The following is a 56,187-nucleotide window of genomic DNA, read 5'->3' on the forward strand; positions in this document are numbered from 1 at the left end:
TCGAGCACCGTGCCGGACGCGAAGATCTGCTCGGGCGGCAGGCCCGTCGCCTCCTGCGCGAGGACCGTCAGCACGTCGCACGGGTTCGTCACGACGACGTAGATCGCGTTGGGGGCGACCGAGAGCAGCTGGGGCATCATCGATCGCAGGATGCCCGCGTTGACGCCCGCGAGCTCGATGCGGGTCTGACCGGGCTTCTGCTTGGCGCCCGCCGTGATGACGACGACATGCGAGCCCTCGATGACCGAGATGTCGCTGCCGCCGACGATGTCGCTCGACCCCGTGAACTGCGTGCCGTGCGCGAGGTCGAGCACCTCCGCTTCGGCCTTCTCCGTGGCGATGTCGTACAGGGCGACGTGCCGTGCGGAGCCTCGGATGAGGGCCGCATAGGCGACGCTCGAGCCGACGCTGCCGGCGCCGACGACGGTGACTTTCGAGTTCTCGATCACGCTCATGCGCTCAGTCTGGCAGGGGCGGATGCCGCGGGCCAGAGTCATCCGCGGGGATGACGCAGGACGCGGCATCCGCTCACCGAAACGGCCCCCAGCGTTGTGGCACCGTCGTAGCCTGGGACGCGGATGCGGCGCGCGTCGATCGGAACGGAGACCGGCATGGAGCTCGGACTGCACATCGCGGACTTCACCTGGAGCACAGGGCCCGACCGGCTCGGACCCGCTCTCGCACGGCACGTGCGCAATGCGGAGGCGGCGGGCATCGAGCGCATCACGGTCATGGACCACTTCTGGCAGCTGCCGGGCATCGGGCCGGAGGACCACGAGATGCTCGAGGCGTACGCGACGCTCGGGTTCATCGCGGCGCACACCGAGAAGGCGCTGCTGCACACGCTCGTGACGGGCGTCATCTATCGGCATCCGTCGCTGCTCGCGAAGGCGGTCACGACACTGAACGTCCTCTCGGGCGGACGCGTCGGCCTCGGCATCGGCGCTGCGTGGAACGAGCAGGAGTCACGCGGACTCGGTCTGCCGTTCCCGCCGGTCGCCGAGCGGTTCCGGCAGCTCGAGGACACGATCCGGATCTGCCTGCAGATGTGGTCGGGATCGGAGGAGCCGTTCGACGGGGCCGTCTTCCACCTGGAGCGCACGCTCAACTCGCCGCAGAGCGTCTCGCGTCCGCATCCGTACCTCATGATCGGCGGCGGAGGCGAGCGCAAGACCCTGCGGCTCGTCGCGCAGTACGCCGACGCGTGCAACCTCTCGGGTGCTCAGGATGTCGCGCACAAGCTCGACGTCTTGCGCGGCCACTGCGACGACGTCGGACGCGACTATGACGACATCGAGAAGACGGCGATGATCGGCGTGCGGCCGAGCTCGACCGTCGACGAGGTGGCGGCCGAGCTCACGCGCCTCGGCGAGGCGGGATTCACCGCGACGTATGTCTTCTCGGTCGGCATCACAGAGCCCGAGCGGGTCGTCGAGCTCCTGACCGACGCGCGCCGGAAGCTCGCATAGCGGGACGGAAGAGACCGGCAGCACGAGCACGAGCCCGACCTGGGCGAGGCTGCAGCGAGATTCACGACCTGCCGCCCGCTGAGCGGAAGGACGATCTGCTGCACGAAGGTCCGGATCAGCGCGCCGAAGGTCCCTCGGATCAGCCGCGGCGGTGCTCTGCGCCGTAGACCGCCGCCTGCGTGCGGCGCGTCATCCCGAGCTTCGCGAGCAGCCCGCTCACGTAGTTCTTGACCGTCTTCTCGGCAAGGCCCAGGCGCTCGCCGATCCCGCGGTTGGTCAGGCCCTCCGAGATGAGGTCGAGCACCTGGCCCTCGCGATACGTGAGATGCAGGCTGGTGGCCTGCGCGGGAGCGAGGGATGCCGCGGCCCGCTGCAGGAGCTCCGGCGACTGAACGGTGCCGCCGGCGGCGGCGCGACGGATCGCGTCGACGATCGACGGCCCGCGCACGTCCTTGAGCACGTACCCGCTGGCCCCCGCGAGGACGGCCGCGCGCAGCGCGTCGTCGTCGTCGAACGCTGTCAGCATGAGGCACGCGATGGACGGATGCCGCGAGCGGATCGAGCGGCACAGGTCGATTCCGCTCCCATCCGGCAGGCGCACGTCGAGCACGGCGACATCGGGGGTGGTCGCGTCGATGCGGCGCAGCGCCTCGCGCGTCGTCGACGCCTCGCCGACGACCTCGAGGTCGGGCGCGGCGCCGATCAGCTGCGCGACACCACGTCGCACGATCTCGTGCTCGTCGACCAGGAACACCCGCGTCACGGGAGCGCCCGTCCGATCGAGAGCGGAACGGTCCAGGTGAGGACGGATGCCGCATCCTCGCCCACAACCGTCGACGTGCCGCCATGGGATGCCGCGCTCGACGCGGCCGAGGAGGCGAGGTCGCCGACCTCTTCGCCCTGCACGCGCACGACGATCGCGTCGTCGACCGAGACGACGAGGTCGAGGGGTCCGGCCGTCGCGAGCGCCTTCGCCGTGAGCACGGCGATGTCGTCGGCGACGTCGGGCGGCACGAGGATGTCGACGGCTCCCGAGAACCGCAGCGACGGGGCCGCATCGCGGTCGTCGGATGCCTCGGCGACGAGCGAGATGAGCCGCTCGCGCAGGCTTCCCGACGTGGGCTCCTCGAGGCCGAGGGCGAGGATGACCGTCCGGAGCTCGCGGATCGCGGCATCCAGCGCCTCGACCTGCTCGTCGACGACGTTCGGAGTCGCGGGGGAGGCCTGCAGCGCGAGCCCCGCCCCGTAGAGGCGCTGGATGACGTGGTCGTGCAGGTCTCGCGCGATGCGGACGCGCCTTCGTGCGCCGTCGAGGCGCCGGCGGTCGTCGCGGCCGCGCACGACCTCGATCGCCACCCCCGCCTGCCCCGCGAACACGAACGCCATGTCGAAGTCGGCGTCGTCGAACTCCGGCGCGTCGGCCGGCCGTGAGACGGTCAGGACCCCGAGCGGTTCCTCGCCGGAGAACAGGGGGAGGGCGACCGTGGGTCCCTGAGCCGGCGAGACGTCGGAGAGGGACGCCTCGGGCAGTCGCGCGACGTGCGCCGCACGCCGCGACGTCAGGGCGTGGCCCGCGAGGGAGCCGCGCGTCGGATACACGCGGCCCCGGACGGCGTCGGCGCCTGCGCCGCGCGCCGACGTGACCCGCAGGTGCGTGCCGTCCCGCAGGGGAACGGCGAGCGTCACGAGCTGCGCGCCCACGAGCGGGCCGATGCGGTCGACGACGATCTCGAGCGCGTCCTCGCCGGTCGTGTCGAGGAGGGCGCCGAGCACGTCGGCGAGCGCCGCCGTCCACGCCTCCCGTGCGCGGGTCTGGGCGTAGAGGCGCGCGTTCTCGATCGCGATCCCGGCCGTCGCGGCAAGGGCGACGACGAGCTCTTCGTCCTGTTCGGTGAAGGCGCCGGCGGCGGCATCCGTCAGGTAGAGGTTGCCGTAGACGGCGTCTCGCACGCGGATCGGCACCCCGAGGAACGAGTCCATCGGGGGGTGATGGGCGGGGAAGCCCGCCGAGCGCGGATCGTCGCGCACATGCTCGAGCCGCACGGGATGCCGCTCCTCGATGACGGCGCCGAGCAGGCCGAGGCCGTGCGGGAGGTGGCCGATCGCGTGCACCGCGGCGACGTCGAGGCCCCGATGGATGAAGCGCTCGAGCCCGCCGTCGCGGCCGAGGACGCCGAGCGCGCCGTACCGAGCACCCGCGAGCGAGCGCGCCGCGTCCACGACGGCCGTCAGCACGACCTCGAGGTCGAGGTGCTCGACGACGGACGTCGTCGCACGCAGGAGGTCGCGGAGCCGATCCTGCGCGACCGCGTTCGCGCCATCCATGCCCGCCTCCCGTCGATTGCGAGTGTAGCGAGGGCCGCCCGCTTCGCTGCGAACGGCCCTCGCCCGGCTTCCCCAGCGCCGGTCTGGGCGGTCAGTCCGCCCCGGGGTTCGGCACGACGCACACGGGGCACGGGACCTGGAAGAGGATGTCCTGCGCGACCGAGCCGAGGGCAGCGCCTGCCCAGAGCCCCCGATGGTGCGTGCCGAGGACGAGCAGCGAGGTGCGCTCCGCCCGAGCGAGAAGGGCCGATGCCGGGTTGTCGCCGACGAGGACCGCCTCGACACCGAGCTCGGGATAGGCCTCCAGCACACGCTGGCCGGCCTCCTCGAGAAGCTTCCGATGCGCGTTCTTGATCTCGAGCGGCGACGCGAGCAGCGCGACGGCGCCGTCGACGGTCGGAACCGGCATCTGCCACGCGTGGACGAGCCGCAGCGGAACGCCCAGGTCGGTCGCCTCATGCGCCGCATAGAGGATCGCGGCATCCGACGACGGGTCGTCGTCGACACCCACCATGACGGCGTGCTCGTGGGGAGTCCAGCCCTCGGGGACCAGCACGGTCGGAACCTTCGCGCGGGCCGCCGTCCGCGCCGGGATCCAGCCCTTCAGCGCCGTGCGGACGGGATGGGACTGGGTCACCCCGATGACGAGGAGGTCGGCGCTCTCTGCTTGATCGATGAGCGTGTTGGGCATAGACCCGTCGCGCCAGTGCGTCTCGACGTCGATGCCGCCCGCGACGTCCTTCAGCCGGCGCGAGCCCTCTTCGAGCGTCGCCGCCGTCTGTGCGTAGTCGCTGCGCAGCATGTTGGTGACGGTCACGAGCTCGACCGTCACGCGCCCCCGCGCCGCCCGGTCGGCGACCCACGCCAGACCGGCCTCCGCGGCGGGACTTCCGTCGTAGCCCAGAACGATGTGGACCATGGTGTCCTCCTCGACTTCTGCCGGCGCTGCGGCGCCGTCCTGCTTCGACGGTAGGTCGAGGGGTGGCGACCGGGGCAGGGCCGAAGGTCCCGCCGCCTCGGATCGGGATGCCGGGCCCGCACGAGTCGCCCGGGGCCCGCCGATTCGCGGCGCGCGCCGTCGTGTCGTAAGCTTGTCGGCGGTGACGTGTCCGAGCGGCCGAAGGTGCAACTCTCGAAAAGTTGTGTAGGGTAACCCCCTACCGTGGGTTCAAATCCCACCGTCACCGCCAGAAAAACCCCTGATTATCAGGGGTTTTTCCATTGGTCGCAGGGTGGCTGCCCACGTGGTGCCCACATCTGGCGTCGATTTGGCTCCCCCGAGAGGCAAATCCATCGCCCGGCGCAGGGAGATGTTCGAAGCGATCTTCGCCGTTGCTCCCCGGAATCATGCGGACTGAGCGCCGCGCGCGATCGGTCGAAGCGAGACATGACGATGATGGCGGTCCTGCGGGGGGTGTCTGGACCACCGCAGGTCTCGCAGTGAGGAGTCTGGTCTCAGGCCCCCGGACCCCCGAGGCTTGCACTGTCGATGACGCCTACATCCACCTCGGCGACACGCGACGTGAGCAACCACTGACGCTTGTGCCGGGTTACCGGGTCTTCGCAGTGCGCGCCGCCGCGCCGCAGGTGACCGCGATGGCCTGGTGCCATCTGATCGCCTCACTCGATGACGGCGCAGCTCGGTCTTGACCGCACGCGAAGCCGCCATACCGCTGTCCCAGCTTCTGCGACGTCCGGGGTTGCCGTTAGCGTTCTGACCGTGTCTGTCGATCTTGATCCGCGTTGTGCAGTTCCACGACTCTGTCGCGCAGCTCGTGGCGCACTTGCTATATCTCGAGAACGCGTTCGGTCAGATCAACCCCGCGCTTGGAGTCGTGCTGGAGACGCGACGATATCCGGGGAGGATCGCTCTTCGCGGGTGCACTCCTGCATCCGCAATCCGCGTCTTCACCTACGACAGCGTTGGAATGGCGAACGAGCTGAGCGTCCTATCGCCAGACAGACGCGACTACTCGTGGTGGTCATGGGAAGTTGCGTTTGACCCCCGCATCACAGTGGTTGAGTTGGCGCTCGGGGCAACGGATCCCCCTGTGAGGAGACTTGAGCTCAGCGAAGGATCGGTTGTGGCGATGACGCCAATCATCGCTGGGTATTATCCCGGTGCAGCCTAGGTCTGAGTCGTTGGCCGAGGTCTCTCCGGATCGTGTATCCACTTGCCAGTCCCGTCGGCTACCCCCCAACCGCGACTGCCCACCGATGATTCGACGAGGCGCGCGTTCGTTACCGGTGGGGCCGTTCTCTCATGCTCTTGATGTAGGGTGCAGGGTCCTCATCAGGCGCGACGAAGATCCATGCGTCGTCGTCTCGGAGCTCCATACCGTTTGGTAGCCGTGCTCCTCACCTGCTCCGGACGCGGAACCTCGGCTGGGGGCTTCAGGCCCATCCTCACAGCACACGGCTTGGTCGCTGGTCTGCTCGCCACCGCCCCGTGCGCAACCGCGTCGCGCGGCTTGTCCTCGCAGGGAGTTCGGACAAGGGCGAGGCACTGCCAAGGCCGGATGAAGATGCTCACAGCGGTCCCCGGTGATGACATTGCGGTATGATACGTGTATCGCAGGAGGTGGTTCGGATGCCGTTGTCGGTGAGGCTGACGCCGGAGGAGGATGCCCGTCTGGATGCGCTTGCGGCGCGGACGGGTCGGTCGAAGACGTTCTACGTGCGGCAGGCGATCCAGACCCACCTCGACGAACTCGAGGAGCGGTACTGGGCCGACGAGATCGTGCGCGACTGGGAGGCGTCGGAGAAGACGTCTCGTCCCGCTGGTGAGCTGTGGGATGAGCTCGGAGTGTGACGCGCTGGCAGCTGGAGACCTCGGCCCAGTTCGATAGGGCAGCCCGCAAGCTCGACAGGCCGGTGCTGCGTCGCATCCGCGCATACCTCGACGAGGTCTGTGAGCTGGAGGATCCGCGGTCGCGGGGAACGGGCCTGTCGGCCGATCTCGCCGGGTACTGGCGGTATCGGATCGGGGACTATCGCGTGATCGTGGAGATCCGAGACAATGTTCTGGTGATCGTCGCGGTCGGTCTCGGTCACCGCTCCGAGATCTACTGATCGGGCGCCTCGACAGCAACAAGTCGTGCCCACACGGTGACCACAACTGAATCAGATCAGGATCGGCGAATGCCGGAGTTTCCGAGAGTCGGCCAGACGAGAATCCGCGAATAACCGGGGTTTCCGGTCGAGACGGAGTCGGAGCGATCGAGGCTCTTCGGGTTCAAATCCCACCGTCACCGCCAGATCGAAGGCCCCGAGATCCCTTGAAAACACTGGAGAGATGGGGCCTTCGTCATGTCCAGGAGAAGGTGCTGCGGTAACGCAGCAGTAACAGGATTCTGACGACCGTCGGAGTGCCCTGCGGTTTCGAGGACCGCCCACCGGATCGTGAAGACGTGTTCCCGATGCTCGGTGCCTCCCAGTGCATCCGCGAGCATCCCGATGTACTCATCGGCTTTGCCGCGTAGTCGGTCCCTCTCCTCGCGATAGTCACCGTAGAGATCGTCAGCTCGGCGCGAGAGCTTCTGGGCTTCCTTGCGCAGCCTGAGTCGCTCTGTGAGATCGTCGGTTCGGCGTTCGCGAGCGTTGATCTCTTCTCGTGCTCGTTCGAGCTTGCGCGCTTCGGCGTCGTACTTCGCCTTGTGATCCTTGAGTCGCGACTCAACGAGATCGCCCTGCTCGATGCTGAACTGGGCCGTGCGAGTCTGTACTTCGCCGGTGAATGCTGCCGCCTGAGCATCGAGGGCCGGCCGAAGTGCCGTTGTGTCGACTGTCGAAGTCGCATTGTTGCCTGCGCAGGCGAGATCAAGCAGGTGCTCGACTTGCTCCGCATCGAGCACCGCACCATCATCCGTCAGCCCCGTTGCGAGCAAGTAGGACTCGATGATGGTGACATTGCCCGCGCTGATCTCGAATCTCAACAGATCAACGGTGAGGACGCCGCGACTGCCCCGAAGTGTGCGGGCATCGGCAGCCGCTCGCTCAGAGCCATCGATCGAGAAGACGAGCTCACGTATGGGCGTGTGCTCGCCGAGTGCTGCTGCGACGACGTACTGGCCGAGATCGCTGTTGTAGCGATATTGGTGCGCGCCGGGAACCGGTGTCGACTTGAAGAAGTAGCGATCTGTCGGTATGTCTTCTCCCGGGGCACGAAGCAACGTGAATGTGCGCCCGTCTTCGTCGAACTCCGCGAACGCGTCGAGCTCGTGTCTCGTGACCTGGATCAGCAGCCGCTCGAAGGCGTTGAGAACGACATCCTTCTGCGTGTCGTAGTCCTTGAGCTTGTCTTGAACGTTCGGGTCGAGGTTGTCGAAGACGCGCGCTCGAGCCTTTTGCATTTCGTCGTTGATCTCAGTGGCGTACTGACTCTCGAGCTCATCGAAGGCGGCGTTGATTTCCGCGGCGGTCTTGCACCGCTCCAGGATTCCGGCGATCGACCTCTCGAAGTCGAGTCCGTCCTCGATGGTTCCGAGAACTTCGTCGGAGGCGCCGAACACTGAGGCGAAGAAGTTGAACTTCTCGGTCAGCAACTCGAGGATGCGTTCCTCGGCGAGATTGCCTTGGTTCGAGAAGTTCACGACAGTGACGTTGTGCGCTTGTCCATAGCGGTGCACACGGCCGATGCATTGCTCTACGCGCTGTGGGTTCCACGGTAAGTCGTAGTTCACCAGCATGGAGCGGAACTGGTCCTGATAGATCCGCGTCGACTCGGGCGAATTGTTGCTGCCGTTGAAGAGCACGAGGCCGTCGCCACGCCCGGCCCCACGCAGAGACGCTGCAAGGTACTCCTGCGTCTTCGTCGAGTCGGTGAAGATGATGGCTTTCTGCGGGGCACCGATCTCTGCGAGCTTGGCGAATCCTTGATCGAGAGCCTCGAGGAGTTTGACCGCCTTCTGGTTGACTGTGATCGATCGCGCGAACTCTGCGTAGTCACGCAACTCCTGGACTTCAGCCGCAGCCTCCTGCCGCCGGTTCTCTAGTGCGAGCGAATCTGAGACGCTGATCGGCAAGGCATCGGAGGCCTCGATCTCCTCATCGATGAGACCGCCGCGATTGTCACGACGGTGACCCGAACGCAGTTCAGCCTCGAGTCGATTCGCGATGCCCTCGAGAGTGGACGCAACCGCGTACGTCGATGAGCCCAGACGCTTGCGGAGAATCAACGCCGAGAGGTGACGTTGTGAACTCGCGAACGCATACACCTCCGGTCGCTGCAGATAGGCGTTCATCTTGCTCTGCAGCCGACGGCATGAACTCGAAGGTCATCGCCATGCTTTCGGTGAAGCGGATGTACTTCTGCGCGTCGCGCCGGAGGGTGCGTTTGGCGATGTGAGATATCCGCATCGCCAGGTCGTCGTTGCTGTAGTCGTCCGGGCGGGACGATCATCCCGCGCGCGGCGGCGAGGCGGACGTACGACGACCTGTACGACCTGTACCTCGAGCTGTACGCGGCAACGGCTCCGCTCGTGCACCGGCTCGGCGTGGTGTCCGCAGGGCCGGTCGCCTGACCTCACGTCCGCTTCTGGTCCGGGTCGGAACCCGCGGAGATCGCGACGGCCGCCGCGAGGAACCCGGCGGTCAGCCAGAAGACGGAGGCGACGGCGCCGCCGCCCGAGGTCGCGCCGATGACGAGCGGGATCGTGACCTGAGCCAGGCGGTTCGAGCCCATCCGCAGTCCCATCGCGGCGCCAACCTGCCGTGGTCGCACGAGCGCGACGATCCACGACATGGTCAGCGGCTGAGGAAGTCCGAGAGTGAGCCCGAGCGCGGCCATGGCGAAGAACGCGCCGACGGTGTCGGCGAAGGGAAGGAGGATCATCGCGACGGCCCCCGCCGAGAGCGCCAGCACGAGCAGCAGCTTGCGTCCCAGGCGGACCACGCTCCAGCCGAGGCCGACGCGGCTCGCGACCGAGACCGCGGCGCGCACCGCGAACAGCCACCCGACGATGCCGATTCCGATGCCGTTGGCTTGGGCCCAAGCGGGCACGAAGGCATAGGTGATGTCCATCGTGACGAGGACCGCGGCGCTCACGACCAGTGCGCGCCACACCCCCGGCTTGCGCGCGAGCGAGAATCCCTGCATCAGCGACTCCGCTCTCTCGCTCGACGGTCGGGATGACTCGCCGCGGGGAAGGCGCAGGTGCCACGACGGGATGATCGCCCCGATCACCCACACCAGCGTCGCGAGCAGACCGACCGCGTTCTGATCCGCGACGGAGACACCGAGGGTCGCTGCCAGGACCGCGACCCCGGCGATCAGAGGAGGTCCGACGAGCTGCCCGGCAGACGCGGCCGTCGCGAGGATGCCGAAGTCGTTGTCGGAGCGCCCCGGGGGTGTGCGCTGTGCGACGAGAGTCTGCTGGGCGATGGATGCCGCGATGTGCCCGAGCCCGGCAAGGACGGACGCGATCGCGAGCACGAGGCGCGTCGGAGCGCCGACCGCGAGAACGATGCCCGTCGCGAACACGGAGCTGCCGATCGCGGTCACGGCGTTCGCGCTGAAACGAGACAGCAGGTGGCCGATCGGTACGGCCGCGAGAAGGCCGGGGAGGGCGAACGTCGTCGCCATGAGGCCGAGGAAGAGCGCGTCGTTGCCGAACTCGAGGGCCTTGTAGCCGAACATCACCCGGACGCCGGCATACCCCCCTTGCAGAGCGAAGGCCTGGATCGAGATGGCCATTCGCCAGGGCCGGGGAGTCATGACAGGTCGTCACGCGCTCCGGCGAACACGACGACGGCGGTCCCACGCACTGTCGGCTCGCCGGCAGCGTTCTCGGTCGTGAGGGCGATCTCCACTTCTGCGCTGTCTCCATCCATGACGACGGATGTGACCTCGGCGCGACACAGCAGCGGTTGATCGGGGTAGTCGGGGCGCAGATACCGCACCGAGAAGCGCCGGATGACTCCGTCAGGGGCAGCCCACTCCGACACCAGGCTTCCGAGATAGCCGGCCTTCAGCATGCCGTGAACGAGCACTGCGTCGAAACCTCGTGACTTCGCATAGCTCTCGTCGTAGTGGAGCGGAGCGAAGTCTTGAGATGCGGACGCGTAGCGCACGAGGTCTTCTCGCGACGGCGTCACGGCTGCCGGTTCGATCCGATCCCCGACGCGGACGACCCTGGCGGCTGTCATGGTGCGCTCCCAGGGATCCGGAAGGTCAGCACGTGACCCGCGCGGACGCGCGCCACCACGGCTGTGCCGTCATAGATCGTGGTCTCTCGCACCCGAAAGAGCAGGATCCCCGAGCTTCCCCGCTTCTCGTAGATGTCGGACGGACGATACTCGACCCGGACCGGCACTCCGATGGGCACCGGCCGAAGCAGCTCGACCTCGGTGAACGCGTTTCCGCCTCCGACGGCTGGGGAGGAGATCATCGCGAGGACGCCATCGTCGGGGAGATCCTTCCGTTCGAACGGATCCATCGTGCCCGCCAGTATCGGCGGCTGCAGCAGTTCGGGCCCGTGAGCGGCTTCGATGTTCGGCCGCACTGCGACGGCCGTCCGAAGCCGCCGCAGCTCCTGTTCCGTGATCGTGTACGTAAACGAGTGCCGGTTCTGTTCGGAGAGGTACTGCGCGCGTATCCGGGGCGTCAGGATGCCGAGTCCGACGCTCTCATTCACGGTGTCCCTCCCGCCACGCGCCGGAGGGTGCCGGTTCCGCTCACGGTCACGAGGCCGTCACTGTTCGCGACATCGAACCGCACCTCCACGGTGCCGGCCTCCGGGTCGGCGGCATCGATCGTCGCAGTGAGCCGGAGCGTGTCGCCGACGTAGTCGGGCGCGCGATACCGGCAGGCCAGACGCACCAGCTTCCACTGCGCTCCCGATGCCATCGCCAGCTGCGCGGCGACCCATGCACCCTTGAGCGGGCCATGCACGACGGGAGCGGAGAATCCCCGAGCCCGCGCCGCGGCGCCGTCGTAATGGAAGTCGACCTCGTCCCGCGTGGCCGTGCCCCAGCCGACGAGCCAGTCGACGGTCGTGGCATCCGTCGTGACGATCGCGATCTGCGCGCCGACAGTGGCCTCGGCGCGGTTCATTCGGAGCCCCGATAGCTGATGCTGGTTCCCCGGGCCACGCCGATCCGCACGCCCTCCGGTGCCGTCGCCGTGATCTCGAACACCGTGAACAGCATCGGTCCTGTTCGAGCGGAGCCGGGCTTCGCGCTGACTCCGGCGACGAGTCCGTCGAGGCGGACGACCGTGCCGAGCCGCGGGGAGGTGAACATCTCCCACTCGGTGCCGCCATCGATCGTGCTGTCGAACGGGCGCGGCCGGGGCAGACCCATGCGAGCGGCGATGATGATCGGGTCGGGGAAGAGGAAGCTGAGCGGCACATCGTCGTCGCTGAGGGAGGCGGGAGTGCGGGTCTGGGGGTCGACGGCGCGCATGAACTCGAGGACTCGAGCGCTCGTCACGTCGACGAACTCCGGTCGACCCGTCGTGCCGACCAGACCGCCGAACTGCTGCAGCAGATTGGCGGTCGTGATGGATGAGGCGCTCGTCATTGGGCGTCTCTACGCTCGCGATGACGACTTCGGCGCGGCGACGGCGATGTTCGACGCGGCCAGCGCGGCCCGCACCTCCTGGAAGTCCTCCTCCGTGATCGGGTCGATCGGCGGACGCACGAGATAGTTGTCGAGAGCGCCGACGGCGTAGAGCGCGGCCTTCAGCAGGCCGTGCGCGTGACCGCCCACCACTCCGCTGCCGTAGATCGCGGTGATGATGGGCTCGATGGAGGCCTCGATCTCTCGCGCGGTCGCCAGGTCGCCGCGCTCCACCGCGTCGTACATGGCGGCGACCTCGTCGGGCAGGAGAGACCCGACGGCGACGAGAGCGCCGTCGACGCCTTGGATCATGGTGCCCAGGAGCGCCTCGTCATGGCACGTGAGGATCGTGGTGGTCGGCTCCGCCGCACGCACTGCACGGATGTTGGCAGAGTATGCAGCCAGGTCGCGTGTTCCGGCCTTGATCGCCACAACGCGGGGGATCCGAGCGAAGCTGGCCAGCTCGTTGGCGCCGTACTGGGCTCGCGTGTCGTGCGGGTACTCGTGGATGATCAGGTCGAGGTCGACGCCGTCGGCGATGCTCGACACGTAGCGGATCGACTCGGCGTCCGTCTTGCCGAACCTCAGCCAGTGGTGTGGAGGCATCACCAGCAGTCCGTCCACGCCAGTGGCCTCCAGCTGGCGAGCGACTTCGAGAGCGGGGGCGACACCTTCTGCGAACAGGGCGGCGACGACGGGGACTCGCCCGGCGACATGATCGACGCAGGTTCGAGCGAGCTCCACGATCTCACCGGCGGTGAGGTTCGTGACCTCCCCGGCGTGTGCACCGCAGACGACGCCGGCGACGGAGTCATGGGTGAGCAGCCAGTCGAGGTACCGCTCTAGTGCGGCTACGTCGAGCTCGAGCCCCGCCGTGAAGGGAGTCGGAATGGCTGCGTAGACTCCACGCCAATACACTTTTGCCACTTCATGCCTTTCTGGTTGACCGAGACGTCCGCGCGAACCCGGACGCACGCTAAGGGGCCGCGGGCGCAACGGCGAGCGTGCCGCCGTCGACGAACGCGGGAACGAAGTGCGGCGCCTCGAACGGCAGCTCGGGATCGGACTCCGAGAGCACATACGACACCGCAGCTCTGCCTGCCTCCGCGAGCTTGACGTCGACGGTGGTGAGGGCGGGCGAGTTGAGGGACGCGTACAGCGTGTTTCCGATACCGACCACCGACACCTCGCGAGGCACGTCCCGACCGAGCTGGACCAGACGCTTTGCGACGCCCAGTGCAAGCGGGTCGCTCGTGCCGACGATGGCGGTGGTGCGTGGCTCCTGCTGAAGCACGGCCTCGGCGCCGAGCTTGCCCGCTTCGACGGAGGACTCGGTGTCGACGATCACCGGTGCCACCCCCGCACGGGCCAGCGCGCCGGCGAGGCCGGCAACTCTCTCGCGATATGTCAGGTTCCGTGCCTCGCCGCCGACGACGCCGATTCGGCGGTGACCCAGCGCGAGGAGCCGCTCGGCGATGAGGACACCCACCGCCGCGTTGTCGACGGAGATCGTGGGGATCGCGGACTCGCGAGGGGCGAGGGCGACGACGGCTGTGCCGCTTCGCTGGATCTGGTCGATCAGCCGACCGAATGTGACCAGGTGCGCGCGGTCTCCCGAAGAGCCGGATGCCAGGATCAGCCCGCTCACGCGATGCTCCCAGAGGCTCCGCGCGAGCTGGATCTCGAGGTCCTGATCGCGCTGCATGTTGCTCACGATGGCGACCATCGATCGTGCGTTGGCCTCCATCGTGACCGCCTCTGCGATCTCGCCGAAGTAGGGGTTGAGCATGTCGCCCACGATCAGCCCGACGCTCATGAGGCGTCCGCGGCGAAGCCCTTGCGCCATCGCGTTGGGGGCGTAGCCGATGGTCCGCGCGGCGCGCTCGACGCGCTCGACCAACTCGGGGCTCACCCGGATCGCATCCTTGCGAACGACCCTCGCGGCTGTGCTCACGGAGACACCCGCCAGTCGTGCTACATCGCTCACCGACGGCGGTCGCGAGTCTTGTGCTCCCTTGCCCAACTCGACCACTTTCACTCATGCCGAGCCGCGCGGCGCAAGGCCGGCGGCAGATGCTGAGAACGATATCACATGCAGGACTGGCCACGTCAAGGAGTCGAAACCAGCTTCATCGCTCCGTCCTTCCACAATGTCGATGGCATGCCAGTGATGCGATCGAAGGCATAGAAGTCCTGATAGAAGCCGAAACCCTCGTAGCTGAAGCGTGACGTCCTATCTTCTTGTCGCTCACGGCAACAGCCCGTCGCACTCGAACACCACCTCTGCGCGCCGTGACGAATTCGAAAGCTTGACATCGTTCTCAGAGTGAGTAATGCTTGCTCCGCGTCGCCAGGACGCAGACGCGACACCAATGACGGATCGCGTTGGCCACCAATGGAGGTACCGGATGTCGCCAGCCGCGACTGCTCACTCGGCCGGATCGCCGCTTCTGGAGATCACGGACCTGCGAGTGAGCTTCCGGACGTCGGCCGGCCGCGTCAACGCGGTCAACGGACTGAACCTGACCGTCCGCAGGCGTGAGCGGGTCGGCATCGTCGGGGAGTCGGGATCGGGCAAGTCGGTCACGGTGCAAGCGCTGCTGGGGCTGCTCGACGAGAACGCCGTGGTCACGGGCAAGGCGGAGTTCGACGGCCTCGATCTCCTGCGGGCCACTCCGAAGCAGATGCGCGAGATCCGGGGAAAGGGGATCGGCTACATCTTCCAGGATCCGCTGTCCGCGCTCGACCCCGTCCGCACGATCGGCGAGCAGGTGACCGAAGCGCTGCGAATCCGTGGCGTGGGCAGCCGCGAAGCATCCCGTCGTTCGATCGACATGCTCGGACGGGTCGGGCTGAAAGAGCCCGCGCGGCGGATGGAGGACTACCCTCATGAGCTGTCCGGCGGGATGCGCCAGCGGGTCATGATCGCGATGGCGCTTGTCGCCGAACCTCAGCTCGTGATCGCGGACGAGCCCACGACGGCACTCGACGTGCGCATCCAGGCGAAGGTCCTCGACCTCCTGTGGGAGCTCGCGGAGGAGCGGGAGCTCGCCGTGATCTTCGTGACGCACGACCTCGGCGTGCTTGCGGGGTTCGCGGAGGGCGTGACGGTCATGTACTCGGGTCGGGTCATGGAGCAGTGCTCCGTCGACGACATGTTCGCCCACTCCGTGCACCCCTACACGCTCGGGCTCCTCGATTCGGTGCCCCGGATCACCGGCCCGGTCCCCGATCGGCTCATCACGATCGGCGGGCGCCCCCCCGCGCCGCAGGAACGGATCGCCGGCTGCCCGTTCCACCCCCGCTGTCGGTTCCGGATCGACGAGTGCGCCACCGTACTGCCCGAGGCGACCATCGTCGGCACTCATGTCTCGGCCTGCCATCGTGCGGGCTGGCTCAACGAGCGGACGGGGAGCCTGGCATGACCGAACCGCTCCTCCGCGTCCGCTCCCTGACGAAGGTCTTTCGCACAGGGACTCGCGCATCGCATCGCGCCGTCGATGACGTCTCCTTCGACCTCTACACAGGCGAGACGCTGGGGCTGGTCGGAGAGTCGGGCTCAGGAAAGTCCACGACCGCTCGTTGCATCATGCGACTCATCAAGCCGACGAGCGGTGAAGTGACGCTGGACGGCGTCGACGTTCTCGGAGCGAGCCGCCGGGAGCTTCGTGACGTCCGGCGCGGAGTGCAGATGGTCTTCCAGGACCCTTACTCGTCGCTGGATCCTCGCATGAAGGTCCGCGACATCGTCGCCGAGGGGATGCGGATCAACCGGATCGCGGCGTCCGCGGCCGAGGAGCGAGCTCGCGTGGCCGAGCTGCTCGAACTCGTCGGTCTGCGACCGGACCACCTGGACCGCCGGCCTGCGAGCTTCTCGGGCGGGGAACGACAGCGGATCGGGATTGCTCGGGCCCTCGCCGTCAACCCGCGCCTGCTGATCTGCGACGAGCCGATCGCCTCGCTGGACGTGTCGATCCAGGCGCAGGTGCTGAACCTCTTCACCGATCTCCGGCGCGAGCTCGGTCTGTCGATCCTGTTCATCGCGCACGACCTCGCGACCGTCCGGTTCCTCTGCGATCGGATCGCGGTCATGGAGAACGGACGGCTCGTCGAGATCGGCGATCGCTCCGAGATCTACGGCGACCCGCAGCATCCGTACACGCGCGCTCTCATCGACGCCGCCCCCGAGCCGAGTCCCGAGCACGAGCGAGCCAAGCGGGAAGACAGACTGCGCCGGCGGCGCAACGGCGACGAGGCGGCCGCCGAGGCCTCGGGACCTGCAGAGGTGGCGGCGCCGGCGAGCGAGATGGACCAACCCGGCGCGCACAGCACTGCGCACACGACGACGACGCAGCAAAGCAGCAGGCCACCGGCAGTCACATGGCTCCGGTCGATCAAGGAAAGGCAGTGACGATGGACTCAACACCTGGACTCGCAAGAGTCCGGCGCCGGGCCAGGGGACTCACGGCGATCGTCGGAGTCGCCGCGATGCTCGCGCTGGCAGCCTGTACGCCGCAACCCCCCACGACGGAAGACGGTGGCACGTCGATCACGATCGCGCTGCCGACCGAACCGCGGACCCTGGCAAGCTGGCTCAGTTACGCGAACGACGGTCACCCGGTGCTGCGCAACATGCTCGAGGCTCTCGTGAACCGGGATCCAGAGACGCACGAGCTCGTCGGTGAGCTCGCTACTTCCTGGGAGAAGGTCGACGACCTGACGTGGAACTTCACCCTTCGCGAGGGCGTCACGTTCCACGACGGGACCGACTTCAACGCAGAGGCCGCAGCCGCGGGGCTGAACTTCGTGGTCGACCCCGACAACGCCTTCCTCGTCCGCGTCTACGTCGGCCCGGAGATCACGGCGCGCGCCGTCGACGAATACACGCTGGAGGTGAAGACGGCGGCTCCCGACCCGATCCTCCCCGACCGCATGTTCTTCTTCACGATCCCCTCGATGGCCGCGGTCGACGCCGATCCCGATGGATATGCCCGCAATCCCGTCGGAACCGGTCCCTACAAGTTCGTCGACTATCAGCCCGGTCAGCAGATCCATGCGACCGCGTTCGAGGACTGGTGGGGCCGCCGCGCGCCCGAAGACGCGCACGGGTCCAACGAGGCGATCAAGGACGTGACGTTCGTCTTCCGTCCGGAGTCGGAGGTCCGATCGGCGATGATCCAGTCGGGTGAGGCGGACATCGCGCGGTGGCTCACGAGCGAGCAGTGCGAGCTCGCTCCGCAGTGCGAGAGCACGCCGACCGTCGAGACCCTGGTCGTTCGCATGGACATGGTCAACCCCGTGCTCAGCGACATCCGCATCCGCCAGGCGATCTCCCTGTCGTTCGACAAGGACCAGATCCTCAACGGCATCATCGGGGGCGGCGAGCCGTCGCCGATGGTGATCGGGCCGACGGTGCTGGGGTTCAACGACTCGCTCGAGCCGTATCCGTACGACCCCGACGAGGCGAAGAGGCTCGTCGCCGAGGCCAAGGCAGACGGCGTCCCGGTCGACTCGACCCAGCTCTACGTGATCGCCCGCGCCGACCTGGTCCCTCGCGCCGACGAGGTGATCCAGCTCATCGGCGAGTCCCTCACCGCGATCGGGCTCAATGTCCGCAGCGAGGTCGTCGAGACGGCCACGTTCGAGGAGCAGTGGCAGGTCGGATACGACAACATCCCGCCCGAGCGGGGTCTCATCGGTCTCAACAGCCACGGCAACGAGCTCGGCGACTTCTCGTTGAGCGTGTTCAGCCTTTACCAGTGCGCGTCCACGCGATCGGCGTTCTGCGACCAGGACGTCGAGAAGGAGGCCGCTGCGGCATCGCAGCTGAGCGGCGATGAGCGGGATGCCGCATACCAGGCCCTCGGCGCGTACTTCTACGAGCAGGTCCCGGTCGTGCCGATCGGTCAGCAGGCCTTCCACTTCGGGCTGTCGGACCGAGTGGACTGGTCCCCCCGCCAGGACGGTCTGATCCTGATCAAGGAGATCGGCATCAAGTGACGTTGTCGCGACGCGGGGTCGAGCCGGTCCCGCGTCGCGTCGGCACGCAGTACAAGCAGTCCCGGATCCATCTGGAAGGAACAAGATACGAAATGCCTACCTCTGAAGTCGTGATCGTCACCGGCGGTGCCGGTGGAATCGGCCTTGCCACTGCCAAGAAGCTCGTGAGCCGCGGAGCGAAGGTCGGGATCGTCGACCTGGACCCCGACGCCGTCGCGCGGGCGGCGGCGGATGTCTCTCCCGACGGATCGGTGGCGATCGCGGTTCCCGCTGACACCACCGACGAAGCCGCCATGACCGAGGCGGTCGCGGCCACGGAGACGAGGTTCGGGAGCATCACGGGCCTCGTGACCTCGGCCGCGATCCGGCAGACCTCGGCCAGCTTCCTCGACCTCGACCTCGAGCTGTGGGACCGCGTTCAGCACATCAACGTCGCGGGTACCTTCATAGCCGCGCGAGTAGCCGCGCGAGCGATGATCGCCTCGGAGACGCCAGGCGGGATCGTCACGATCTCGTCGGTCGCGGGGATCATGACCCGCATGGGCCTCTCGGCCTACTGCACGAGCAAGGCCGCCGTGATCCAGCTCAGCAAAGTGCTCGCCCTCGAGCTCGCGCAGCACCAGATCAGGGTCAACGTCGTCTGTCCGGCGGTGACGCAGACCCCGATGCTCAAGCGCGCGATGCGCGATGAGGGGGATCAGCTCTTCGACGTCAAGGTCGCAGGCTCCCTCGAGGCATTCCGTCCGGGGATTCCGCTGCGTCGCGCGTCGCAGCCCGAGGAGCAGGCCGCCGCGATCGCCTTCCTGCTGTCTCCCGAAGCCTCTTTCATCACGGGTGCGGTCCTGTCCGTCGACGGTGGTGCGGCAATTGTCTGAATCGGACATCGACGCAGACGGGCTGGGCCTGTCGGGACGGACAGTGGTCGTCACCGGCGGTGCGAGCGGCATCGGCCTGGCGACCGTGAAGCGACTGCTCGCTGCCGGGGCGAACGTCGGTGTCGTAGACCTCGTCCCGGAAGGGATCGAGGACGCGCTCGACGAGGTCGATCCCCGCAGGGAGCGCACGATCGGGGCGGCGAGCGACACGACGGATGAGGCGGCCATGACCGTCGCCGTCGACACGGTCGTCGCCCGATTCGGAGCGCTCGACGGGCTCGTCACCGCGGCGGGCGTGCGCCAGACGCCGATCAGCTTCCTCGACCTCGACCTCGACACCTGGGCGACCGTGCAGCGTGTGCTCGTCAAGGGGACGCTGATCGCCGTGCGCATCGCCGCTCGCGTGATGATCGCGGGCGGTCGGGGCGGATCGATCGTCACGATCGCGTCCGTGACCGGGCTGATGCCGCGCGTACGGCTCGCGGCATACTGCAGCAGCAAGGCGGGCGTCATCCATCTCACCAAGGTGGTCGCCCTGGAGCTCGCGCGTCACGACATCCGCGCGAATGTCCTCGCCCCGGCACTGACGCTCACTCCCCGCATCGATCGGGCTGTCGCCCTCGAGGGCGACCACATCCTGGGGGACAAGATCCTGGGCAACCTCTCGGAGTTCCGACCCGGCATCCCCCTCGGACGTGCCGGGCGAGCGGAGGAGCAGGCGAACGCGATCGTGTCTCTGCTGTCGCCGACGGCGTCGTTCACGACGGGCGCGGTGCTGTCGGTGGATGGAGGCGTGAATGTCGTCTGAACGCCCGGACGGCTCGGCGCGGCGCGGCGTCCTCGACGGGGTGAGGATCGTCGACTTCACCGAGCGTATGCAGGGCCCCTATGCGACCCAGATGCTCGGCGACCTCGGCGCCGACATCGTCAAGGTGGAACGGCTCGTCGCCCTCGCCCCGGACGGGAGCATCGACGTGCGCTATCCGGAGGGCAACCCGTCTCTCTATTCGTCCATGTTCCTCGCCGCCAATCGCAACAAGCGCAGCATCGCCGTCGATCTGAAGTCGGAGGCGGGGAAGGACGTCGCCCGTCGGCTGATCGCCGCCGCCGACGTCGTCTACGAGAACTTCCGGCCGGGCGTCATGGATCGGCTCGGCTTCGGGTACGAGGACTGCCGCAGGCTGAACCCCGGCATCATCTACGCGTCCGCCTCGGGATACGGGCCGGACGGTCCCTACGAGGCCAGGCCGGGTCAGGACCTGCTCATCCAGGCCATCGCGGGACTCGGCGCGATGAACGTGTCGGCGACGGGTCGTCCGACCGCGGTCGGCATGTCGATCAGCGATCTGCTCGGGGGGATGAACGGCGCGTTTGCGGTGCTGGCGGCACTGCTGCACCGCGAACGGACAGGGGAGGGGCAGCGCGTGGAGGTGTCGTTGCTGGACAGCGCCGTCGCGGTCCTCTCCGAGCACGCCGTGCACTTCATGAACAGCGACATCGGCGAGCCCGAACGCGGCACGCCCATGCACGCCCACGCCTACATCCCGCCGCCGTATGGCTTCTATGCGACCTCGGACGGCTACATCGCGCTCTCGAGCGGCCGACAGATCGCGCTGATCTCCGAGGTGCTCGGAATCCCCGACCTCACGAAGGACCCACGATTCGCGTCGTACGCGCTCCGCGACGAGAACCGCGCGGAGATGGAAGAGATCATCGAGTCGCGAATGCGCGAACGCACGACAGCCGAATGGCTCGAAGAGATGGTTCCGCGCGACATCTTCGCAGCACCCGTCCACACGCTCCGGGAGGCGTTCTCCGATCCTCAGGTGCTGCACAACGGCATCGTCCGCGACGTGCAGGGTCCTCACGGCCCGGTCAGGCTCGTGGGTCCGCCGTACCGGCTGAGCGCATCGCCGGCGGACGTGCGCATTCCGCCTCCCGAGCACGGTGCGCATACGCAGGAGATCCTCCGCGATCTCGGCTTGACGGACCACGAGATCGCGGCACTGCGCGACCAGGAGGCAGTCGCATGACGAGCGCAAAGACCGCGAGGGCGTTCCGGCGACTGAGCCGGGGCCTGGTGTTCAAGATCGCGGTGGTCGCCTTGGCGGCGGTGGTGTTCAGCGCCGTGTTCGTCCAGGCGATCATGCCGTTCGATCCGTACCTCAGCAACGTCGCGGCGAGGAACCTGCCGCCTCTGACCCCCTCGGACACCTGGCTGCCCTACCTGCTGGGCACGGACCCGCTCGGACGGGACCTGCTGACGAGGATCATGCTCGGCGGCAGGGTGTCGCTCATGGTCGGCGTCGCGAGCGTGCTCGTCTCGGGAACGATCGGTGTCACGATGGGACTCCTGGCCGGCTACTTCCGGGGCTGGGCCGACCAGGTGATCATGCGCCTCGTCGACATCCAGATGAGCATCCCGTCGCTTCTCATCGCGCTCCTCGTGCTCTACGTGCTCGGCCCCAGCATGCTCAACGTGATCTTCGTCCTGGCGATCACGAGGTGGATGGTCTACGCACGCGTCACACGCAGCCTCGTGCTCTCGCTGCGGACGGAGCTGTTCGTCGAGGCCTCGCGGTCGCTCGGGGCGTCCCACCTGCGAACCCTCGCACAACACATCGTGCCCAATCTGGCTGGCCCCGTGATGATCCTCGCGACCCTCGAGGTCGCCGTCGTCCTGCTGTCGGAGGCGTCGCTGAGCTTCCTGGGCTTGGGCATCCAGCCGCCCGACACGTCGTGGGGTCTCCTACTGGCGCAGGGGAGCGAGTACATCACGGCGGCCTGGTGGCTCGTGGCCTTCCCGGGCCTCGCGATCCTCGTCACGACTCTGAGCATCAACCTCATCGCGAGCTCGATCCGAGCCCGCTCGGGCCGGGACGACATCGGGTGGGAGGACCTCGAGCTCGCCCCGGACCTCGACGGGGCAGTCCGCCGATGATCCTGAGATATGCACTGCGGCGACTGGCCTACTCGGCGCTCGTCCTGATCGGCGTGCTCGTCGTCGTCTTCGTCGTCGTCGACCAAATCGGCGACCCGGCACGCCTCATGCTTCCCCCGAACGCTCCCGAGTCGGTCTATCTGGCGCTGCGCGAGTCGCTGGGCCTCGACGACCCGCTGTGGGAGCGCTTCGTGCGGTCGGTGGGCGGGTGGCTCCACGGAGACTTCGGCGACTCGACGTGGCAAGGGGTGCCCGCGCTGCAGCTCGTCCTCGAGCGCCTGCCCGCGACCCTGCTGCTGGCGGCCATCGCGCTCGCCGTCTCGCTCACGGGCGCCCTCGTGCTCGGCCTGGCGTCCGCTCGTCGCCCGGGGTCGCTCGTCGACCGGCTGCTCACGGTGATCTCGCTCGCGGGCGTCTCGATCGCCGAGTTCTGGCTGGGCCTCATGCTGATCCTCTTCTTCGCCGTGCAGCTGCGATGGCTGCCGACCTCCGGGTTCAACGGGCTGCAGTATGCGATCCTCCCCGCGATCGCGCTGTCGTTCCGGCCACTGGGACGGATCTCGCAGATCGCGAGATCGTCGCTCGTCGAGGAGATGCGCAAGCCCTACATCAAGGCGCTGCGGGCGAAGGGCCTGACCGAGAACCGCATCCTGCGCCGGAGCGCCCTCAAGAACGCGGGGATCCCGATCGTCACGCTGGCGGGAGACGAGCTTGCCTCGTTCCTCAACGGAGCCGTCGTGATCGAGGTGATCTTCGCGTGGCCCGGCATCGGGAGCCTCTTCATCCAGGCGATCGAGCGCCGGGATCTGCCCCTCATCGAAGCCTGCGTCTTCGCCGTCTCGGTCATGGTGATCGCCGTGAACTTCGCCGTCGACCTCATCTATGCACGGCTCGACCCGCGCGCCGTCGTCTACAAGAGCTAGCCGCCCGTCGTGACCAGGGATGCGGAGGTCGTGGTCGTCGGCGCCGGTGCCGCCGGGCTCGCGGCCGCCGTGTCGGCGGCGCAGCGAGGTCTCGACGTCGTAGTGCTCGAGCGACAGCCCCACATCGGCGGCACGACGCGGCTGTCGGTCGGCTCCTTCACGGCCGCGGGCTCGTCGCTCCAGCGCCGCGCGGGCATCCTCGACGATGCGGCGGGCTTCGTCGAGGACATGCGGCGATTCGACCCCGGCCTGCTCAGCGGCGACGCGCCGCACCTGCGCGAGCTCTACGCGCAGCACTCCGGGGCGACGATCGACTGGCTCCTCGGCATCGGAGTGACCTTCGCGGGCCCCTTCCTCGAGCCCCCGCACCGCACGCCGCGCATGCACAACGTCGTGCCCGACTCGCGCGCCTACATCGCGCGCCTGGACGCGGCGGCGAGAGCCGCGGGCGTCTGCATCCGGCGCGAGGCGGAGGTCACGGGACTCGTCGTCGACGGCGAGGGCGTCTCGGGCGTCAGCGTCCGTGTGGACGGTCGGCAGGAGGACGTGCGGGCGCGCCGTGGGGTCGTCCTCGCGACGGGCGACTTCAGCGCGAGCGACGCGCTGCGCGCAGAGCATCTGACGGCCGCCGCCCGCGGAGCGCGACCCGTCAACCCCGCCGCGCTCGGACTCGGTCATCGTCTCGCCGGCGAGGTGGGCGGCGAGCTGGTGGGGATGGAGCACGTGTTCGGCCCCCAGCTACGCTTCCCTCCGCCCGATCGACCGGGGCTGCTCTCGCGGCTGCCGCTGTGGAGGTGGCTCTGCTCGCTCGAGGCCGAGGCGATCGCCCGGATGCCGAGGGGCGTCCTCGCGGCGATCGCGAAGCAGTTCCTCGTGGCCCACATGTCGCCCACCGCCGAGTTCCTCTCGAGCGGCGCCGTTCTCGTGAATCGTGAGGGCGTGCCCGTGGCATCCGGGATGCCGCCCGCCGACGCGCTGGCCCTCGAGCCCGGCGCGACCGGATACATCCTCCTGAGCGAGGCCATCGCGCAGCGGTTCGACAAGGCGCCCCACCACATCTCGACGGCGCCGGGCATCGCGTTCGCGTACTTCAGGGACTACGAGCGCGGCCGACCGGACCTCGTCGCGCGCGGCGGCTCGGCGATCGAGCTCGGGCGCCGCCTGGGCGTCGACCCCGACCGGATCCAAAGGTCGCTCGCGTCGTCGCACCTGCGTGGATCGTACATCGCGCTCGGACCGGTGCACAGCATGCTGACGGTCACGGAGGGTGCGATCCGTGTCGACGACCGTCTGCGCGTGATGCGCCCGGACGGCTCCGCGATCTCCGGTCTGCACGCGGTCGGCGGTGTCGGTCAGGGAGGGATGCTCCTCCTCGGCCATGGACACCACATCGGCTGGGCGCTCACGTCCGGCCGCGTCGTGGGAGGTCTGCTCTGAGGCGCCGACCGGAGCCATCGTCGCCGCCACGCGAGCCCGCCCCCTGTCGGCCGCGTCGGGGTGCGTGCGCTTGCGACCGGCTTGAGTTGCTGCGTGAAGGTGATGTAAGCCGGCGGCTTTTGTCCGCTCGGCCCACTCGCCCTCCTCTGCGCGACCTCGGTCATCGCGACCCCCCGCCGGGGTGCGCGCCATTATGTGCACCGTTCGCCAAATGGCGCGCGAAATGGCGCGCATCCGTCCGGCGCCAGCCAGCTCGATACCGATTCGTAGTTAGGAATCGAAACAGCCTCTGATCTGGGATATTGTGGCGCAGGGGGCTATCGGCAAGCTTAGCCCCCCGCGCGTTGGGGGAGCGGACGCGCGCCATTTGGTGGCTACCTGCCGTGGCCCTGCGGGCGCAATGTCAGTCCTGCCTGCCGTCGACCGAACACCGCTGACGGTGGGCGCGCTCATCGGTGGTCACTTCCTCGGCTGTGGCGGCTGATCGCGGCTTGGAGGCTGATCCCGAGCGCGTCGCGATCTGAAGCCAGTCGAGGCCATCGACGCGGGCGTCGGCGACGGCGATCTCAACGGCCTCGGCAACGGCGGATTGCAGTGCACGGAGATCGTGAAGGCGCGACCTTTGCCGACGGGGCATTGGCGAACAACCACGTCAACCTACCCACGTTCTGACGCGCGCCCGGAATTGGTCGGACGGGCCAGGAGTCAGGCCATGCCCGCGCCGTCTTCACTCACTTCGCGCGCGAGGGATCCGATCGCCGCCACGATCTCCGCATGCGCGCGTGGCAACGCGTCGGTCCCGAATGTGCAAGCCAACAGCTTGGAAGCAACCCGCTTCGCGCCAGGGACGCACCCGGCGATCGCCACGTGACCTCGACGCCCAAAGCGGTACATCGCGCGATCACCTCCCGCATCGCGTCACGACAATCGCTGTCCGCGATGCCGGCAAGGAATGCGGCTTCGCGCGCACGCCGCCGCGACGGCTCACGCCAGCCGCTCTGAGATCCACCGCGCCACTTCGGTGTGATCGGCGGCGGCGCCCAGATCGTCCGCCGCGCGGCACCAGTCGGCCAGGACCGCCCGGCCGACGTCCGACGTCAGACCGAGCTGCTCCATGAGTCCGACCGCGATGCCCACGTCCTTGGCCATGAGGCCCACCGAGAATCCCGAGTCGTACGTCCCCGGGAGGATGAAGCTCGGCCACTTCGCCTCGGAGGATCCGCTGCGGCCGCTGGATCCATTGACGACGTCCAAGGCGGCCGCAGGGCTCACGCCGAAGCGCTCCGCGATCAGGACGGCTTCGCTGGTCGCCCAGAGATGCGTCGCGGAGAGCAGGTTGTTGAGCGCCTTGAGGGCGTGGCCGGAACCCGTCGGGCCGACGTGGCGGACTCGTCCGAAGGTCGCCAGGATGCCGGACACCGCGTCCACGTCGGCCGGGTCGCCGCCGGCCATCACCGTGAGCGTCCCTTCGCGCGCTCCGCGTACTCCTCCGGACACCGGGGCGTCGATGAGCGCGGCCGCACGCCGAGCGATCTCGCCGGCGAGCGTGCGCGTGCGCACGGGTTCGGACGAGCTCATGTCGATGACGCGCGCGCCGGGACGCAGGGCGGCGGCGACGCGATCGTCCAGGAGGACGGTCTCGACGACGTCGGAGTTGGGCAGCATCAGGATGAGGACGTCGGATGCCGCCGCGGCCGCCGCGGCATCCTTCACGATCGTCACGCCGAACGCCGCGGCGGACGCCTGCGCAGCCGCGCTCGGATCGGCGCCGAGCACGCGGTATCCGGCCTCTACGAGCCGTCGGCTCATCGGTACGCCCATGTTCCCGAGGCCGACGAAGGCGATCGTCTCAGTCAAGGCGACCCAGCTCCTCCAGCACGCCGTTCGCGACCCGGAACGCCTCGAGCGCGGCGGGCACGCCCGCGTAGATCGCGGTTTGAAGGAGCGCCTCCTGGATCTCCTCGTTCGTCGCGCCGTTGGACACTGCCCCCCGCACATGCAGAGCGAGCTCGTGCGGGCGGTTGAGCGCCGCGAGCATGGCGAGGTTGATGAGGCTGCGCGTCCCGGGCGCGAGTCCGTCGCGCCCCCAGACGGTGCCCCAGCAGTACTCGATGACGAGCTCCTGCATGGGGAGGGTGAAGGCGCTCGCTCCGGCGACGGAGCGCTCGACGTGCTCGGCGCCGAGCACCGCCCGTCTGATCTCGAGGCCTCGCTCGTACGTCTCGCTGTGGGTTCCCTCATTGATCATGATTCGATCCTGTCGTCGTGGGTCTCGTGCGCGGATGCTGCTCCTCCGCGCGGGTATCGGTAGAAGCTGGCGTCGAACGCCGCGGCGTCCCAGGCCCCGGCCCCGCCTGAGGGGCGGACCGTGTTCACCGCTGACGCGCCGCCGTCCGCCGAGAGCACCTGGCCCGTGACATAGGAGGAGTCGTCGGCGAGGAGGAACGCGGCGACGGTCGCGATCTCGCGCGGGGCGCCGGCGCGACGCAGGGGAGTCGTCGCAGCGCGCGACTCCATGTCGTTCGCGCCTCCGCGCGCGTCCGCGTCGGCGATGAAGAGCCGTGTCGGGACGATCCCGGGGGCGACGGCGTTCACGCGGATGCCGAGCGGTCCGCCGTAGACGGATCCGGCGCGGACCAGGCCCACCGTGGCGTGCTTGGACGCGTGGTAGGCGAGCAGATCGGAGCTTCCGGCGAGCGAGGCGATGGAGGCGGTGAGGACGATCGCGCCGGCGCCTTCCTGGAGGGCGAACTGGCGGAACGCGGCGCGCATCCCGAGGAACTGGCCGCCGACGTTGACGTCGAAGACGTGCCGGAACTCCTCGAGGGTCACGTCGGGGAGCTCGGCGAACGACCCGAAGATCCCCGCGTTGAGGAAATGGCCGTCGATGCGGCCGAACCGCCGCACGGCCCGCGTCATGTACTCGTCGACGTCGTCTTCTCGGGACACGTCGGCCGCGACGGGCAGCACGCCCGGCGGCGCGTCGGTGATCGAGCGGGCGAGGGCGTCCGCGTCGACATCCACCGCGACCACGGACGCGCCCTCGTCGGCGAACAGCCGCACGGCGGCCCTTCCGATGCCGCTGGCGGCACCGGTGACGACGACGACCTTGCCGGCTATTCCGCTGGCCATATCGCTCCCCTCTCGAGCCGTTCTTCGCCGGAGAAGCCTCCGATGACGCCGACCAGCCCCTCGCCGCCCGGCAGGGGCCGCAATCGCGCGAGAACGGCCGGGTCGTGTCCCGTGAGCACGTGAGCCACTCGTCCGCTCGCTCTCAGATCCCGGATCAGCCGGAGGCCTTCGTACATCTCCGGGAGGTCCGCCACGAGCCAGAACGGCATGTCGCGGTCGATCTCCTCATCCAGGTGAGCGGCGTCGGACGCGATGAGGACCGTCCCCTCCAAGGTCTCCACCAGGGCGATGCACTGACCGGGCGTATGGCCGCCGACGCGGACGAGCTCGATCCCGGGCCACGGCCGGCTCCGATCGGCGAAGACGGCGATCCTCCCCTCCGAGCGTGCGCGGTCGAGCGCCGCGAGGTCCGCGTCTTCGACGGCCCCGCCCAGCAGGATCCGCGAGCGCAGGCCGCCGCGCCAGAACTCGTGCTCGCGCGCCGTCATATGCACCGTCGCGTCCGGGAACGCGTCCAGGCATCCGGCGTGGTCGAAGTGGGCGTGGGTGAGCACGACGTCGCGCACCGTCGCGGCGCGGACGCCGACTCGCTCGCAGGCCTCGACGGGATCCTGGAGCGGCGTCCTGCCGCGCGCGCGGCCGACGCTCGGACGGAAGCCCGTGTCGATGACGACCGTGCGCGCGCCGTTGCGGGCGATCCACACGTAGTAGGCGAGCTCGATCGGGCCGTCCGGCTCCCCGTAGAGGTCGTAGTGCAGGTACACGTCCCGACGCGTGGTCGCGAACTCCGCGTACTTGACGACGAGGACCTCGTAGAGGTCGTCTGCGGCGGGCGGCGGCATGGTCAACGTCCCTCGAAGCGCGCGGCGCGGCGCTCTCGGAAGGCGGCACGGCCCTCCGCGCGATCCCGCGTCGAGCGGATGAGGCCGAAGAGCTGCCGCTCGAGCTCGAGCCCCTGTGCGAGGGGCAGCTCCTGGCTCGCGAGCAGCGCCCGCTTGACGGCGCGGACGGACAGTGGGGCGTTGCGGGCGATCGCCTCGGCGATCTCGCGGGCGCGGTCGAGCAGGCGGTCCGGGGCGACGCATTCGCTGACGAGCCCGAGCCGCTGCGCCTCCTCCGCCGACACGCGCTCGCCGGTGAGGAGCAGATGAGATGCGGCCGACATCCCGACCAGTCGCGGGAGGCGCTGAGTGGCCCCGGCGCCGGGCATGCTCCCGACCTTCACCTCGGGGAACCCGAACGTCGCTGACGTCGCCGCGATGCGGATGTCGGCGAGGAGCGCGAGTTCGAGGCCGCCGCCGAGCGCATGGCCGTTGACGGCGCACACGACGGGCTTGGTCGTGTCGAGGGAGCGGTGGAAGTGCGGACGCGGCGGGCTTCCGAAGAGCTCGTCCGCGGCGTAGTCGAAGTCGTCGAGAGCCGTGTCGTTGAGATCGGATCCCGCGCAGAACACGCGGTCTCCGGTCGCCGTGAGAAGGATGACGCGGACCGCCGGATCGGCCTCGGCCCATTCGAAGCCCCGCACGAGCTCGGCCCGAAGCGCCGAGTCGAGTGAGTTCGCCGCCTCGGGCCGGTCGATCGTGAGGACGGCGATGCCGTTCTCGGACGTCCTGATCAGGCTCATCTCAGCTCCTTCGTCCCTGCCGGCCGGCGTCGGAGGCTGTCACGCGAGAACCCCGTCCGCCTCGAGCCGGCCGATCTCGTCGGCGCCGACTCCCGCCTCCTCGAGGACCTCGCGCGTGTGCTCGCCGAGCGCGGGGAACCCCGTCTGCGGCCGCACGTCGACGTCGTCGAACCGGAAGGGCAGGGCGTTGTAGAGGAACGCGCCCACCCCCGGGCGGGGCAGACGCACCCAGTGCGCGCGATGGGCGAGTTGAGGATCGTCCTCAATGAGGTCGCGGGCGTCCTGCACGACGCCCGCCGCCACGCCGCGCGCCTGAAGCGCCTCCATGAGCTCGCGACCGTCGAAGCCGCTCGACGCCGCCGCGATGAGGGACTCTTCGTCGAGATCGGGCGCCGCGATGCCGAGCGCCTCGGAGAGGGCGCCGAGCTGGTCCGCCTCGGCGGAGATGGCGATCCAGCGATCGACTCCGGCCGTCGGGAAGACGTCGTGCACGCCGGGACGCCGCACGTCGTTCGCCTGCGGGGGCGTCGGGATGCCCAGGCTCGCGGCGAGCGCGTCCGCTCCGAGCATCGCGACCGTCGCCTCGACCTGGGAGAGCTCGAGCAGCTGGCCCTCGCCGGTGAGCGCGCGGTGGCGGAGGGCGCTGAGGGCGGCGAACGCCGCATGGCCGGGACTCGGGATGTGGTCCGGGTAGTTCGTCCCCGTCCCTATCGGCTCGCGGCCGCTCTCGCCGACGAGCGAGTGCAGTCCGCTCAGAGCCCCGATCGTGAGCCCGTAGCCCACGACGCGGGAGCGCGGTCCGCCGGCGCCCTGCATCGACATCGACACGTAGACGACGTCGGGGCGCCGGGCGCGGACCGCCTCGTAGCCGAGGCCGAGGCGCTCCATCGTGCCGGGCGCGAAGTTGCTCGCGACGACGTCGGCGCCCGCGATGAGCCCGAGCACCAGCTCGAGGCCCTCCGGGCGCTTGAGGTCGACTGTCATGCTGCGCTTGCTCGAGTTTCGGTCGGCGAAGTATCCGCTCCGGTCGACTCCCCAGATCCCATCCAGGAACGGAGGGGAGACCCGGATCTGGTCGACGCGGGCGCCGCTCTCGACCTTCACGACGTCGGCCCCCATGTCTGCGAGGGTCCGAGTGAAGTAGGACCCTGCGCCGACCCAGGAGAAGTCCACGACGCGCACGCCCTCGAGGGGACGGCGACCGCGGAGGGCCCGCCGGTCTTCGTGCGGGACCGGGGCGTCGCGGACGGCCGATGCGCTGCTCCGGCCGTCCCGGCGCAGTGCGAGGCGGGGCCGCGCCGGCGTGGCGCTGAGCTGGTACGGGGCGCCCGGCGCGCGTCCTCGCGCGGAGCCCTCCGCCGGGATGAAGAAGTCGCGCGCGAGCAGCTGCAGTTCGCGCAGCACGTCCGCCATGTCGTTCACCGGCGCGAGCGGAATCGAGCGCTCGATCGCGGCCTCGTAGAGATCCACTTTCGTGTGCGCGCGCAGGTAGGGCTCGACGACTGCGCGGAACGTCGCCTTCGCCTCGTCGCTCTCGATGAAGCTCCGCTCGGCCCATCGCGCGCCCTCGAGCAGTTCGAGCCCGGCGACGCCCTCCTCGCGCATCCAGGCGACGAAGCGGCCCCAGAACGCGGATCCCGCGGACAGGCCGAGCATGATGTACACGTAGCCGTCCGCGCAGGCGTACACGCCTCGGCCGACCTGGGAGTCCACGCCCCCGGTGCGGACGCGGACCTTCCGCTCGAGGTCCCAGAACTGGGCGGCGTTCTCCAGTCCCATGACGACGACCTCGTGGATCGAGACGTCAACGTGTCCGACGACGGGTGCTCCGCGAACGAGTCTGGCGGCGGTCGCGACGGCCGCGAAGAGCCCGGCCGCGTTGTAGGCGAGCCCCGCGGGCGGCTGAAGCGGCCGGCCGTCGGCATAGCCGCCGAGCGCCGTCATGCCGCCGAGGGCGTTGAGCACGAGCTCGTCGGCATGGAGGTCACGCCACGGTCCCGTCCAGCCGAAGGGGGTCACGGTCACCAGCAGCGTGTCGGCGAGAGCCTCCGGGACGATCCCGAGTCGTTCGAGCTCGCGAGGAGATCCGCCGGCGAGGACGATGTCGGCCGTCGCCATCGCGGCGCGGAGCCTCTCCGCCGCCGTCGCGTCGTCGTCGGGCAGTCGGAGCAGCCGCTTGGCGCTGTTCAGATAGGCGAACGAGGCGGAGACCGCCTCGCCGTCGTCGGCGAGGACGACCGGCTTCCGTCTCCTGCTGTCGTGACCGTCGCTCGGCTCGACGAGGACGACGTCGGCGCCCTGGTCGGCGAGCAGCTTGCCCGCATAGAGCGTCTGGGAGCCGCCGACCTCGACGACCGTGAGGCCCGCGAGCGCGCCCCTCTCGCGGGCGTTCATCGGATGCCCGCCGTCGCGGGCCGGAGAGTCTGGAGCACCGATCGCACGTCGTCGACGTCCTCCAGCTCCATGAGCGCGTCGAACGCAGCGCGCGCCGGCTCCTCGGCGAAGCCGCCGAAACGGGCGCACGTCATGAACTTGCCTTCGAGATCGTCCCGATCGAAGGGCGCCGAGGGGGAGCCCTTCGGATGCGCGACGGTCGCCTCCACGCGGCGGCCGTCGCGGAGCACGAGCTCGACGACGACGCGGCCGCCCGTCGCGGGGCTGCTGCGGAGGGCATCCGGATCCTCCGGCCGGAGCGCGCGATCCTCGCTCAGGCGCACCCGGCTCATGAGCTCGCGCACCGCGGGGCGCGAGACGGCGGCGTCCTCGAAGGATGCGAGGTCGAGGCCTCCGTCGGCGAGCGCCGCGGCGAGCACGTACTCCATGCTGAACTTCGCGTTCAGTCCCGTCTTCGGCTCGTGGTGGATCATCGGGTGCAGGCCGTTCTTCGGGACGGCGAGCCGGATCTCCTCGACGTCGTCCGCGTGAAGAGCGTGCCGGGCGCGCAGGGCGAGCAGGGCGTCGACGGGCCGGGCGGCGGCGTAGCAGGCGGGATAGAGCTTGAGTCCCGTCCCCGGGCTCTCGATCGCCCACGGCTCGTGCAGGGTGCGGAGGAACTCGGGTCGTGCTTCGCCGAGACCGTACAGATCGAGCAGACCGCGCTCCCCGTCGATGGCCAGTTCGTCTGACGAGACTCCGGCGAGCGCCAGGAGGGCGGCGGCGAGGCCGTTCCGCGCGGCCAGACCGCTGTGAAGCGGCTTCGTCGTCGTGCCGAAGTTGCGCTGAAGGCCCGCGACCGACGACGCGGCGATGCCGAACGCCGCGGTCAGCCGGTCGCGATCGAGCCCCAGGATCCGGCCGGCGGCCGCGGTCGTCCCGATCGTGCCCGCCGTCACGGTGGTATGCCACCCGCGCCGATAGTGGGCGACGCCGAGGGCCATGCCCGTCTTGGCGGCGATCTCGAATCCGACGAGGAATGCGTCGACGAGCTCCCCGCCCGACAGCGGCTGCTCCCGGGCGTCGCCGGCGGCGAGGGCGGCCGCCAGCATCGGGACGCTGAGGTGCCCCGACCCCGGAAGCGCGTCGTCGTAGTCGAGCGCGTGCCCCATCCAGGCATTGATGAGGGCCGCCAGCTCCACGGGAAGCCCCGCGTCCGAGCCGGACGTCCACCCCGGGCCGGCCGCCTGCGGCCACGCCGCGTGCACGTATCGCCTGCTCGCCCGCCCCGCCTCGCTGGCGTTCCCGGCGAGGATGACCGCCACCGAGTCGACGATCGGCGGGATCGCGAGCCTGCGTCCTCGGCGGTCGAGGATCGCGGGCTCGTCGCCGAGGGCGAACGCGGCAAGCGCGCGGGAGAGAGGCGGTTGGTCAGGGGACACGCAGACACTCCATCGTTCTGGTTCGGATCGGGCGATCAGGGTCTCGGCGCCGCCCCGGCGGCATCCGTCGCAGGGGCGGCGGGCGCGCGCATCGCGCCCAGGGCGACGCGCGCGGCCTCCCGGACGTGCCGGACGCATGCGCGCTCGGCGGTGTCGGCGTCGCGCCGCTCGGCGGCGCTCACGATCGCGCGGATCTCCTCCACCATGAGGGCGGGGCGGCCGGAGACGTTCAGCGTCGTCGACCGCAGGACCGTGATCCTGGCCTGGAGGCCGGTCACGATCTGGCGGATCGCGTCGCCGCCCGCTCCTTCGAACAGCACGTCGTAGAACTTGTCCTTCTGGGAGACGAGCTCCAGCGCCGGCCTCCCGGCCTCGACCAGCTCGGCGAGGCCCTCGACGGCCTCCCGCAGCCGTCGCACGTGCTCCTCCGACGCCCGCTCGGTGAACCGGCGGCTCGCCATCCCCTCGAGACGCGCGCGGATCTCGTACAGGTCGGCGGCCTCGTCGTAGCTCGGCGCGTGGATCAGCCAGCCGCGACCGCGTTCGGTGGACACGAGGCCCTCGGCGGTGAGCTGCTGGAGCGCCTCGCGGATCGTCGGCCGCGACACCCCCATGGCCTCCACGAGCTCGCGCTCGATGAGGCGTTGTCCGGGCTTGAGCTCGAGCCGGAGGATCGCGGACCTGATTTGGTCGGCGACGCCCTCGCGCACAGGCGCGATGGCGAAACGCCGTTGCCCGCCGAGCCCGGCGAGCGGTGCGCGTTCTCCAGGCTCCGGTGTGGCCGGCACGGACATGAGGTCGCTCATCGGAATCCAAACTAGAAGGGTTGTGGTCTGACGGTCAAGCATAACAGTCAGGCATCACGGAGAGAGGATTTCCTCGACAGACCGCATGTTTCCGCGGGACATCGTCGCGAAGCGAGAAACTTCTTGCGATTCATCGCCGAATTTCTGTAAGGTCGTCAGACAAGCAGCGACGTCGCTGCGTCAGGAGCAGCGTCAGGCAATGACGCGGCGACCCGACCCGTCCGCGCCCGGAATCGGCGGCCGGGAGATCGTTTTTGGCCCATGGAGGTCCACAAACCATGTTCAACAGCAGCAGCCGGCATCATCCGCGGCTCGCGAGGTTCGCGAGCGCGCTAGCCGTCGTGGCGGTCGGGGCGCTCGCCCTGACGGCGTGCGGCACGGCATCGACTCCGCCCGAAGACGACCAGGCGGACAGCGCCTGGCCCGAGCGTCGAATCGAGTACATCATCCCCTACGACCCGGGCGGGGCGACCGACGCCGCGGGCCGGGCGTTCGCCGAGCGGCTCGGCGAGGAGCTCGGCACGACCGTGGTCCCCGTCAACCAGCCGGGCGGGAGCGGCCTGGTCGGCGTCACCGCCGCCGTGACGGCTGAGCCGGACGGATACACGCTCGGATTCGGCTCGCCGGGCGGGATCCTGATCCAGCCGCTCATCGACCCCACGATCGCGACCGCGACGACAGACGACTACACGCCCGTCGCCCTGATGGGAACGGGTCCGTTCAGCCTCATGGTCAGAGGCGACGCGCCGTGGGAGACGCTCGAGGACTTCGTCGACTATGCGAAGGAGCATCCGGGCGAGCTGCAGATCGCCACCACCGGGGGCGCGGCCATCAACACGTTCGTGATCCACGCCTTCGCGGACGCGGCCGACATCGAGGTCACGCCGATCCCGTTCGACGGATCGGCCGAGGGGCAGCGCGCCCTGCTGGGCGGCCAGGTGCCGGCGTTCGTCGCCAGCGCATCCGGCGTCATCGGCCTCGTCGACAGCGGCGACCTGCGCGCCCTGGCCGTCTCCGGCTCCGAGCCGTTCGCGCAGCTCCCCGACGTCCCCACCTTCGACAGCGAGGGATACGCCGTTCCGTTCGAAGGCGCATACCTCACGATCGCGCCCAAGGGCCTTCCGGACGATGTGAGGGAGAAGCTGTTCGCCGCGACCGAGAAGATCCTCGCGAGCGACGATTGGAAGCAGTGGTGCGCCGAGAACGGCACGACGCCGAAGGAACTCGTCGGCGCCGATCTGACTGCCTGGATCGCCGATCAGCAGACGGCTCTCAAGCCGTATCTGGAGCTGGTGCAGGCTGCCGGCTGAGTCGCACGGAGCGGGCGGAGATCGCGAGCGAGCGATCTCCGCCGGCTCCGCTCGTCCGAGAACTTTAGGACTGACAATGGATAAATCCGGGACACAGCGCCGGGGCCGGCTGATCGCCGGCGCCGTGGGCGCGATCGTCGCGATCCTCTACCTCGTCATGGCCTTCCAGCTTCCGATGGGCCGTCCCGACGCCCCGAGCGCCGGCGTGTTCCCCGTCATGGTCGGCTTCTTCGTCCTGGCCGCGTCGCTCGTCATGATGGCCGAGGCGCTGTTCACCGCCCGCGTGCACGGCGACATCCGCTTCCCGAAGGGCCGTTCGCTCGTCCTCGTCCTCGTCTTCGCCGGGGCGACCGTTGCGATGACGCTGCTTCTGCCCTACCTCGGACTGCTTCTCACCGTGTTCCTCTACATGGTCGTGCTCGTGCGGTTCATCGACAAGGGCACGCTCCTCGGCGGGAGCGGGTGGATCCGTCCGCTCATCGTCGCCGCGGTCGTCGCGGCGGTCATGACCTTCGTGTTCGTCGCGTTCCTCGGCGTTCCGCTCCATGCGCTGCCGATGGGAATGGTGTACTGACGTGGATTCGCTCATCGGACTTCTGGACGGCATCGCCAGCGCGGTACAGCCGGAGCTGCTCGTCGCGACACTCGTCGGGGCCTTCATCGGGACGCTCATCGGCGTGCTCCCCGGGATCGGCCCTGTCGCCGGCTCGGCGCTCGTCCTGCCGTTCACCTTCCAGTACGGGCCGACGGTGGCGATCGCCATGGTCGTCGCCATCTACCTGGGATCCCAGTTCGGCAGCTCGACGAGCGCCGTCCTCATCAAGATCCCTGGCGAGGTGAGCTCGATCCCCGCGACCATCGACGGCTACGCGATGGCTCAGAAGGGGCGCGCGGGCGCCGCTCTCACGATCATGGCCGTGGGCTCCTTCATCGCGGGGACGATCTCGCTCATCGCGTTCACCTTCGCCGCTCCGGTGCTCACCGATCTCTCGCTGAACTTCGGCCCGGCCGAGTTCTTCGCCCTGACGGCGGGCGGACTCGTCCTGCTCGCCCGCATCTCGGGCGGGAGCCTCGCGAGCGGCCTGTTCCCCATGGCGCTCGGCATCATGCTCGGGACGGTCGGACAGGAGGCCTCGAGCGGCATCGCCCGGTTCACGTTCGACTCCGTCCCGCTGCTGCTGGGCTTCTCGCTGGTCTCCCTCGCGGTGGGGATGTACGGCATGTCAGAACTCGCGCGCGTCCTCGAGGACCCTGCGAACAACCGGCTCCCGAAGCCCGTTCCCTTCCGCGAGCTCGCACCCGACAGGACGGAGTGGAAGCGATCCCTCGCCCCGTGGGGTCGCGGGACGGTGATCGGCTTCCTGTTCGGCCTGCTGCCGGTCCCGTCGGCGACGCTCGGCGCCTTCGCCTCCTACCGGGTCGAGCAGAGCGTCTCGAAGCATCGCGACGAGTTCGGCTCGGGCGCGGTCGAAGGGATCGCCGGCCCTGAGGCCGCCAACAACAGCGCGGTCATCGGCGGTCTGGTGCCGCTGCTGGTCCTCGGGCTCCCGTTCTCGGCGACCCTCGCCCTCGTGATCTCGGCGATGCAGGTCCAGGGCATCCAGCCCGGACCGCTCCTGATCACCCAGCATCCCGAGGTGTTCTGGGCGGTCATCGGCGCGACCGCGGTGGCGAACGTGATCCTCCTCATCCTGAACGTCCCGCTCGTCGGATTCTGGGCGTCGATCCTGCGCGTCCCGCAGAAGTACCTCGTGCCGATGATCATGGTGATCGCGGTCGTTGGCACGTACAGCTACCGCAACAGCATGTTCGACGTCTACACGCTCCTCGTCTTCGGCGTGGTCGGATATCTCATGCACAAGCTCGATCTGAGCCTGGCGTCGCTGCTGCTCGGCCTCGTGCTCGGCCCCCTCATCGAGAAGTACTTCATCCAGGTCCTCTACCTCGGTCGAGGCGACCCGATGGCGTTCTTCTCCGGCATCGCCGGATGGCTGTGGGCGGCCGTGGCCATCATCCTCGTCGTGGCCGGCGTCTTCGCGATGCGCCGGCGGCGCGGCGCACGCCAGCCCCTCGTCAGCATGAGCATGGAGCAGGAATGAGCGCCGACGCCTTCACCGTCACGGTGACGGGAGACACGATCCTCAACGCCAGGGTCTCCGACATCGCCGATGCCCGGTTCCTCTCCCTCGCGGACGTCCTGCAGCGCTCGACCGTGGGCATCACGCATTTCGAGAGCCTCATCCACGACTACACGGATGCCGAGGTCTACCCCGCGGCCGAGGCGGGATGGACCTGGATGCGCTCCCCGGCGTCTGTGACCGACGAGCTGCGGTGGCTCGGCGTCGACATGGTCTCGCTCGCCTCCAACCACGCGGGCGACTACGGCGTCGGCGGCCTGCGGAGCACGTGGGCCGCCCTGGAGCGGGCGGGGATCCCGCACGCCGGGACCGGCGCCGACCTCGCCCTCGCGAGCGAGCCCGCGGTCGTCTGGAGGCACGGACGCAGCGTCGCCATGCTGTCGGCGAGCAGCTCGGCGCCCCTGTCCTCGCGAGCCGGCGCGGCGCGCCCGGGGATGAGGGGCCGCCCAGGGGTGAACCCGCTCGGCTTCCATCACCGCGTGTCCCCGGCGACCGCTCGGCGGCTGATGGACCTCGCGTCGCAGCTGGGCCTGTGGTGCGAGTTCGCGGAGGGCGGCGGACTGCTCGTCCATCCCCCCGGACTCCACAACAGTGGCGCCCGCTACGTCGTCGACGAGGCGGTGCGTGACGCCGAGATGGCCGCCGACGAGCCCGATCGCGCACGCATCCTCGCCGGGGTTCGCGACGCCGCCGCGCGCTACGATGTGGCGGTCGTGCACCTCCACTGCCACGAATGGGATCCCGTGCTCGGCCTCGAGCATCCGCCGGCGTTCGCGAGCACGTTCGCGCGCGACTGCGTCGACGCGGGCGCGACGATCGTGGTGGCGGAGGGAAGCCACGCCCCGTTCCGAGGGGTGGAGCTGTGGGGCGGAGGGGTGATCCTCCACGATCCGGGCGAGCTCTTCATGATGTCGCGGCACGTCGCGAAGCTTCCGCAGGGGTTCTTCGACCGGCAGGGCGTCCCCGCGGACGGTCTCGAGAGCGACGCGCTCGGCGCGCGTCGCGTCCGAGGATCGGATGTCACGAGCCCCCGCGGCGGCTACCGGGTGGGGCCCGTGGACGGCGGGTTCGTCGCCACGGTCTCGCTCGACGACGAGAACCGCCTCGCCGCGGTCGTGCTCGATCCGTTCGACCGCGAGCGCCACGAGGGCGAACACGGCACGGCGCCGCGATCGGCGTCGTCCGAGAACGCCGCGAGGATCCTCGCGCGCGTCGACGAGCTCAGCAGACCCTTCGGCGCCGCCGTGCGGCAGGTCGGCGGCCGCGGCCTCGTCGTCCGCGCCGACGAGAACGACAACGGATGAAAGGCATGCGCATGGGCAGATTCGAGGACCAGGTAGCGATCATCGGGGTGGGGACCACGTCGTTCCGCGCACTCGCGCAGGAGAAGGGCGTGATCCGGTCGGCCTACGACCTGGCTGCCGACGCGTTCGCGTCCGCGGTGGCCGACGCGGGCATCGAGAAGGACGAGATCGACGGGCTCTTCAGCGCTCGCGTGCCGTCGTACCTGCGGATGGCCGACGTGCTCGGGATGCGCCGTCCGGCGCTGATCAACGGGTTCGACGGCGCGGGGCGGATGAGCGCCGTGTCGCTCCAGCTCGCGGCATCCGCCATCTCGAGCGGCCTCGCGGAGACGGTCGCCCTCGTGTACGGCAACAACGGCCGATCGGCAGGCGCGCGATACGGCGGCGAGACGCCGTCGCCGACCGGCCTCTACGACGCGGTCTACGGCATGACGTCGCCCGGGGCGTCGCTCGCCCTCATGTACCGGCGCTACGCGGAGAAGAACAAGGCGCCCGACGGCGCCCTCGCGCCCTTCGCGATGAACAACCGCCGCAACGCGAGCCTCAACCCGGACGCCGTCTTCCAGACCCCTTTCGACGAGGAGGAGTATCTGGCGTCCCCCTTCATAGCCGAGCCCCTGCGGCTCTTCGACTACTGCCTCATCAACGACGGCGGCGTCGCGCTGATCCTCACCTCGGTCGAGCGCGCGAAGCGGCTCGGCAAGCCGGTGATCACGATCAGCGCGAGCGCGAGCCGCGGAGACCTCACGAACTTCTACGCGAGCGACGACGACTTCTACGCGTCGTGCCGGGCGGTGGCGGACCGTGTGTACGGTCAGGCCGGAATCCGGGCCTCGGACGTGTCCTGCGTCCAGATCTACGACAACTTCACGCCGACGATCCTGTTCTCCCTCGAGGGGTTCGGGTTCGCCGAGCGGGGCGAGGGCTGGCGGTGGGCGGCCGAGCACCCCTTCGAGTCGGACGACGCGCTCGTCGTCAACACGAGCGGCGGTCACACCTCCGAGAGCTACATGCAGGGCTGGGCCTTGCAGGCGGAGGCGGTCCGGCAGCTGCGCGGAGACTCGGCGGGCCGGCAGCTGCCGCCCCGCGAGGTCGTGCAGTACATCTGCGCCTCTCCGATCGTGACCTCGCACATCTTCCGCCGGCTCGAGTAGGGCCGGCGCACGACCCCTGACCATCTGCGACCGAGGAGTTCGAGCATTGACACCCGATGAGGAGTATTGGAACCACTGCGCGCGCGGAGAACTGCGGCTGCAGCGGTGCGACGACTGCGGAGCGTGGCTGTCCCCGCCGGCGACGAGCTGCCGCGAATGCCTCTCGACCCGGCTGACGTGGACCGCGGCGAGCGGCCGGGCGACGGTCTGGTCGTGGATCCGCATGCACCGGAAGTACTTCGCCGCGCCCGAGTTCGCGCCGCCGTACGTCGTGGGCATGGTCCTTCTCGAGGAGGGGGTACGCCTCATCTCCTCGATCGCGACCCCCGAGGGCATCCGGGATCCGGCCGTCGAGCCGGCCGTGGACGCGCCGCTGACGCTCTACTTCGACGAGGAGCCGGATGCCGAGGGTCGTCGGCTCCCGCGGTTCCGGCTGACGGAGGCCTGAGATGAGCGACCTGGTGCTCGTCGAGGAGCGCGGCGATGTCGCGCTCGTGGCCCTGAACCGTCCCGACAAGCGCAACGCGATCAGCCGCGCGCTGTCCTTCCGCCTCCGCGAGGCGCTGGCGGAGCTCCAGCGTGCGAAGGTCGTCATCCTCACGGGCGAGGGCCCCGCGTTCTGCGCGGGCGTGGACCTGACGGAGAGGCGCGATCCGAACTGGGCCGACGCGCTGGGCGTCGACGACGCCCAGCACTGGCTGGAGACGCTGCAGGCCGTGCACCGGCATCCGGCGGTCGTCGTCGCAGCCGTCAACGGACCCGCGATCGGCGGAGGCATGACGCTCGTCAATGCGAGCGATCTCGCCGTCGCGTCGGAGCGCGCGACCTTCGGCGCCCCCGAGCTCTCCTTCGGCAGCTTCCCGGCGTTGTCGGGATCGAGCGCCGTGAAGCGCCTCCTCCCCAAGCACGCGGCCCAGCTCGTCTTCACGGCGAGGCCGGTCTCGGCGGCGACCGCCGAGCGGTGGGGGCTGGTGAACGAGGTCGTGGAGCACGACGCTCTGCGCGAGCGCGCGTGGGAGCTCGCCGAGTCGATCGCCGCGTGGGAGGCGCCCGCCCTCGCCTTCGCCAAGCGCGCGCTGGACGAGCTCGCCGCCCTGGACTGGTCGCGCGCCCTCGAGCAGGGCGTGCTGGTGTCGGCGCTCACGAGGAGGCTCGCATGAACCGCGGACCCGTAGCCGGCCGCGCACGGACGAGAGTCGGGGAGGCTCGCTGATGGACAAGGTCTTCGAGAGCGCGGCGGCGGCGATCGCCGACATCCCCGACGGCGCGACGATCGCGCTGACGGGGTTCGGGCTGAGCAAGGGAATCGCGGCGAGCCTCATCGTGGCGGCCCGGGACCGGGGCGTGCGCGACCTCACCATCGTGTGCAACTCGCTCGGGTCGTCCGGGCAGATCCGGGCGCAGATGCTCGTCGAGAACCGCCAGGTGAAGCGGCTGGTCTGCTCGTTCTCCTCGCGGCCGGGCATCGTGAGCCCGTCCGACGAGCAGGTGGACGCGGGCCTGATCGAGGTCGAGCTCGTGCCGCAGGGGATCCTCGTCGAGCGCCTTCGTGCCGGGGCGGCGGGTCTCGGCGCGATCTACTCGCCTGTCGGGATCGGCACGCCCCTCGCCGCGGGCAAAGAGAAGCGCGTGTTCGACGGACGCGAGTTCGTACTCGAACCGGCCATCACGGTCGACTACACGTTCGCGCGGGCATGGCGCGCCGACCGCGCCGGCAACGTGCAGTTCCGCGGCAGCAACATCCACTTCAACACGAGCATGGCCAAGGCCGCGCGCGTGGCCATCGTCGAGGTCGACGAGATCGTCGAGGTCGGCGAGATCCCGTCGGAGGCGATCGATCTGCCCGGCGTCTTCGTCGCGCGCGTCGTGCCGAGCACCGTGAAGGCCGACAGCGCGAAAGGCACGATCCGACTTCGCCGTGCGCCGGACGCCGCGCGCACGTACAGCGGCAAGAGCGGATGGACGCGTCATGAGATGGCGCGCAAGGCGATCTCCCTCATTCCCGACGACAGCTACGTCAACATCGGGTCCGGCATGCCCGCGCTGATCGCGCAGAACGTCGGGTCGCGACGGATCGTCCTCCACGGCGAGAATGGGATCCTGGGGTACGGCGAGGCCGTCGAGGGCGCCGACGCGGATCCCGATGTGTTCGACGCCGGCGGGAACGACGTCACGGTCCGTCCGGGCACGTCCTTCTTCGACAGCGTCACATCGTTCGAGATCGCCCGGGGTGGCCGCCTCGACGTCGTCGTCCTCGGCGCCTACCAGGTCGACGAGACCGGAAGCTTCGCCAGCTACAGCCTCGGCGACCCCGTCATGGGCGGGATCGGCGGGGCGATGGACCTCGTCGCCGGCGGGCGGGAGCTCGTCGTCATGATGGAGCATCAGAGCAGCAAGGGCACGCCCAAGCTCGTCGAGCGCTGCACGCTTCCCCTCACCGGCGCGGACTGCGTGACGACGGTGGTGACGGACATCGGCGTCTTCCGGCGGAGGGAGGACGGCTTCCACGTCCAAGAGCTGGCCGACGGCTTCACGTTCGAGGACGTCCAGGCGCTCACCACGCTCCCGCTGCGCAGGGGAGCGGGCGAGTGAGCATCCGCGGAGCGGCGTACATCGTCGGCGCCTGCGAATGTCCGGACCGCGTGATCCCCGACCGGTCGACGGCGCAGCTGCACGCGGAGGTGGCCGTCGGGGCGCTCGCCGACGCCGGCCTGTCGCTCTCCGACGTCGACGGCTTCGCCTGCACCGGCGATCTGGACGCGCTTCCGCTCGCACTCGCCGAATACCTGGGCCTGCGGCGCCTGAAGTACGTGGACAGCACGATCACCGGCGGATCCTCGCCCCTCGTGCAGCTCGGCCACGCCGCCGCGGCGATCGCACGCGGCCAGTGCGAGGTCGTCCTCATCTCCCTCGCCCAGCGCGCCCGATCGGCGCCGGGCGACCGCGACCGCGGCGGCAACCCCGAGGGGCCTTTCGAGGAGGTCTACGGCCTCAACACCATGGGCTCGTACGCGCTCGCCGCCGCCCGGCACATGTACGAGTTCGGCACGACGAGCGAGCAGCTCGCGTGGGTGAAGGTCGCAGCCTCGACGCACGCCCAGCACAACCCGAACGCGTTCCTGCAGAACGTCGTGACGGTCGAGGAGGTCCTCGCCTCCCCGGTGCTGTCCGACCCCCTCCACCGGCTGGACAGCTGCGTCGTCACGGACGGCGCCGGTGCGGTGGTCCTCGTGTCCGCGGCCGTGAAGGACAAGCTCTCCCGCCGGGCGGCGAAAGTGCTCGGACAGGCGGAGACCGTCAAGGGGACGGACAACGGACGGATCGATCTCACCTACACGGGTGCGCGCTGGACGGGGCTGCGGGCGTTCGAAGAGGCCGGCTGCGCGCCGGGCGACATCGACTACGCGTCGATCTACGACTCGTTCACGATCACCGTGATCGAGTCGATCGAGGATCTCGGATTCTGCGAGAAGGGCGAGGGCGGGCGGTTCGTGCAGGACGGCGGGCTCATCGCACCTTACGGACGGCTGCCCTGGAACACGGACGGCGGCGGTCTCAGCAGCAACCATCCGGGCAAGGGAGGAATGATGAGGCTCATCGAGGCCGTTCGCCAGATCCGGGGAGAGGCGAACCCCGCCGTGCAGGTCCCCGACTGCTCGCTGGCCGTCGTGCACGGCACGGGAGGGCAGCTGGGGACGCGAATGGGCAGCGCGACGGTCGTCCTGGGGGTGGAGGATGCCTGAGAGCGAAGGGATCCTGCCTGTCCCCGGCATCAGGGTGCTCCCGGAGATGACCGCCTTCTGGGATGCGATGCGCGAGGACGTACTGCTTCTTCCGCACTGCGTCCGCTGCGCACACGTCGTCTGGGCTCCCCGGCCGTACTGCCCCGAGTGCGGCTCTCTCGAGGTCCGTTGGGAGCCGGCGAGCGGCGGCGGCGCCGTCTACAGCTTCACGGTGAATCGGCGCGGCAAGGGGTTCAACCGCAGGTATGAGGAGATCGGGCCGTACGTCGTGGCGTACGTCGAGCTCGACGAGGGGCCGCGCGTCCTCACCAACATCGTGGGATGCGCGGTCGACGACGTCCGGATCGGCCAGCGCGTGCGCGCGGTCATCCAGCACTCGGGCGAGGACAGCATCCTGCGCTTCGCCCCGGCGGAATGACGGGGGCGCGCATCGACATGGGGTCGGGGATTCTGACCGAGCGGTTCGTCGTCGAGCCGTCGGCCGAGGGGGTCGCGGACGAGCGGTTCGAGCAGGCGCGTGCGGGCCGTCTCGAGCGCCTGGGAGCGCGCGCGGTGACGAGATTCCGCTCCTACGCGAGCCCGTTGGAGCACCTCGCGATCTGGGAGCTCGACGACGTCCGCGCCGCCCTGTCCGCGGCATCCGCCCTCGCGCGGTGGGAAGAGCTCCCCACGGCGCATCCGCCCGCGGCTCCGCCCCCGGAGGCAGCGGAGCCGGGCATCCGGTTGGTGACGATGGAGATCCCCGAGGAGCGCTGGTCGGAGTTCGACTCCTGGTACGCCGAGGATCACATCCCGACGCTCATCGCGCGGCCGGAATACCTCGGCATCCGGCGATTCAAGGCGGTCGGAGGCTCCACGTCTCTCGCTCTCTGGTATCTCGCCGACGGCGGTCTGCACACGCGGCCCGGTTTCGTCCCGGCCGCACCGACCGAGCGGGGACGGCGCGTCCAGACCTTCCGCACCGGCTCGGCCCATTCGTCGTGGGCGGAGATCCGCGCCGGTCTGCCGGCGCCGGGAGCGGCCGGGTGATCGTCGACGCCGGCGTTCACCTGTGGGAGCCCGAGAGCCCCGAGCGGTCGTGGCCCCCGGGGCGCGAGGCGCCTCAGCGGGCCGAGCCGTTCGGGGCGGACGAGATGCTGGGGATCATGGACGCGCACGGGGTCGATCGCGCGATCATCGTGCCACCCATCTGGATCGGGGAGGACAACACGGACGCGCTGGCGTGGGCGCGGAAGCTTCCGGAGCGCTTCGCCGTGATGGGGAGGATGCCTTTCGCGTCGGAGTTCGCGGGCGCGCTCGCGACGTGGCTCGACGAGCCCGGGATGCTCGGCCTGCGCCTGAGCTACCCCGCGTCCGTGTACGGCGACTGGCTGGACCACGAGCGGACGCGGTGGTTCTGGGACGCCGCGGAGGCGTCGCGCGTCCCGCTCATGATCCTCTGCCAGAACCAGGCCTCGCGCATCGACCCGATCGCACGCGCGCACCCCGGGCTGCCCATCATCCTCGACCACGTCGCGCTCAGGAACGTGCGGGTGGAGCGGGAAGCCGGTCGCAACGCGGACCCGGCGGAGAGGATCGCGGACGTGATCGCGCTCGCGCGGCACCCGCAGGTGTTCGTGAAGTTCTCGTCGCTCCCCTACTACTCCGCCGAGCCGTATCCCTATCGGGATCTCGACGGGGTGCTCGAGCGCGTGGTGGACGCCTTCGGCGTCGACCGCATCATGTGGGCCTCCGACCTGTCGCGCATGAGTCTCATGAGACGTCCCCCGTCGTACTCGGAGATCCTGGGGCACGTCCGCGACGGCATGCCCTTCCTGAGCCCGCACGAGCGCGCCGCGATCCTCGGGGACAATGCGCTGCGGATCCTCGGATGGACCGTCTGAGCGCGGTCGTGGGTCGATCACGACCCGGCGCCGCGGTCGTTTCGTCGCGCGCGATCGAGTCGCCGGCGACGGATGCCGCGGCCGCCCTGCTGGCCGCGCTCGTCGCGTCGGGCGTCCGTCACTTCGTCGTGAGTCCCGGGTCGCGCTCGCAGGCGCTCGCGCTCGCCGCGGCGGAGCTCGAACGACGCGGCGCCGTGCGTCTGCACGTGCGGATCGACGAGCGCGTCGCCGGCTTCACCGCTCTTGGCATCGGCCGCGAGACCGGCGCGCCCGCCGCCGTCGTCTGCACGTCGGGCACAGCCGCGGCGAACCTGCTGCCCGCGGTGCTCGAGGCGCACCACGCGGGCGTGTCGATGCTGCTGCTGACCGCGGACCGCCCGTCCGAGCTGCGCGGGGTCGGCGCGAACCAGACCACGCGCCAGCCCGGCATGTTCGCGCCGAACGTGCGCTTCGAGGTCGATCTTGCGGCGCCCGAGGCGATCGACGCCGACGGCGGCGGTGTGCAGAGCGCGATGCTGCGCGCGGTCGCCGCCGAGGCGGTCGCGGCGGCGCTCGGCGCGGGCGCGCGCTCGGCGGGGCCCGCGCATCTGAACCTGCCGTACCGCGAGCCGCTCGGCGGCGATCTGCCGCCGTGGCTCGGCGTGTGCGGCGTGCGCGAGGCAGGGCTCGCCGCGGAGGCCGTGGAGCCCGAGCCCCGGCCGCATCCGCTCCCACGCGGACCGCGCACGATCGTGCTCGCCGGGGCGGATGCGGGGACGGACGCCGAGGCGCTCGCGCGCGCGGGCGGCTGGCCCCTGGTCGCCGAGGTCGTCAGCGGCGCCCGGTTCGGGCGCAACCTCATGCACGGCTACCGGGCTCTCGTGGCGGATCCCGCGCTCGGGGGGAGGATCGAGCGCGTCGTGGTGTTCGGGCATCCCACCCTCGCCCGCGAGACCGCCGCGCTCGTCTCGCGTCCCGACGTCGAGGTGCTCGCCGTGCGCGGACCCGGCGAGCCGCTGAACCTCAACGGCGCGACCGTCGCCGTCGACGCCGTGCGCGTCGAGCCGGGCGAGGCGGATCGCCGGTGGCTCGGGGCGTGGATGCGCGCGTCGCGCGCGGCATCCGCCGATCTCTCTGCCGCCGCCGGCGGTTCCCCGTCCGCGGCGCCGATCGACCGCGCCGCGCTCGTCGACGCGGTGTGGCGCGCGACCCGGCCCCGCGACCGGCTCGTGTTCGGGTCGTCCACCCTCGTGCGCGTCGCCGACGCCGTGCTCGTCGGCAAGAAGATCCCGGTGCACGCGAACCGAGGCCTCGCCGGCATCGACGGCACGATCGCCACCGCGACGGGGGTCGCGCTCGCGAGCCAGACCGGCGGACGCCCGGGGGTCACGCGCCTCCTGCTGGGCGACCTCGCCGTGCTGCACGACGTCGGCGCGCTGCTGCTGCCTCCCGGCGAGCACGAGCCGCGGCTGCAGGCGATCGTCGGAAACGACGGCGGCGGCACGATCTTCGACGCCCTCGAGGTCGCGAAGATCGCCGGCCCCGACGCGATGGACCGCGTGCTGTACGCGCCGCACAGCGTCCGGCTCGAGCACCTGGCGCTCGCGTACGGCTGGGAGCACGAGCGGGTCGCGACCCGGGCGGCGCTCGACCTGGCGCTCGCCTCGCCGGCGGGGCGCCGGCGGCTTATCGAGGTCCCCCTCGAGCGCTAGCTGATCCACTGCTCGAGACCCGCGATGAGCGTCCGGAGTTCGAGTTCGTGGGGCCCATTGAGGCGGGCTCTCGTGACAGTTCGGTCGGTGGCTGGAACGGCGCAGTCGAACGGATGTGCATCCGACACTCGCAAGATTCCGCGTGAACGCCGGACTCGTGGACACCGGCTGGAAAAGCCGTGAGGTCCGCGGTCGTCCCTATGGTGGGCACAGACGCGCCGTTCATCGGCAGCGCAGGGGCAGCTTCCGCTCGACGACCTGGACGATGAGCCTCCCGGTGAAGGCAGATCAATCGAGTAGGCGTTCGCCGCCGGTGGATTGATTGCCAGAGCTCTTCATCGCAGGCAGCGTCCTTGTCGCACCGACCGGAACGCAGCAGTGGGTCGCCGCGACGGCCAGCGGATCCGCGGGGGAGACAGTCGGCGTAACGGATGCCGCGGGCACCGTCATCGCCTCCTTCCCAGCCGGTCGGGCCTTCGGCGCCGTCTTCTACAGCGGGCCGGCCGTCGCGGACGGCGGCAGCTACACGATCACAGTGAACGGCGCGTCGGTCGCGACAGTCACCGAGGGCACGAACGTGTCAGGCGGAATGGGCGGACCTGGCGGCGGGCAAGGAGGCGGTGGCCGGCGACCCTGACCTCTTGCTCGGAGAGGTGGTGTCATGACGTCGGCGCTGACGAGGAACCCGCAGGAGTGACACTTCTGACCAGGCTCTGGCTCCGCGTTCGTGAGGTCGCGCATGGAGTGATCACGGATTACGCGATGTGCGCTCGACTCGCACCCGCTTTGAGCGAGACTGCTTTCGTGTCCAGAATCCTGCTTGTGCGTCATGCCGAGGCGGACGGTCACGACGAGGTCGATCCAGCACTCAGCCCGCTCGGGGTCCGTCAGGCTGAGGCGCTGGCAGGGCGGCTTGCCGGCGAGAACATCCGTCAGGTGCTGACCAGCCCGAGGCGGCGCGCCCGCCAGACGGCAGACCTGATCGCGAGACGAATCGGTCGCTCCGCCACCTCCAGCGATCTACTGGAGGATCGCACGCCGACTCCTTGCGCTCCTCGGTGGAACGACTATCCGTCCCACCGATGGGAATGGCTGCGCGATGTCCCCGACGACGAGCGCGATGAGGACGGCGTCATGCTGAGCGCGGCGTGGTCTCGGATCGTTGAACAGTGCTCAGAGGTCGGGTGGCTCAGCGCCGACGAAACGCTTGTGCTGGTCACACATGCCTTCGTGGTGAGTTGGTTCGTGTGTCGGGCTCTGGACGCTCCCCCCGCCGCCTGGATGCTGCTACCCGTGGCCAACGCGAGCATCACGGAGCTGGCGGCCCGGCCGCACGGCGAGTACGCCGTCGTCGGATTCAACGACGTGGGACATCTCGTGCGCCACTGACCGGTGACGGCATCCCACCGTGAGGCGATGCCGAGGGCTGGGGTGATGCTCCACGCTCATCACGGACTTCACCACCTGGTGCGGATCATCCGCGCTCGGACGGGTCCTCGGCGCCTGGCTCAGCGCCGACGACGACGGCAGCGACGACTTCCTGCACGGCTGACTCGTCAGGAAGCCCGCCGAGCTCGCCGGCGAACAGCAGATGCCCCGTGCCGACGAGTGCGTTCGCCACGGCGGCGGGCGCCGCGCCGGCACGGATCCGGCCGACCCGCTGCTCGGCGGCGAGATAGCCGGCGAGGCCGTCGACCGCCTCTGCGAGCATCGGAATCCCCCGACGGGCGCCTCCCTGCAGACGCGCGCGGAGCTCGTCACGGGAGAGCACGAGACGGACGAGCGCCAGCCCGAGCGGGTCGAACAGCTGGAGCAGAGCTTCCGAGAGGTTCCCGATCACGGTCCCGCTGCCGGCCCGATCGCTCAGGTCGGCCGACAAGGCATCGACCGCGGCGATCCGCTCGCGAACGAGCGTCGCGAGGAAGTCGTCGAAGTCGGCGAAGTGCCGGTGGAGGACGCCCTTGGCGACTCCGGCCTCCTCGGTGACGGTGCGGCTCGTGAGTCCGGCCGGCCCGTCGCGCACGAGCGCTCGCTCCCCGGCGGCGAGAAGCTGGGAGCGAGGGTCGCGCAGGGCCACACCGGTCGGCATCCGCGCTCCGTCTCCTTGTGAATGGGCAGTCGCCCACCTAGAGTGGGCGCATGGTCACTCTACCTCCTTCGACACCTCGGGCGGATGACGCCGCCTACCGTCACCCCGAGATGGCCCAAGCGTTCGGATCGGATGCCGAGAAGTACGACCGCGTACGGCCCCGGTATCCGGCCGAACTCATCGACGCCATCGTCGAGCGGCTGCCCGCCCGCTCGATCCTCGATGTCGGGATCGGCACCGGCATCTCGGCCGAGCCGTTCCGCGACCGTGGGTTCACGGTGCTCGGCGTCGAGCCTGATCCGAAGATGGCGGCGGTCGCACGGGCCAAGGGCTTCGCGGTCGAGGCCGGACGATTCGAGGAGTGGGATCCCGAAGGGCGCACGTTCGACGGCGTCGTCGCCGGGCAGACCTGGCATTGGATCGATCCCGTCGCGGGCGCGGCGAAGGCCGTGAGCGTGCTGCACCCTGGCGGTCGGCTCGCCCTCTTCTGGAACGCCGTCGTCCCGTCGCCGGAGGTCGCCGCCGAGTTCGCGAAGGTCTTCGCGTCGCTCGACACGGGCCTGCCCTTCAACCCGTGGAGCGCGGCGGCGCATGCCGATCCCTACGGCCCGGTCATCGACCAGACCGCCGACGGGCTGCGCGCCGCCGGCGCATTCGGACCGGTGGAGCGCCTGGCCTTCGAGTGGCAGTCCACCATCGCGCGCGACGACTGGCTCGAGCAGGCATCGACCGCCGGCGGCATCAACCGTCTTCCGAAAGACAAGCTGGACGCGCTCCTCGGGGGGATGGGAGCGGCCATCGACGCCGCCGGCGGGACGCTCGTGATCGACTACACGACGGTCGCGGCGATCGCCGTGCGACTGTCCGATTGACGCACGCAGCGTCCGGCAGCCGGAGTCCTGCCGCTGCCTCGGCCCTCTCGTGCGCGAGGGCCGTCGTCAGGGTCGATCCAGTGCACCGTCCGCGAGGCGTGCGGCGACGTGCGTGAGCACGTCGAGGCCGGCGAGCATCGCGGTGTCCGTCGTGTGCTCCCGCTCGTTGTGCGAGATCCCGTCCTCGCTCGGAACGAACATGAGCACGGTGGGCACGACGTCCTTCACGTTCGTCGCGTCATGACCGGCGAGCGTCTTGACCCGCGCGTGGGAGAAGCCCAGCGCCTCGGATGCCTCCTCGACGAGGCGCACTCCGCGCTCGACGAAGGGACCGGCGCCCCACACGCTGCTCGAGACGAACTCGACGCGCGTGCGGGTCGCCTCCTCGATGGCACCGATCCTCTCCGTGAGCAGAGCGAACGCCCGCTCGAGCTCCGCCGTCGTCTCTGCGCGCAGATCGATGAGCATGCGGACCTCGCGAGCGATCGTCACGGGCGAGTTCGGCTCGACGTACAGCTCGCTCACGGTCGTGTGCAGGGCCTCGATCGGGAACTCGCGCACGAGCTCGTTCACCGCGACGACGAGATGGGCCGCGCCCAGGAGCGCGTCCTTCCGGTCCGCCATGCGCATCGAGCCGGTGTGTCCCTGCTCGCCGTGGACGACGACCTCGTACTTGTGAGCGCACCACGTCGACGCGACGGCCCCGATCGCGATGCCCTGCTCGCTCATGGACGGGCCCTGCTCGATGTGGATCTCGGCGTATGCCGCGAGTGCGGGGATCTCGGACGCGCCTGCGCCCAGCTCCAGGCGCGCAAGGGCTTCGCGCACCGTGACCCCCCGTGGATCGGCCGTGTCGAGTGCGGCGCCGAGAACGAGCTTGCCGGTGTGGACGCCTGATCCCATCATGCTCGGCTTGAAGCGGCATCCCTCCTCGTTGAACCAGTCCACGACGGCGAGATTGTGCGTGGGCACCGTGCCGGCATCGCGATGCCTGGCGACGATCCTCGAGGCTGCGTGCAGGCCCGCCAGCACGCCGTAGGCGCCGTCGTACCTTCCCGCCAGCGGCTGACTGTCCAGGTGCGACCCGAGCAGCACGTAGGGCGCCCCCGGGGTGAACTCATGGATGCCGAAGAGGTTGCCGATCGCGTCGAGCCGGACGTCGAAGCCGTGCTCGGCGAGGAGGTCGCGGAACCAGGTGCGGACCTCGCCGTCCTCGGCGGTCGCGGCCTGCCGCTCGACGCCGCCGCCGGCGGTCGCGCCGATCTCGCTCATGCGTGCGAAGTCCCGCAGGAAGGGCACGCCCGGGGAGTCGCTCACGACCAGTCCCTCTGCAGTTCCATCGTGGAGCAGTGCAGGCCTCCGCCGTTCTTCAGGATCTCCCGGTACGGCGTCGTCAGCACCTGCACGCCCTTCGCGGCGAGGAGGTGGGCGGTGCGAGGCAGGTGCTCGGGCACGACGACGCGACGACGGTCGAGGACGAGGAGGTTGCTCGCCCACTCCTCTGCAGGGTGCACCTCGAGGATCTCGACGCCCATCGCCTCGAGGGCGCTCCGGTAGTCGTACGGGACGACGCGCGGATTGACGAGGGCCAGATCGTCGTCGATCATCGACGAGCACATGTCGAGGTGGATGACGTAGCCCGGCAGCGAGACGCGGGTCAGTCGGATGCCGTGGATCTCGAGCAGGTGCTTGAGCTGCCGGTATCCCTCTGGAGTGGTCCGCACGGACGTGCCGAGGAACGCATGGTCCCTCCTCACCTTCACGAACGTTCCGCCCTCGACGATCCCTTCGCCCGTGATGGTCCCCAGGATCGGCATCCCGGCCTTGGCGACCGCCTTCGCGATCGTCTGCTCCTCACCGCGGCGCATGCGTGCCGCGGTGCGACCGATGATCGCGCCGCCGGGAATCGTGACGAGCGGATCGCGGGTGTACACGGCCTTCGGGAACGAGTCGAGGTCCTCCGCGTAGACGACCTCGACGCCGTTCTCGCGCAGCAGGAGGGCGAACGCGTCGTGCTCGGCACGGATCCTGTCGACATCGGGCAGCTCGGAGCCGGTCCAGTAGCCGCCGGCGTTCGGCGCCACGAACGCATCGACCGCCGGGTCGTACATGTCGGGGGTGAAGTCGCCGAGGCACGCGGACGGGCGACGCATCAGCACCGTGCGGAGTCGGCTGACCTCGTCCGCCGCCCCCCATCGACGACCCCACGTGGATTCGATCTCGGAATGGTCTAAGAAGGCGGGCACCCCTTCTGGGCCCATCAGCCGATGGAAAAGCCCGCCCGACACCTCCATCGTGGAGTCGAACTCGGTCGCCGAGGGCATGACGTCCTCCTTTTGTCTGAGAGTCATCTATTACACAACTGAAGTTACATAACAGGCACCTTGCAGAGTGACGTGAACGGGATTCCTTAACACGTCTGCAACAGGGTGGTTACGCGACAGAAGTTTCTCAGCACGAAACTTGCGTCATCCACTGGACAACGAGAGGGCCGACATCGCCATGACCGACCGTATCGGAGGAGACCTGGTCATCGAGGCGCTCAGCGCCCTCGGGGCGCGTGCCGTGGTCGGCATTCCCGGGCAGCACGCTCTCGGGATGTTCGAGGCGCTCAGGCGGAGCACTCTGCGCTATCTGGGGGCACGCGTCGAGAACAACGCCGCCTGGATGGCGGATGGAGTCGCGCGCGCCAGCGGCGCCCCCGCACCGCTGCTGCTCTCGACGGGACCCGGAGCGCTCACCGCGCTCCCCGCGCTCATGGAGGCGAAGTGTTCGAGCGTGCCCGTGGTCGCCGTCTCGGCGCAGGTGCCCCTCGCGGGTCTCGGCGGCGGGCGACACGGCTACCTGCATGAGCTCGCCGATCAGTCGGACGCCTTCCGCCAGATCGTCAAGCATTCCGTCACCGTGCGGTCGATCTCGCAGATACCGTCCGCCGTGGCGGAGGCCTGGGCGATCGCCGCTCGAGCCCCTCAGGGCCCCGTGCTGATCGAGATCCCGCAGGACGTCCTGATGGCGCGCGTCGATGACATGCCCGTGGTGTCCGCCCTCCGCCGTGAGCCGGAGCCGCCCTCCGCGCCGGAGGAGGTGCTTCGCCTCGCGGCCGCCGTGCTGTCGGCGGCCGAGCGGCCGCTCGTCCTTGCCGGCGGCGGTGCTGACCGAGCGAACGCGGGGGAGCTGCTCATGATCGTGGCCGAAAGGCTCGATGCTCCTGTGTACTCGACCTTCAGCGGGCGCAACGCGATCCCGTCGGATCACCCTCTGCATGCCGGATCATGGCTGGAGGACATCGCGACGACGGAGCATCTCGAGTCGGCCGACGTCCTGCTCGTCGTCGGCAGCGGCCTCGGCGAGCTGTCGAGCAACTACCACGCCTTCGCGCCGCGCGGCCGGGTCATCCAGATCGATGCCGACCTGGGCGTGATCGGCGCGAATCATCCCGTCATCGGCGTGCACTCGGACGCCGCGTCTGCTCTCTCGCGGATCGACGAGCTGCTGACGTCGACGAGCGATGAGGATCGCCGACGCGAGCGGCTGGCGGAGGTCGCGCGCGTGCGCGCCGAGGTCTTCGAGCGACTCGACGCGCAGCGGCTCGATCACGAGCGGGGCCTGCTCGAAGAGGTGCGCGACGGCATCCCGAGCGACGCGGACACCTTCTGGGACATGACGATGGCGGCCTACTGGGCATGGTCGGCCTGGGACCGTCGAGACGGCCGCTTCGCGTCGGCCCAGGGCTCGGGCGGGCTCGGCTTCGCGTTCCCCGCGGCGATCGGGGCGGCGTTCGCGAGCGGACGGCGCACCGTCGCGGTGAGCGGGGACGGGGGCGCGATGTACGGGATCGCTGAGCTCGCGTCGGCCGTGCAGCACGCCGTGGACGTCACCTGGCTGATCATCGACGACGCCGGGTACGGCATCCTCGCGGAGTACATGGACGCCGCCTTCGGCGAGGCGACCGCGACGAGCATCCACGGGCCCGACTTCGTCGCGCTCGCAGAGAGCTTCGGCGTGCCCGCATGCACGGTGGAGCCGGGTGGGATCCGCGAGGCGGTCTCAGCGACGTTCGCGCAGCGCGGGCCACGCGTCGTGGTCGTGCGCACCCGCCTGAGGATGTTCGCGCCGACGCACCTGCACCGGCCGGCACGTGCATGACGCCTCGGTGCGGGACCGCCGGCGACCACGCCGACGTGGATCGGCGGCCGGTCTGGACGCGCGCCGCCAGAGGAGCGTCCCCCCGCTCCTCAGGGCGATCCAGGCTTTACAGACCAGAAACAATCGGGACTCGCCTGTGTCACAACGGAACCGTAGTTTCCTAATAAGCAACTTCTGATACCTCCAAAGCAACATCCGCCCGGCCGTGCGTCACGGATCCCACCCCGCTCCACCCTGAGAAAGCGAGAAAGATCGATGAGCCTGAAACGACACTCCGCCGCCGCAGCACTCCTTGCGCTGAGCGTCTTCGCTGTGACGGCGTGCTCCGCGTCGAGTGAGCCCACCGCCGGATCGGGCGCGGCGGCCGACGGCGAGGACAGCCGCTACGCCGGCGACGGCCAGGTCGTCTACGCGGGCTTCGGAGGCACCGGTGCCGATGCGATGCAGGCGGCATGGTTCGACCCGTTCGCGGATGCCAGCGGCATCGAGCTCGTTCGCGACGACGCCGTCTCGTGGATCCGGCTGCAGGAGATGGTCGACGCCGGCGCGATGGAGTGGGATGTCGCGCAGGGCAACATCAGCTACGGAGTGACCGACAACCCGGACCTCGAGTACCTCGACTGCGAGATCATCAACTGCGCCGCCTTCGACAACGCGGGCTACCCCGCCTATCCGCAGGCGGTCCCGCTGCTGTCGCTCGCGGCGGTGCTGACCTACAACACCGACCGCTTCGACAAGGGCGAGCTCACCGGACTCCGCGACTTCTTCGATCCGACCATCGAGGGCATGCGCACGATCGGCCCGATCACGAACGGCTGGCACGGCACCCTCGAGGCCGCCCTCATCGCCGATGGCGTCGATCGGGAAGACCTCTACCCCCTCGATGTCGAGCGGGCGCTCTCGGTGCTCGACCGCATCAAGGACCGCCTGATCATCGCCCAGGACAACCAGCAGTGCATCAACGACGTGTCGACGGGCGAGTCGGTGCTCGGGATCTGCAACAACGGCCGTGTCGCGATCGCCGCGCAAGAGGGCTACCCGGTCGCGATCGCGTGGGGCCTTCAGATCCAGGAGGCCGACTACGTCTACATCCCCAAGGGCGCACCGCATCTCGAGAACGCCCAGAAGCTGATCGCCTACATCGTGGACCACCAGGCCGCGATCAGCAACGAGATCGCCTACGGAGCGCTCAACCCCGACGCGGAGGGACTCAGCCCGGATTCGCCGTACATCGACTTCGTCCCCACGCAGCACGAGCTGGACGGCGACCAGGCCCCCATCCGCTTCGACCTGGACTGGTGGGGCGAGAACCGTCCTGCGGTCATCGAGCGGATCACGGAGTGGATCGCGGGCTGACCACCGCGGATCGAACGGTGCGGAGCGTGCCGCCGGCACGCCGAGACAGGAGAGGACTGGAATGACTGCGCTGACCTCGACGGCGGAGCGCGCTGCTCTCGAGCAACCCGTCGCCCCCCGCCCGGTGCCCGCTGTGCGCAACGGGCACCGCAGGCGGGAGCTGTTCACCGGAATGGGGGCTCTGCAGATCGCGGCGCTGCTGTTCATGGTGGTCGCGTTCCTGCTCCCCATCGCAGTCATCGCGTTCCGGGCGCTGTCGGATCCGAACAACTTCGCCCTCGCGTTCGAGAGCGGGATCTTCCGTCGCTCCATCTGGACGACGGTGCGGATGTCGGTCCTCGTGACGATCGTCTGCGTCGTCATCTCCTATCCGTTCGCCTACGTGCTCGCACGCGGCGGGAAGGTGCTAGTGGCCGTCCTCGGCACCTTCCTGCTGGTCTCCTTCTGGACGAGCACGCTCGTGCGGACGTACTCCTGGCAGCTGCTGCTGAACAACACGGGCATCCTCAACGACACGCTCATCGCCCTCGGGGTCATCGCGGAGCCGCTCGCGATCATCCGCACAGACCTCGCGGTCTTCATCGGGATGGCGCAT

At 69.6% G+C, this 56,187-nt stretch carries 55 protein-coding genes and 1 tRNA gene (2 of these 56 cut by a window edge); 33 read left to right on the forward strand and 23 right to left on the reverse strand.

The features are described from left to right. Positions 1-455 carry the start of an L-lactate dehydrogenase gene (locus FHS08_RS08330; RefSeq protein ID WP_167037878.1) on the reverse strand. It extends 502 nt beyond the left edge of the window, so 455 of the gene's 957 nt are visible here — the first part of the coding sequence; it begins with the start codon at positions 453-455; its stop codon lies beyond the left edge, outside the window. A gap of 123 nt (positions 456-578) precedes the next feature. Here FHS08_RS08330 and FHS08_RS08335 point away from each other — a divergent pair, with 123 nt between their 5' ends. Further along, positions 579-1,469, forward strand: a complete 891-nt coding sequence (locus tag FHS08_RS08335) for an LLM class F420-dependent oxidoreductase (protein WP_243847257.1) — start codon at positions 579-581, stop codon at positions 1,467-1,469. Between the two features lie 139 nt (positions 1,470-1,608). Here FHS08_RS08335 and FHS08_RS08340 read toward each other — a convergent pair whose 3' ends face one another. The 3 genes from FHS08_RS08340 to FHS08_RS08350 all read right to left on the reverse strand — a co-directional run bounded on the left by FHS08_RS08340 (position 1,609) and on the right by FHS08_RS08350 (position 4,713). After that, positions 1,609-2,232 (reverse strand): response regulator, encoded by a 624-nt coding sequence (locus tag FHS08_RS08340; protein WP_167037881.1) that lies wholly within the window; start codon positions 2,230-2,232, stop codon positions 1,609-1,611. Continuing rightward, entirely contained in the window at positions 2,229-3,794 is a 1,566-nt protein-coding gene (locus FHS08_RS08345; RefSeq protein WP_167037884.1) for a GAF domain-containing protein, read from the reverse strand. The genes FHS08_RS08340 and FHS08_RS08345 overlap by 4 nt, the downstream gene beginning before the upstream one ends. Before the next feature lie 91 nt (positions 3,795-3,885). After that, complete coding sequence (locus FHS08_RS08350; protein WP_167037887.1) at positions 3,886-4,713, reverse strand: universal stress protein; 828 nt, start codon at positions 4,711-4,713, stop codon at positions 3,886-3,888. Positions 4,714-4,893: 180 nt separating this feature from the next. Here FHS08_RS08350 and FHS08_RS08355 point away from each other — a divergent pair. The 4 genes from FHS08_RS08355 to FHS08_RS08370 all read left to right on the forward strand — a co-directional run bounded on the left by FHS08_RS08355 (position 4,894) and on the right by FHS08_RS08370 (position 6,866). After that, positions 4,894-4,984, forward strand: a tRNA-Ser gene (locus FHS08_RS08355). Positions 4,985-5,539: 555 nt separating this feature from the next. Continuing rightward, positions 5,540-5,926: a hypothetical protein gene (locus FHS08_RS08360; protein ID WP_167037891.1), complete on the forward strand. Its 387-nt coding sequence runs from the start codon at positions 5,540-5,542 to the stop codon at positions 5,924-5,926. Between the two features lie 458 nt (positions 5,927-6,384). Further along, positions 6,385-6,606 (forward strand): type II toxin-antitoxin system RelB family antitoxin, encoded by a 222-nt coding sequence (relB, locus tag FHS08_RS08365; protein ID WP_167037894.1) that lies wholly within the window; start codon positions 6,385-6,387, stop codon positions 6,604-6,606. Continuing rightward, positions 6,603-6,866 (forward strand): type II toxin-antitoxin system mRNA interferase toxin, RelE/StbE family, encoded by a 264-nt coding sequence (locus FHS08_RS08370; RefSeq protein WP_167037897.1) that lies wholly within the window; start codon positions 6,603-6,605, stop codon positions 6,864-6,866. Before relB ends, FHS08_RS08370 begins: the two co-directional genes overlap by 4 nt. A 176-nt stretch (positions 6,867-7,042) precedes the next feature. Here FHS08_RS08370 and FHS08_RS08375 read toward each other — a convergent pair whose 3' ends face one another. The 8 genes from FHS08_RS08375 to FHS08_RS08410 form a co-directional block, all read right to left on the reverse strand. Continuing rightward, the gene (locus FHS08_RS08375; RefSeq protein ID WP_243847258.1) at positions 7,043-9,037 is read right to left on the reverse strand and encodes a C-terminal helicase domain-containing protein; all 1,995 of its coding nucleotides are present in this window, start codon (positions 9,035-9,037) and stop codon (positions 7,043-7,045) included. Positions 9,038-9,318: 281 nt separating this feature from the next. Further along, entirely contained in the window at positions 9,319-10,509 is a 1,191-nt protein-coding gene (locus tag FHS08_RS08380) for an MFS transporter (RefSeq protein ID WP_167037900.1), read from the reverse strand. Continuing rightward, the gene (locus tag FHS08_RS08385) at positions 10,506-10,940 is read right to left on the reverse strand and encodes a MaoC/PaaZ C-terminal domain-containing protein (RefSeq protein ID WP_167037903.1); all 435 of its coding nucleotides are present in this window, start codon (positions 10,938-10,940) and stop codon (positions 10,506-10,508) included. The genes FHS08_RS08380 and FHS08_RS08385 overlap by 4 nt, the downstream gene beginning before the upstream one ends. Continuing rightward, positions 10,937-11,428, reverse strand: a complete 492-nt coding sequence (locus FHS08_RS08390; RefSeq protein ID WP_167037906.1) for a hypothetical protein — start codon at positions 11,426-11,428, stop codon at positions 10,937-10,939. Before FHS08_RS08390 ends, FHS08_RS08385 begins: the two co-directional genes overlap by 4 nt. Beyond that, positions 11,425-11,847, reverse strand: coding sequence for a MaoC/PaaZ C-terminal domain-containing protein (locus tag FHS08_RS08395; protein WP_167037909.1), 423 nt, complete (start codon positions 11,845-11,847; stop codon positions 11,425-11,427). Before FHS08_RS08395 ends, FHS08_RS08390 begins: the two co-directional genes overlap by 4 nt. After that, positions 11,844-12,314, reverse strand: coding sequence for a hypothetical protein (locus FHS08_RS08400; protein ID WP_167037912.1), 471 nt, complete (start codon positions 12,312-12,314; stop codon positions 11,844-11,846). Before FHS08_RS08400 ends, FHS08_RS08395 begins: the two co-directional genes overlap by 4 nt. Before the next feature lie 9 nt (positions 12,315-12,323). Further along, positions 12,324-13,280, reverse strand: coding sequence for a dihydrodipicolinate synthase family protein (locus FHS08_RS08405; RefSeq protein WP_167037915.1), 957 nt, complete (start codon positions 13,278-13,280; stop codon positions 12,324-12,326). 49 nt (positions 13,281-13,329) lie between these two features. Then, a complete protein-coding gene (locus tag FHS08_RS08410) occupies positions 13,330-14,391 on the reverse strand; it encodes a LacI family DNA-binding transcriptional regulator (RefSeq protein WP_341800366.1) in 1,062 nt (353 codons plus the stop codon). A gap of 433 nt (positions 14,392-14,824) precedes the next feature. Between FHS08_RS08410 and FHS08_RS08415 the strand changes: the two genes are divergently transcribed. From FHS08_RS08415 to FHS08_RS08455, 9 genes are all read left to right on the forward strand, one after another. Beyond that, a complete protein-coding gene (locus FHS08_RS08415) occupies positions 14,825-15,778 on the forward strand; it encodes an oligopeptide/dipeptide ABC transporter ATP-binding protein (protein ID WP_167037921.1) in 954 nt (317 codons plus the stop codon). Beyond that, positions 15,775-16,764 (forward strand): ABC transporter ATP-binding protein, encoded by a 990-nt coding sequence (locus FHS08_RS08420; protein WP_208382239.1) that lies wholly within the window; start codon positions 15,775-15,777, stop codon positions 16,762-16,764. The genes FHS08_RS08415 and FHS08_RS08420 overlap by 4 nt, the downstream gene beginning before the upstream one ends. Before the next feature lie 2 nt (positions 16,765-16,766). Then, complete coding sequence (locus FHS08_RS08425; protein ID WP_167037923.1) at positions 16,767-18,353, forward strand: ABC transporter substrate-binding protein; 1,587 nt, start codon at positions 16,767-16,769, stop codon at positions 18,351-18,353. Positions 18,354-18,445: 92 nt separating this feature from the next. Then, on the forward strand, positions 18,446-19,228 hold the full coding sequence (locus FHS08_RS08430) for an SDR family NAD(P)-dependent oxidoreductase (protein ID WP_167037926.1): 783 nt from the start codon (positions 18,446-18,448) through the stop codon (positions 19,226-19,228). Beyond that, positions 19,221-20,036, forward strand: a complete 816-nt coding sequence (locus FHS08_RS08435) for an SDR family NAD(P)-dependent oxidoreductase (RefSeq protein ID WP_167037929.1) — start codon at positions 19,221-19,223, stop codon at positions 20,034-20,036. Before FHS08_RS08430 ends, FHS08_RS08435 begins: the two co-directional genes overlap by 8 nt. Then, on the forward strand, positions 20,026-21,261 hold the full coding sequence (locus FHS08_RS08440) for a CaiB/BaiF CoA transferase family protein (protein WP_167037932.1): 1,236 nt from the start codon (positions 20,026-20,028) through the stop codon (positions 21,259-21,261). Before FHS08_RS08435 ends, FHS08_RS08440 begins: the two co-directional genes overlap by 11 nt. After that, a complete protein-coding gene (locus FHS08_RS08445) occupies positions 21,258-22,169 on the forward strand; it encodes an ABC transporter permease (protein ID WP_167037935.1) in 912 nt (303 codons plus the stop codon). Before FHS08_RS08440 ends, FHS08_RS08445 begins: the two co-directional genes overlap by 4 nt. After that, on the forward strand, positions 22,166-23,092 hold the full coding sequence (locus FHS08_RS08450; protein ID WP_167037938.1) for an ABC transporter permease: 927 nt from the start codon (positions 22,166-22,168) through the stop codon (positions 23,090-23,092). The genes FHS08_RS08445 and FHS08_RS08450 overlap by 4 nt, the downstream gene beginning before the upstream one ends. Before the next feature lie 9 nt (positions 23,093-23,101). Beyond that, positions 23,102-24,529, forward strand: a complete 1,428-nt coding sequence (locus FHS08_RS08455) for an FAD-dependent oxidoreductase (RefSeq protein ID WP_167037941.1) — start codon at positions 23,102-23,104, stop codon at positions 24,527-24,529. 984 nt (positions 24,530-25,513) lie between these two features. On the opposite strand, the gene FHS08_RS08460 is transcribed toward FHS08_RS08455, so the two are convergent. Genes FHS08_RS08460 through FHS08_RS08495 form a run of 8 tightly spaced genes read right to left on the reverse strand, consistent with a single transcriptional unit; the run spans position 25,514 to position 33,906 of the window. After that, positions 25,514-26,386, reverse strand: a complete 873-nt coding sequence (locus FHS08_RS08460) for an NAD(P)-dependent oxidoreductase (RefSeq protein WP_208382240.1) — start codon at positions 26,384-26,386, stop codon at positions 25,514-25,516. Beyond that, positions 26,379-26,777 (reverse strand): 4-carboxymuconolactone decarboxylase, encoded by a 399-nt coding sequence (gene pcaC / locus FHS08_RS08465; protein WP_208382241.1) that lies wholly within the window; start codon positions 26,775-26,777, stop codon positions 26,379-26,381. Before pcaC ends, FHS08_RS08460 begins: the two co-directional genes overlap by 8 nt. Further along, positions 26,774-27,661 carry an SDR family NAD(P)-dependent oxidoreductase gene (locus FHS08_RS08470; RefSeq protein WP_167037948.1) on the reverse strand — a complete coding sequence of 296 codons (888 nt, stop codon included), beginning with the start codon at positions 27,659-27,661 and terminating at the stop codon, positions 26,774-26,776. Before FHS08_RS08470 ends, pcaC begins: the two co-directional genes overlap by 4 nt. Continuing rightward, complete coding sequence (locus FHS08_RS08475; RefSeq protein ID WP_167037950.1) at positions 27,646-28,503, reverse strand: N-acyl homoserine lactonase family protein; 858 nt, start codon at positions 28,501-28,503, stop codon at positions 27,646-27,648. The genes FHS08_RS08470 and FHS08_RS08475 overlap by 16 nt, the downstream gene beginning before the upstream one ends. Before the next feature lie 2 nt (positions 28,504-28,505). Beyond that, on the reverse strand, positions 28,506-29,285 hold the full coding sequence (locus tag FHS08_RS08480; RefSeq protein WP_167037953.1) for an enoyl-CoA hydratase/isomerase family protein: 780 nt from the start codon (positions 29,283-29,285) through the stop codon (positions 28,506-28,508). A 39-nt stretch (positions 29,286-29,324) separates the two neighbouring features. Next, entirely contained in the window at positions 29,325-31,679 is a 2,355-nt protein-coding gene (locus FHS08_RS08485) for a CaiB/BaiF CoA-transferase family protein (protein WP_167037956.1), read from the reverse strand. Continuing rightward, positions 31,676-33,100 (reverse strand): MmgE/PrpD family protein, encoded by a 1,425-nt coding sequence (locus FHS08_RS08490; protein WP_167037960.1) that lies wholly within the window; start codon positions 33,098-33,100, stop codon positions 31,676-31,678. The genes FHS08_RS08485 and FHS08_RS08490 overlap by 4 nt, the downstream gene beginning before the upstream one ends. A 35-nt stretch (positions 33,101-33,135) precedes the next feature. Then, positions 33,136-33,906, reverse strand: a complete 771-nt coding sequence (locus FHS08_RS08495; RefSeq protein WP_167037963.1) for a GntR family transcriptional regulator — start codon at positions 33,904-33,906, stop codon at positions 33,136-33,138. A 278-nt stretch (positions 33,907-34,184) separates the two neighbouring features. On the opposite strand from FHS08_RS08495, the gene FHS08_RS08500 reads away from it, so the two are divergent. The 15 genes from FHS08_RS08500 to FHS08_RS08570 all read left to right on the forward strand — a co-directional run bounded on the left by FHS08_RS08500 (position 34,185) and on the right by FHS08_RS08570 (position 48,518). Next, positions 34,185-35,216 carry a Bug family tripartite tricarboxylate transporter substrate binding protein gene (locus FHS08_RS08500; RefSeq protein ID WP_167037966.1) on the forward strand — a complete coding sequence of 344 codons (1,032 nt, stop codon included), beginning with the start codon at positions 34,185-34,187 and terminating at the stop codon, positions 35,214-35,216. 76 nt (positions 35,217-35,292) lie between these two features. After that, complete coding sequence (locus FHS08_RS08505; protein ID WP_167037969.1) at positions 35,293-35,790, forward strand: tripartite tricarboxylate transporter TctB family protein; 498 nt, start codon at positions 35,293-35,295, stop codon at positions 35,788-35,790. A gap of 1 nt (position 35,791) precedes the next feature. Next, positions 35,792-37,315, forward strand: coding sequence for a tripartite tricarboxylate transporter permease (locus tag FHS08_RS08510; protein ID WP_167037972.1), 1,524 nt, complete (start codon positions 35,792-35,794; stop codon positions 37,313-37,315). Continuing rightward, on the forward strand, positions 37,312-38,658 hold the full coding sequence (locus FHS08_RS08515; protein ID WP_167037975.1) for a CapA family protein: 1,347 nt from the start codon (positions 37,312-37,314) through the stop codon (positions 38,656-38,658). The genes FHS08_RS08510 and FHS08_RS08515 overlap by 4 nt, the downstream gene beginning before the upstream one ends. An 11-nt stretch (positions 38,659-38,669) precedes the next feature. Continuing rightward, a complete protein-coding gene (locus FHS08_RS08520; protein WP_167037978.1) occupies positions 38,670-39,812 on the forward strand; it encodes a thiolase family protein in 1,143 nt (380 codons plus the stop codon). 46 nt (positions 39,813-39,858) lie between these two features. Further along, entirely contained in the window at positions 39,859-40,260 is a 402-nt protein-coding gene (locus FHS08_RS08525; protein WP_167037981.1) for a Zn-ribbon domain-containing OB-fold protein, read from the forward strand. A gap of 1 nt (position 40,261) precedes the next feature. Then, on the forward strand, positions 40,262-40,972 hold the full coding sequence (locus FHS08_RS08530) for an enoyl-CoA hydratase/isomerase family protein (protein WP_167037984.1): 711 nt from the start codon (positions 40,262-40,264) through the stop codon (positions 40,970-40,972). 52 nt (positions 40,973-41,024) lie between these two features. After that, positions 41,025-42,404: a 3-oxoacid CoA-transferase gene (locus FHS08_RS08535; RefSeq protein ID WP_167037987.1), complete on the forward strand. Its 1,380-nt coding sequence runs from the start codon at positions 41,025-41,027 to the stop codon at positions 42,402-42,404. Next, positions 42,401-43,555: a thiolase domain-containing protein gene (locus FHS08_RS08540; protein WP_167037990.1), complete on the forward strand. Its 1,155-nt coding sequence runs from the start codon at positions 42,401-42,403 to the stop codon at positions 43,553-43,555. The genes FHS08_RS08535 and FHS08_RS08540 overlap by 4 nt, the downstream gene beginning before the upstream one ends. Next, a complete protein-coding gene (locus FHS08_RS08545; protein ID WP_208382242.1) occupies positions 43,548-43,973 on the forward strand; it encodes a Zn-ribbon domain-containing OB-fold protein in 426 nt (141 codons plus the stop codon). Before FHS08_RS08540 ends, FHS08_RS08545 begins: the two co-directional genes overlap by 8 nt. Further along, on the forward strand, positions 43,970-44,584 hold the full coding sequence (locus FHS08_RS08550) for a hypothetical protein (protein ID WP_167037993.1): 615 nt from the start codon (positions 43,970-43,972) through the stop codon (positions 44,582-44,584). Before FHS08_RS08545 ends, FHS08_RS08550 begins: the two co-directional genes overlap by 4 nt. Then, positions 44,581-45,438, forward strand: a complete 858-nt coding sequence (locus FHS08_RS08555; RefSeq protein WP_167037996.1) for an amidohydrolase family protein — start codon at positions 44,581-44,583, stop codon at positions 45,436-45,438. The genes FHS08_RS08550 and FHS08_RS08555 overlap by 4 nt, the downstream gene beginning before the upstream one ends. Continuing rightward, the gene (gene menD / locus FHS08_RS08560) at positions 45,426-47,129 is read left to right on the forward strand and encodes a 2-succinyl-5-enolpyruvyl-6-hydroxy-3-cyclohexene-1-carboxylic-acid synthase (protein WP_167037999.1); all 1,704 of its coding nucleotides are present in this window, start codon (positions 45,426-45,428) and stop codon (positions 47,127-47,129) included. Before FHS08_RS08555 ends, menD begins: the two co-directional genes overlap by 13 nt. A gap of 322 nt (positions 47,130-47,451) precedes the next feature. Further along, the gene (locus FHS08_RS08565) at positions 47,452-47,766 is read left to right on the forward strand and encodes a hypothetical protein (RefSeq protein ID WP_208382243.1); all 315 of its coding nucleotides are present in this window, start codon (positions 47,452-47,454) and stop codon (positions 47,764-47,766) included. 167 nt (positions 47,767-47,933) lie between these two features. Next, entirely contained in the window at positions 47,934-48,518 is a 585-nt protein-coding gene (locus FHS08_RS08570) for a histidine phosphatase family protein (protein WP_167038002.1), read from the forward strand. Positions 48,519-48,603: 85 nt separating this feature from the next. Here the strand turns inward: FHS08_RS08570 and FHS08_RS08575 are convergent, their stop codons facing one another. Continuing rightward, a complete protein-coding gene (locus FHS08_RS08575; protein ID WP_167038005.1) occupies positions 48,604-49,218 on the reverse strand; it encodes a TetR/AcrR family transcriptional regulator in 615 nt (204 codons plus the stop codon). Between the two features lie 110 nt (positions 49,219-49,328). Between FHS08_RS08575 and FHS08_RS08580 the strand changes: the two genes are divergently transcribed. Further along, positions 49,329-50,090 carry a class I SAM-dependent methyltransferase gene (locus FHS08_RS08580; protein WP_167038008.1) on the forward strand — a complete coding sequence of 254 codons (762 nt, stop codon included), beginning with the start codon at positions 49,329-49,331 and terminating at the stop codon, positions 50,088-50,090. 66 nt (positions 50,091-50,156) lie between these two features. On the opposite strand, the gene FHS08_RS08585 is transcribed toward FHS08_RS08580, so the two are convergent. Together FHS08_RS08585 and FHS08_RS08590 are read right to left on the reverse strand one after the other, a co-directional pair. Further along, entirely contained in the window at positions 50,157-51,407 is a 1,251-nt protein-coding gene (locus tag FHS08_RS08585; protein WP_341800367.1) for a M20 family metallo-hydrolase, read from the reverse strand. Continuing rightward, positions 51,404-52,414 (reverse strand): dimethylarginine dimethylaminohydrolase family protein, encoded by a 1,011-nt coding sequence (locus FHS08_RS08590; protein ID WP_167038011.1) that lies wholly within the window; start codon positions 52,412-52,414, stop codon positions 51,404-51,406. Before FHS08_RS08590 ends, FHS08_RS08585 begins: the two co-directional genes overlap by 4 nt. Before the next feature lie 178 nt (positions 52,415-52,592). Between FHS08_RS08590 and FHS08_RS08595 the strand changes: the two genes are divergently transcribed. From FHS08_RS08595 to FHS08_RS08605, 3 genes are all read left to right on the forward strand, one after another. Then, positions 52,593-54,236, forward strand: a complete 1,644-nt coding sequence (locus FHS08_RS08595) for a thiamine pyrophosphate-binding protein (protein WP_167038014.1) — start codon at positions 52,593-52,595, stop codon at positions 54,234-54,236. Positions 54,237-54,491: 255 nt separating this feature from the next. Continuing rightward, the gene (locus FHS08_RS08600; protein WP_167038017.1) at positions 54,492-55,592 is read left to right on the forward strand and encodes an extracellular solute-binding protein; all 1,101 of its coding nucleotides are present in this window, start codon (positions 54,492-54,494) and stop codon (positions 55,590-55,592) included. 61 nt (positions 55,593-55,653) lie between these two features. Further along, a protein-coding gene (locus FHS08_RS08605; RefSeq protein ID WP_167038020.1) for an ABC transporter permease crosses the window boundary here: on the forward strand, positions 55,654-56,187 show its 5' portion. The gene runs 390 nt beyond the window's last position; 534 of the gene's 924 nt are visible here — the first part of the coding sequence; the start codon lies at positions 55,654-55,656; its stop codon lies off the right edge, out of view.

The organism is Microbacterium ulmi, assembly GCF_011759705.1.
In the GTDB taxonomy this organism is placed as follows: domain Bacteria; phylum Actinomycetota; class Actinomycetes; order Actinomycetales; family Microbacteriaceae; genus Microbacterium; species Microbacterium ulmi.

What these genes read in the sequence shown, in the direction of transcription:
- FHS08_RS08335 (WP_243847257.1), top strand. Translation starts at nt 579, where the DNA reads ATGCGGCGCGCGTCGATCGGAACGGAGACCGGCATGGAGCTCGGACTG.
- FHS08_RS08345 (WP_167037884.1), bottom strand. Translation starts at nt 3,794, where the DNA reads ATGGATGGCGCGAACGCGGTCGCGCAGGATCGGCTCCGCGACCTCCTG.
- FHS08_RS08350 (WP_167037887.1), bottom strand. Translation starts at nt 4,713, where the DNA reads ATGGTCCACATCGTTCTGGGCTACGACGGAAGTCCCGCCGCGGAGGCC.
- relB (WP_167037894.1), top strand. Translation starts at nt 6,385, where the DNA reads ATGCCGTTGTCGGTGAGGCTGACGCCGGAGGAGGATGCCCGTCTGGAT.
- FHS08_RS08375 (WP_243847258.1), bottom strand. Translation starts at nt 9,037, where the DNA reads ATGAACGCCTATCTGCAGCGACCGGAGGTGTATGCGTTCGCGAGTTCA.
- FHS08_RS08380 (WP_167037900.1), bottom strand. Translation starts at nt 10,509, where the DNA reads ATGACTCCCCGGCCCTGGCGAATGGCCATCTCGATCCAGGCCTTCGCT.
- FHS08_RS08385 (WP_167037903.1), bottom strand. Translation starts at nt 10,940, where the DNA reads ATGACAGCCGCCAGGGTCGTCCGCGTCGGGGATCGGATCGAACCGGCA.
- FHS08_RS08395 (WP_167037909.1), bottom strand. Translation starts at nt 11,847, where the DNA reads ATGAACCGCGCCGAGGCCACTGTCGGCGCGCAGATCGCGATCGTCACG.
- FHS08_RS08400 (WP_167037912.1), bottom strand. Translation starts at nt 12,314, where the DNA reads ATGACGAGCGCCTCATCCATCACGACCGCCAATCTGCTGCAGCAGTTC.
- FHS08_RS08420 (WP_208382239.1), top strand. Translation starts at nt 15,775, where the DNA reads ATGACCGAACCGCTCCTCCGCGTCCGCTCCCTGACGAAGGTCTTTCGC.
- FHS08_RS08425 (WP_167037923.1), top strand. Translation starts at nt 16,767, where the DNA reads ATGGACTCAACACCTGGACTCGCAAGAGTCCGGCGCCGGGCCAGGGGA.
- FHS08_RS08430 (WP_167037926.1), top strand. Translation starts at nt 18,446, where the DNA reads ATGCCTACCTCTGAAGTCGTGATCGTCACCGGCGGTGCCGGTGGAATC.
- FHS08_RS08440 (WP_167037932.1), top strand. Translation starts at nt 20,026, where the DNA reads ATGTCGTCTGAACGCCCGGACGGCTCGGCGCGGCGCGGCGTCCTCGAC.
- FHS08_RS08445 (WP_167037935.1), top strand. Translation starts at nt 21,258, where the DNA reads ATGACGAGCGCAAAGACCGCGAGGGCGTTCCGGCGACTGAGCCGGGGC.
- FHS08_RS08450 (WP_167037938.1), top strand. Translation starts at nt 22,166, where the DNA reads ATGATCCTGAGATATGCACTGCGGCGACTGGCCTACTCGGCGCTCGTC.
- pcaC (WP_208382241.1), bottom strand. Translation starts at nt 26,777, where the DNA reads ATGATCAATGAGGGAACCCACAGCGAGACGTACGAGCGAGGCCTCGAG.
- FHS08_RS08470 (WP_167037948.1), bottom strand. Translation starts at nt 27,661, where the DNA reads ATGGCCAGCGGAATAGCCGGCAAGGTCGTCGTCGTCACCGGTGCCGCC.
- FHS08_RS08475 (WP_167037950.1), bottom strand. Translation starts at nt 28,503, where the DNA reads ATGCCGCCGCCCGCCGCAGACGACCTCTACGAGGTCCTCGTCGTCAAG.
- FHS08_RS08480 (WP_167037953.1), bottom strand. Translation starts at nt 29,285, where the DNA reads ATGAGCCTGATCAGGACGTCCGAGAACGGCATCGCCGTCCTCACGATC.
- FHS08_RS08485 (WP_167037956.1), bottom strand. Translation starts at nt 31,679, where the DNA reads ATGAACGCCCGCGAGAGGGGCGCGCTCGCGGGCCTCACGGTCGTCGAG.
- FHS08_RS08495 (WP_167037963.1), bottom strand. Translation starts at nt 33,906, where the DNA reads ATGAGCGACCTCATGTCCGTGCCGGCCACACCGGAGCCTGGAGAACGC.
- FHS08_RS08500 (WP_167037966.1), top strand. Translation starts at nt 34,185, where the DNA reads ATGTTCAACAGCAGCAGCCGGCATCATCCGCGGCTCGCGAGGTTCGCG.
- FHS08_RS08505 (WP_167037969.1), top strand. Translation starts at nt 35,293, where the DNA reads ATGGATAAATCCGGGACACAGCGCCGGGGCCGGCTGATCGCCGGCGCC.
- FHS08_RS08515 (WP_167037975.1), top strand. Translation starts at nt 37,312, where the DNA reads ATGAGCGCCGACGCCTTCACCGTCACGGTGACGGGAGACACGATCCTC.
- FHS08_RS08520 (WP_167037978.1), top strand. Translation starts at nt 38,670, where the DNA reads ATGGGCAGATTCGAGGACCAGGTAGCGATCATCGGGGTGGGGACCACG.
- FHS08_RS08530 (WP_167037984.1), top strand. Translation starts at nt 40,262, where the DNA reads ATGAGCGACCTGGTGCTCGTCGAGGAGCGCGGCGATGTCGCGCTCGTG.
- FHS08_RS08535 (WP_167037987.1), top strand. Translation starts at nt 41,025, where the DNA reads ATGGACAAGGTCTTCGAGAGCGCGGCGGCGGCGATCGCCGACATCCCC.
- FHS08_RS08545 (WP_208382242.1), top strand. Translation starts at nt 43,548, where the DNA reads ATGCCTGAGAGCGAAGGGATCCTGCCTGTCCCCGGCATCAGGGTGCTC.
- FHS08_RS08550 (WP_167037993.1), top strand. Translation starts at nt 43,970, where the DNA reads ATGACGGGGGCGCGCATCGACATGGGGTCGGGGATTCTGACCGAGCGG.
- menD (WP_167037999.1), top strand. Translation starts at nt 45,426, where the DNA reads ATGGACCGTCTGAGCGCGGTCGTGGGTCGATCACGACCCGGCGCCGCG.
- FHS08_RS08575 (WP_167038005.1), bottom strand. Translation starts at nt 49,218, where the DNA reads ATGCCGACCGGTGTGGCCCTGCGCGACCCTCGCTCCCAGCTTCTCGCC.
- FHS08_RS08580 (WP_167038008.1), top strand. Translation starts at nt 49,329, where the DNA reads ATGGCCCAAGCGTTCGGATCGGATGCCGAGAAGTACGACCGCGTACGG.
- FHS08_RS08590 (WP_167038011.1), bottom strand. Translation starts at nt 52,414, where the DNA reads ATGCCCTCGGCGACCGAGTTCGACTCCACGATGGAGGTGTCGGGCGGG.
- FHS08_RS08595 (WP_167038014.1), top strand. Translation starts at nt 52,593, where the DNA reads ATGACCGACCGTATCGGAGGAGACCTGGTCATCGAGGCGCTCAGCGCC.
- FHS08_RS08600 (WP_167038017.1), top strand. Translation starts at nt 54,492, where the DNA reads ATGAGCCTGAAACGACACTCCGCCGCCGCAGCACTCCTTGCGCTGAGC.